Raw genomic sequence first — 56990 nt, 5'->3', positions numbered from 1 at the left:
TCACCAACCTGGCGTGGTCGGAGCAGAAGGACATCGAACTCGACTACCACTTCCGCCGGTCGCACCTGCCCCGTCCGGGCCGGGTCCGCGAGTTGCTCGAGGTGTGTTCACGCTGGCACGGCAGCCTGCTCGACCGGCACCGCCCGCTGTGGGAAGCGCACCTCATCGAGGGCCTCAACGACGGGCGCTACGCCGTCTACACAAAATTCCACCACTCGCTGATGGATGGTGTCTCGGCGATGCGGCTGATGCAGCGCGCGTTCACCAACGACCCGAACGACGACGAGGTCCGGGTGCCGTGGGAGCTGAAACCGCGCCACAAGCCGGACTCGGGCGGCGGCTCGTCGCCGCTGCAGGCGCTGACCGGTGCGATCGGTTCCGCAGCGGGTCTGGCGCCGTCGACCCTGACGCTGGCGCGCGCCGCCCTGATCGAGCAGCAACTCACGTTCCCCTTCCGGGCCCCCAAATCCATGTTCAACGTGCGGATCGGCGGCGCGCGGCGCATTGCCGCGCAGTCGTGGCCGCTGGAACGCATCTTCAGCGTGAAGAAGGCCGCGAACGTCAGCTTCAACGACGTGGTGTTGGCGATGTCGGCGGGCGCACTGCGCACGTATCTGATCGAACAGAATGCCCTGCCCGACGCGCCGCTGATCGCGATGGTGCCGGTGAGCCTGCGCAAGGAGGACAGCGACGGCGGCGGCAACTCGGTGGGAACCGTGCTGTGCAACCTCAACACCCATGTCGAAGACGCGGGCGATCGGCTGCGCGGGATCAACTCGTCGATGACCGAACAGAAAGAGCTGTTCAACCAGCTCCCCCAGGTTCAGCAGCTGGCATTGTCGGCGTTCCTCACCGGCGGCCTGTTCCTCGGTCTGGTACCCGGATTCATCCGCACCGCACCGCCGCCGTTCAACATCGTGATCTCCAACGTGCCGGGCTCCAAGGAGAAGTTGTATTGGCGCGGCGCGGAGCTGGTCGGCAACTATCCGCTGTCGATCACGCTGGATGGGCAGGCGATGAACATCACCGTGACCAATAACGGTGACAATCTGGACTTCGGTTTGGTGGGCGCCCGGGGCAGCGTGCCGCACCTGCAGCGGATGCTCAGTCATCTGGAGACGTCGCTGAAAGACCTCGAGCGCGCAGTCGGCGTGTGACGCCTGTGACGACCGCGCTAGTCTACGGCCAGCACCCGCTGCGCCGAAGGGAGGTGACGACTTGGTCAACGAACCGAGCGCCGCCGACGGCCCGACCCCGGGTGGGTCGACGGCCGATCCCGCGACGGTGTTCGCCGCCCTGGCCGAGATCCTCTACCAGGGCACGGACCCGACCCAGATGTATGCGGCGATCTGCGTGGCCGCCACTCTGGTCGTGCCCGGCTGCGACCACGCCAGCCTGCTGGTCAAGCGCGACGACCGCTACGTGACGGTGGGTGCCAGTAGCCGACTCGCCTACCAGGTCGACGACCTGGAACGACGAGCCGGCGACGGTCCGTGCATCGACGCGATCGAGGAGGAGACCCCGCAGATCGAGCCGGACCTGACCGTCCCGAACCAATGGCCCAGGTTCGCCGAGCGCCTGGTCGCCGAAACGCCGGTGCGCGGCGCGATGGGCTTTCGGCTGCTGATGGACAGGCGCAAGAACGCTGCGTTGAACCTGTTCAGCGAAACGCCCAACCTCTTCGATGCCGAAGCCGCCGGACGGGCCGCGGTGCTGGCGGCGTTCGCCGGTGTGGCCATCAACGCGATCGCGCAGGGCGAGGACGCCGCCAGCCTGCGCCGCGGCTTACTGAGCAACCGGGAAATCGGCAAAGCCGTGGGCATGCTGATGATGCTGCACCAGATCGGCGAAGACGAGGCCTTTGATCTGCTGCGCCGGCACTCGCAGAGCCTGAACATCAAACTTGCCGACGTGGCGCGCCACGTCGTCGACGCCCGCGGTCAGCTGCCGCCCGGCTGACTACTCCGGTAAGCGGAGTTCGGGTTTCTCCACCTCTTCGATGTTGACGTCCTTGAACGTCACCACCCGCACCTGTTTGACGAACCGGGCCGGACGGTACATGTCCCACACCCACGCGTCGGCCAGGCGGAGCTCGAAATACACCTCGCCGTCGGCGTTGCGCGGCACCATCTCGACACTGTTGGCCAGATAGAACCGGCGCTCGGTTTCCACGACGTAGCTGAACTGACCGACGATGTCCTTGTATTCGCGGTACAGCGAGAGCTCCATCTCGGTTTCATACTTTTCGAGATCTTCTGCACTCATCTGCTCAGACGTCCTCTTCCCGGATCTTGGGCTCCATCTTTCCTCACTGACAAACGCCGCTCTCGGGCGGACCACCGGTGGTGAGCACAGTCCCGGTCGCGACCCGGCGCACGTTGATGAACGAACGGCGATGTTCGGGGCACGGACCCAGCCGGGTCAGCGCCCGGCTGTGCGCGGGGGTGCTGTAGCCCTTGTGGTCGGCGAAGCCGTAGCCGGGATGATCGGCTTCCATCGCGACCATCAACCGGTCGCGACTGACCTTGGCCAGCACGCTCGCCGCGGCGATACAGGCCGCCGCGGCATCCCCGCCGATCACCGGCAGCGACGGCACCGCCAACCCGGGGACCCGGAATCCGTCGCTGAGTACATAGCCGGGCCGCACCGACAGGCCGGCCACCGCGCGTCGCATGCCTTCGATGTTGGCCACGTGCACGCCGCGGCGATCGACCTCGGTCGAGGGAATGAACACCACGTGATAGGCCAGCGCGTAGCGGCGGATCAACGGAAACAACCGCTCCCGTACCTTCTCCGTCAGCTTCTTCGAATCATCAAGGGCAGCAAGGCTTTCCAGGCGCCCCGGACCGAGGACGCAGGCCGCGACCACCAACGGGCCGGCGCAGGCGCCGCGACCCACCTCGTCGACCCCCGCAACCGGGCCCAGTCCGTTGCGGTACAGCGCGGACTCCAGGGTGCGCAACCCTGACGACTTGCGGATCACCGTCCGCGGCGGCCACGTCGTGGCCATCGTCACTGAGCCTGCTGAGGGTTCACCGAACCCACGCCACCCCACCGTTTCGGCGGCCACACGATGAAGCGCGCTTTGCCGATGACGTTGCCGACCGGAACCGTACCGGCGGTCGGGTCACCCGTGCACAGCATCGGGCAGTGCGCCCGGGAGTCCGCCGAGTGGGTCCGGTTGTCACCCATCACCCACAACCGTCCCGGCGGCACGGTGACCGGCCCGAACTCACTGCCCAGACAGGGATACACCGACGGGTCGGCCATCATCGTGTTCGGGTCGAGGTACGGCTCCTTCAACGTCTTGCCGTTGACCGTCAAGCCGGTGTCCGCCCGGCACTGGACTGTTTGTCCACCGACCGCGATGACGCGCTTGACCAGGTCATTTTCGTCGGGCGGCACGAATCCGATGAACGACAGCGCGTTCTGGATCCAGCGCATCGCGGGGTTGTGCGAGCGGATCGACTTGTAGCCGAGGTTCCACGACGGCGGGCCCTTGAAGACGATGACGTCACCCGGCTTCGGTTCGCCGAAGCGGTAGGTGAGCTTGTCGACCATGATGCGGTCGCCGACGCAGGTCGGGCAGCCGTGCAGGGTCGGTTCCATCGATTCCGACGGGATCAGATACGGGCGCGCAACGAACGTCAGCATCACGTAGTACAGGACGATCGCGATCACCAGCAGCGACGTCAGTTCCCGCAGGGTGGACCGTTTCGGCTTCGCATCCTCGGCCTCGGGCGCCGTGTCGACCGGCTCGGCCTTCCCTGCAGCGGTCGCGACGGGCTCGTCGGACGCGCTCGGGTCGAGCGACTGCGGCGCCGACCGCACGAGGTCAGGGTCCGAAGACGAGTCCTCCGGAGGGGACTTTTCCGTTTCCGTCACGAGCTCAGCGTAGCCAGGGCTCGAAGCTCTCGCGGTCAGCGCTGCTGGGCGAGGTCAGCGCTTTTCCTTGATCTTGGCCTTCTTGCCACGCAGCTCGCGCAGGTAGTACAGCTTGGCGCGACGGACGTCGCCCCGGGTCACCACCTCGATGTGATCGATGTTCGGCGAATGCACCGGGAAGGTCCGTTCGACGCCCACGCCGTAGCTCTCCTTGCGGACCGTGAACGTCTCGCGGATGCCACCGCCCTGCCGGCGGATCACCACACCCTTGAACACCTGGATACGCTCCTTGGCGCCCTCGATGACCTTCACGTGCACGTTGATGGTGTCGCCCGGGTTGAACGCGGGGATGTCGTCGCGCAGCGACGCCTGGTCGACGAAGTCCAGCCTGTTCATTGGAAAGACACTTCCTCGGGGTCGCGGCCGGATGAACTACCCGCACGCAGGCGCGCGGCGATCACCAAGCCGATGGGTTTCGGGCTTCTCAAGTGCGTCTCGCAGCAGGCGGCAGGCACGGGCCGGCCGACGACCGCCGGAGACAACCGCCCAATTGTGCCAGATGGTGCGCATGCAGTGAAAATCACAGGAAACTGTAGTGGTTCGCGTCCGCCCTGAAGCGCCTGCAAATGGTACATATGACAGGGGTTCAAACCGCGCGGAATCTATACCTGGACCAGCCCCGGAAGTTCGGGCCCGGGACAGCATCCGGCGCGGCTGACCCCCGCCCACTAGAGACGCCCACGGGACGGCTGAAGGAGTGCGATGCGAGCCCGGCCGCTGACCCTGCTGACCGCCGTAGCCGCGGTGGCGCTGGTGGTTGTCGCGGGTTGCGAGGCGACGGTGCACGCCAAAGCATTCGACTCCCCCGCCCAGCCGGTGTCGGAGTCGCCGACCCAATCGCAGCCGCAGCTGGTCGAACTGCTGCTGCGGGTGATCACGCCCAGTGGCAACCCGACGGCGCTGCCCATGCTGCGGCCCGGCGGGCTCGACGGAGTGCAGGCGCGGGTCCAGCAAGCCACCGAGCAGGCCGCGGCCAGCGGGGCGATCCTCTCGGTGGCCATCCTCGACCGGGCCACCCACCAGTTGGTCTCCAACGGCAACGACCAGATCATCGCCACCGCCTCGGTGGCCAAACTCTTCATCGCCGACCAGCTGTTGCTGCAGGAATCCGAGGGCAGGTCGGTGCTGTCCGCCGACGACCACCAGGCACTGGACGTGATGCTGCAGTCGTCCGACGACGACGCGGCCGAGCGGTTCTGGGGACAGGACGGCGGAGATGCCATCGTCACCCAGGTCGCGGCCCGGTACGGGCTGACCGCCACCACACCACCCAGTGACGGGCGGTGGTGGAACACCATCAGTTCGGCCGCCGACCTGATCCGCTACTACCAGGGGTTGCTGGACGGCTCGGGCGGTCTGCCGCAGGACCGGTCCCGGCTGATCTTCAACGATCTGGCCCGGTCCACCCCCACCGGGGTCGACGGGTACCCGCAACGGTTCGGGATACCTGACGGCCTGTACGCCGAACCCGTTGCGGTCAAACAGGGTTGGATGTGCTGCATCGGCGCGGACTGGATGCACCTGTCGACCGGTGTGATCGGCGCCGACCGGCGCTACATCATGGTGATCGAGTCGCTGCAGGCTGCTGACGACGCCACCGCTCGCGAGACGATCACCCAGGCCGTCAAGACGATGTTCCCCAACGGCCGCATCTGAGCGCCCGCGGTCAGTCCAGCAGTTCGGGCCGCCGCTCCCGGGTGCGCTGCATCGACACCTCCCGGCGCCAGGCCGCGATGCGGGCGTGGTCGCCGGAGAGCAGAACCGGCGGGACATCCAGGCCGCGCCAGCTCGGCGGTCGCGTGTAACTCGGGCCTTCCAGCAGTCGGTCCAGCGCCGGTGAATGCGAATCATGTTGGTGCGATGCGGGATTGCCCAGCACCCCGGCGAGCAGCCGCAGCACGGATTCGATCATCACCAGCGCCGCCGACTCGCCGCCGGGCAACACGTAGTCGCCGATCGACACTTCTTCCACACGCATCCGGCGGGCCGCATCGTCGACGACACGTTGATCGATGCCCTCGTACCGGCCACAGGCGAACACCAGGTGAGTTTCGGCGCTCCAGCGTTGCGCGGTGGCCTGGGTGAACAGCGCGCCCGCCGGCGTGGGAACCGCCAAAAGTGTCTGTTCGGTGCAGATTTCGTCCAGGGCGTCGCCCCAGACCGGTGCCCGCATGACCATGCCCGGGCCACCGCCGTAGGGCGCGTCGTCCACCGAGTGGTGCACGTCGTGGGTCCAGCGTCGCAGGTCGTGCACCTGCAGATCCACCAGGCCCGACGCAATCGCCTTGCCCGGCAACGACTGTCGCAGCGGTTCCAGGTAGGCCGGAAAGATCGTGACGACGTCTATTTTCATGGGATGCGCACGGTCAGCCCGGGTCCAGCAGACCGTCGGGCGGTTCGATCTCCACGGTGCCGTCTTCCAGCGAGACCGAGGTGACGATAGCGCTGACGAACGGCACCAGCACCTCGCCGGAATCGCCCGTGACAGCCAGCAGTTCGGCCCCGGCGGTGTGCAGCACCTCGGTGACGACACCGACCTGCCGCCCGCCGGTCGTGGTGACCCGCAGACCTTCCAGCTGGTGGTCGTAGTAGGTGTCCGGTTCCTCGATCGGCGGCAGTTCGTCGGAGTCGATCAGGAACAGGCTGCCCCGCAGCGCATCGGCGCCATCCCGGTCGGTGACCCCCGCCAGCCGGACCAGCAGCCGGGTGCCGTGCGGACGGGCGCCCTCGACGACGTAGCTGCGTTCGGGACCGGGATCGCGCGGTTTACGGGTCCGCAGCCTGCTGCCCGGCGCGAACCGGACGTCGGGATCGTCGGTGCGGACGTCGACGACGAGTTCGCCGGTGATGCCGTGGGCCTTGGCCACCCGCCCGACGATCAGCTCCATTCGAGCGCTACTGGTCGGTGTCCACCACGTCGACGCGGATGCCGCGGCCACCGATCCCGGCGACCAGGGTGCGCAGCGCGGTCGCGGTGCGTCCCCCGCGGCCGATCACCTTGCCCAGGTCGTCGGGGTGCACGTGCACCTCGACGGTGCGGCCGCGGCGGCTGGTCACCAGATCCACCCGGACATCGTCGGGGTTGTCGACGATGCCGCGAACCAGATGCTCAACGGCGTCGACCACGACAGTGCTCACAGCCCCGCTCAGCTTTCGGCTTCGGCAGCCGCCGCCGTTTCGCTCGGCGTCTCGGCGGCCGGCTCGGCAGCGGTCTCAGTGGTCTCGTCACCCTTGGCGGCCTTCTTCGGCGCCGACTTCTTCTTCGGCTTGGTGGCCTCGGTGGTGGGCCCGCCGTCGGCTGCGGCCAGGGCGGCATTGAACAGTTCGAGCTTGCTCGGCTTGGCGGGCTTGACCTTCAACCGGCCCTCGGCGCCGGGCAGGCCCTTGAACTTCTGCCAGTCGCCGGTGATCTTGAGCAGCTTGAGGACGGGCTCGGTGGGCTGTGCGCCGACCGACAACCAGTACTGGGCACGCTCGGAGTTGATCTCGATCAGGCTCGGCTCTTCCTTGGGGTGGTAGCGGCCGATGACCTCGATCGAGCGGCCGTCGCGGCGGGTGCGCGAGTCGGCGATCGCGATGCGGTACTGGGGATTGCGGATTTTGCCAAGCCGGGTGAGCTTGATCTTGACAGCCATAACTGAACTCCTGTGGGTGTCACGCTGCAATTCAGCAACCGGGGCGGAACGCCCGGGTCCGGTTTTGCCTCGCGTGTTGTGACCGGGTGCGATCATGATCGCGCCGCGGACAGCCGCCTATTGTGCCAGAACGTGGCGATCCGGCGGTAATTCGCTACAGCACCTTCTGAAAGGTCTTGGTCTCTACGCGCCGCGTCATCCGCCAGCCCTGCGGCGTGCGCACGAATTCGTCGTCGTACCAGAGACCACAGAACAGGATCTGGTCCTGCTGGCCGCCCAGCACCATCGGGTTGAAACAGATCACCCGCGAGGACGCGGTGTCGCCCTCGATGCGGACCGAGAAATTCCCCAGCATGTGCGCGTAGACCGGGAAATTCGGCAGCACCTCCGACAGCCACTTCTTGACCTCGGGATACGGGCCGTCGATACCGCCGAGTTCGCGGTAGTCGATATAGGCATCCGGCGTGAAGACGCGGTCCAGGTCGTCGAATCGACGCTGGTCGATGGCGGTGGAGTAATCCACGAGTAACTGCTGGATCTCCAGGCGGTCAGAAATCTCGGCCAGGCTCAACATGGGAACGATTCAACACCGCGGCGTAGCCGGGTTAAACTCTGCGCCCATGCGAAAGCTCGTGGCTACCGCCGCCGCGCTGGCGATGATCTGGGCCGCAGGCGTCACGTCCCCAGTGTCGGAAGCCGACACCGATGTGCAGCAGGTGGCCGGTTCGGTGCCGATCCCGGACGGGCCGGCGCAGACCTGGATCGTCGCCGATCTGGACAGTGGGCAGGTCCTGGCCGGCCGCGACCAGAATGTGCCGCACCCACCCGCCAGCACCATCAAGGTGCTGCTGGCGCTGGTGGCGCTCGACGAGCTGGACCTGAACTCCACCGTGGTGGCCGACCTCACCGACACCGCAGCCGAGTGCAACTGCGCCGGGGTGAAGCCGGGCCGCAGTTACACCGCCCGCCAGTTGCTCGACGGCCTGTTGCTGGTGTCGGGAAACGACGCCGCCAACACGTTGGCGCACATGCTCGGCGGCCAGGACGCCGCGGTGGGCAAGATGAACGCCAAAGCCGCGTCGCTGGGCGCCGGGAACACCCACGCGACGACCCCGTCCGGATTGGACGGCGCCGACGGCTCCGGTTGGACGACCGCCCATGATCTCGCGGTCATCTTCCGCGCGGCGATGGCCAACCCGACGTTCGCCCGCATCACTGCCGAACCGTCGGCGATGTTCCCCGGCGACACCGGCGACCAGCCGATCCTCAACCAGGACGAGCTGCTGGTCCGGTATCCCGGCGCCATCGGCGGCAAGACCGGTTTCACCAACGCCGCCCGCAAGACCTTCGTGGGCGCGGCCGCGCGCGGTGGCCGCCGGCTGGTGATCGCCATGATGTACGGGTTGGTCACCGCGGGTGGCCCAACGTACTGGGACCAGGCGGGCAACTTGTTCGACTGGGGATTCGCGGTGGGCCCGCAGTCCGGCATCGGCTCGCTGTAACCCCGGCCACTCGCCCGCGAGCGGACGCAGAATCGCACGAAATCGCTTGTGCTCGTGCGATTCTGTGTCTGCTCGCCCAGAGGTGCGGGCGCTCAGGCGCGCGGGTTCGGCCACGCCGCGGTGAGCAGCTCGGTCAGCACCGGGATCCGGCGCTCGGCGATTTCGGGTTGCGGCAGTACGCCTTCGACGATCGCGGCACCGTCGAAGACATTGGTCAGCAGCGCCACCAGGACCGGCAGCGTGTCCTGCGGGATGTGTTCGGTCCCCGGCATCGTGCGCGCCGCGTCGTACATCTTGGCGCGGTATTGCCAAAGTTCGTGCTGCAGGGTCGCTTTCAGTTTCTCGTCGGTGCGCGCGGCGATCATCAGCTCGTAGAGCACCGCGTTGGTGGAGCCGGCGGTGATGTCGCGCAGGATCGCCAGCGCCGACTCCAGCGCCGGCCGGTCGGCCGGAATCTCGGCGACCTGTTTGGTGAACGTCTCGATCTGCCGGCGCAACACCTCCGAGGCCGTCGCGGCCATGAAGTCGCCCATGTTGTCGAAGTGCCGGAACAGCGCACCCACCGACACCCCGGCGCGTTTGGTGATCACCGCCGCCGAGGCTCGGGCGTACCCGGACTCGACGATGGTGTCGATGCACGCGTCCAGCAGGCGCCCGACGGTCTCCTCGCGACGCTGCTGCTGCGTCCTGGCCATCTCAGGCCGGCACGCTGACCGCGGCCGCCTGCCGCTCACCGGCGCGCAGGTAGCGTCCCGACTTGACGGTCTGGCCGTAGCCCTCGCGGAACTCGCCGTCGCGGAAGACCACAGCGCCGCCCACCCCGGTGGCGACCACGGTCGCGTCGTTGCGGTTCACCATGCGGCTCAGTCCGCCGTAGAACGGGACCTCGGACTCGTGGTAGGTGTCCACCGAGTCGTCGAGGTGGGCGGGGTCGATGACGACGAAGTCGGCCCGGTCGCCTTCGCGCAGGGTGCCGGCGTTGATGCCGAACCACTCGGCGACCTCGGCGGTCAGCCGGTACACGGCTCGTTCCACGGTCAGGAACGGCTTGCCGGCCTGCAGTGCGTCCCGCGTCCGCTTGAGCAGTCGCAGCGGGAAGTTGTAGAACGCCATGTTGCGCAGGTGCGCGCCCGCGTCGGAGAACCCCATGTGCACGCTGGGATCGGCGGCCAGTTTGTCCAGCAGCTTGGGCCGGTGGTTGGCGACGATGGTCGTCCAGCGCACATTGCGCTCCCCGTTCTCGACCAGGATGTCGAGGAACGCGTCCAGCGGGTGCAGTCCGCGCTCGTCGGCGATCGCGCCAAAGCTCTTGCCCACCAACGACTTGTCCGGGCATTCCACGATGACAGCGTCGTGGAAGTCACGGTGCCACAACGACGGTCCGAGCTTCTTGCGGTCGAACTGGCGGCGGAACCGGCGGCGGTAGGCTTCGTCGGCCAATAGCTCGTTGCGCTGCAGTTGGTCCCGCAGGTGCAACGCCGCGGTGCCGGCACCGAACTCCTCGAAAACCGGCAGATCGATTCCGTCGGAATACAATTCGAACGGCACCGGCAGGTGCTGGAACCGCACGCTGGAAGCCAGCAGCTTATTGAGCAGCCGGGTACCGCGGCCGAACACATGCACCCCCATCGGCATCGACTTGGCGTCGGCGGAGACCAGCATGCTCATCCGAACACCCCTGCGGCGGTTGAGGATTCGACTGCTGGTGAGGAAGAACATCAGCGGGGACAGCGGGCTGTTGACGTTGGGCGCGCTCTGCAGGATGCGGCCGCGCTTGCGCAGCACCTTGATCAGCCGGCGCCGTTCCCGCCACGTCGCGAAGGTGGACGGCAGCGCACGGGACCGGAAGCGGTCGCCGTCGAGCTTGTCGATCGGCGCGTCCATCCCCGACATGCCCAGCATTCCGGCGTCCAGCGCCTCGTCGAGCAACTTCGCCATCTTCTCCAGTTCGGCGTCGGTGGGCCGCACTGTCTCGTCGGTGGCCCGCTCCAGGCCGAGCACCGCGGTCCGCAGGTCCGAATGACCGAGCATGGAACTCACATTCGGCCCCAGCGGCAGTGCGTCGAGCGTCTCGATGTACTGCTGAGGCGTCGACCAGTTCTTGTTGCTTTCCAGCGCACCGAGGACGAAGTCGCGCGGCACCGCCTCGACGCGACTGAACAGGTCGGCGGCATCCTCGGAGTTGGCGTAGACCGTCGACAGCGAACAGTTGCCCAGCAACAGGGTGGTCACCCCGTGCCGCACCGACTCGCGCAGTCCCGGGTCGAGCAGGATCTCGGCGTCGTAGTGGGTGTGCACGTCGATGAAGCCGGGCAGCACCCATTTGCCGGCCGCGTCGATCACTTCGGGACAGCCGGTCTCGTCCAGCGGCACCGACGACACGGCGGCCACCACGCCATCGCGGATGCCCAACGTCCTGGTCTGCGGCACCGCACCGGTGCCGTCGAACCACAGGCCGTCACGGATGATCACGTCGTAAGTCACAGTTCCTCCAAGTCGTGGGCTGCCGCGACGCTAACATAGATAGCGATCGCTCGCAATCTTTTCAAGGGCTGGCCGCGGGGTCCGGGACGTCGACGCCCGGCGGCACGTTTCCGCTGCGGTGCGCTGCAGCCGGGACGCGGATGACGCCACCGCGCCGGCCGCACTCGTCGCCGGTCACCGTGGTCACCATCTCGCCGACCAGCTCTGAGTGGGAGCGGGGCCGCAGCGACAGCACCTGCGTGGCTTGCTGATGGTTCGCCGAAGTCTCGGAGGCCGCGCACGGAACGCGCACGGTTCTCGGCCGCGACCGCCACTGCCCGTCGGCGAATTCGAACACCATCACGGTGTGGCCGTGGTCGTCGAGCAGAATCGCCGCGGCCCGGCAGCCGCCGGAGGTGCACGACGAGCGGATGGCCCAGCTGGTGGTCACGTCGGGGGGCTGTGGGTCAGGCCGGTTGTCGAAAGTCTGCTGGGAGCGTTCTTCCTCGATGCGATAGGTGCCGTCCAGTGGAACCGGGGCGGCGTGGTGGCGCCGGTCGTGAACGACCGTCTTGCCTTCGGCGAACAAACCGATCGCCATGATGGTGGCGGCCAGTGCGAGTATGCCGCGGCGCAGCCAGCGTCGCGAAGTGGTCAACGGCGAAAGCCGGCGGACCGGCTGTTCGTCGGGATCGGGGCCGTCGTCGGCGCCGTTGACCGGGGCCATGCGGTGATAGTAGCCAGACCGGCGGATGCCCGCTGCGGCCAGCCTCAGCTGGGCTGAAAGACTTTGCCGCGCAACACAACCAGATCGGGCCGCGACAGCACGTCCGGTCCCTGGCGCGGATCTTCGGCGTAACACAACAGGTCGGCCGAAGCGCCGTGGTCCAGCCCGGGTCGGCCCAACCAGCGCCGGGCGTCCCAGCACGCCGCACCCAGCGCCTCGGTGGGACTCATGCCGATTCCCTTCAGCGCCTCGACCTCGTCGGCGACCCGGCCGTGCCGGATCATGCCGCCGGCGTCGCTGCCCGCGTAGATCGGCACTCCGGCCGCCCGGGCCGCGGACAGGCGTTCGTTGCGGCGGGCATACAGCTCCCGCATGTGAGCGGCATAGACCGGGTAGCGCTGCGCCGAGTCGGCGATACCCGGGAAGTTCTCCAGGTTGATCAGCGTCGGCACCAGGGCCGTGCGGTGTTCGAGCATCATGGCGATGGTGTCGTCGGTCAGTCCGGTGCCGTGCTCGATGCAGTCGATGCCGGCCTGGATCAGCTCAGGCAACCCGTCCTCACCGAAGATGTGGGCGGTGACCCGGGCGCCGTGCTCGTGCGCAGCGTCGATGGCGGCTCTGAGGACGTCGTCGGACCACAGCGGGGCCAGGTCGCCGATGCTGCGATCGATCCAGTCCCCGACCAGCTTGACCCAGCCGTCGCCGAGTCGCGCCTGCTCGGCGACCGCAGCCGGCAGGTCCGCTTCGTCCTCGAGGTCCAGCGGCAGGCCGGGGACGTAGCGCCTGGGTCTGGCGAGGTGGCGCCCGGCCCGGATGATCCGGGGCAGGTCCGGGCGGTCGTCGAGGCTGCGGGTGTCGATCGGCACGCCGCAGTCGCGCACGAGCAGTACACCCACGTCCCGCTCGGTCTCGGCCTGCGCGATCGCCTCGTCGAGTTCGACGCCGCCGTCTTTGCCGAGTCCGATGTGACAGTGCAGGTCGACCAGGCCGGGTATCACCCAGCCGTCGGCGAAGATCGTGTCGGCACCGGCCACCGATTCAGTGCTGATGCGGCCGTCGGCGACCCACAGCTCGATCGGGCTTTCGTCGGGCAGGGTCCGCCCCCGCACGTGCAGGTGCACGGCGCGACTACTTCTGGCCCGGGAACTTCAGCTTGGACAGGTCGAAGTCGGCCAGGCCGGGTGGCAGCTCGTTGAGGCCCTCCGGCATCTGCGACAGATCCGGGAAACCGGCCGGCATCCCCGGCATGCCCGCGCCGAACGGGCTCTTGACCTTGGGCGGCGTGGGACCGCGTGCGCCCTTCTTGCCTTTTTTGCCCTTGGCTGCCTTGGATTTGCGCGTCGCGGACTTGCGCCCCATGCCTGGGATGCCCATGCCGCCGAGCATCGACGACATCATCTTGCGCGCTTCGAAGAAGCGGTCCACCAACTGGTTGACCTCGGCGACGGTGACACCCGAACCGTTGGCGATGCGCAGCCGCCGCGAGGCGTTGATGATCTTCGGGTCGGCCCGCTCCTGGGGGGTCATGCCGCGGATGATCGCCTGGATGCGGTCCAGCGACTTGTCGTCGACCTCAGCCAGCGCGTCCTTCATCTGCGCCCCACCGGGCAGCATGCCCAGCAGATTGCCGATCGGGCCCATCTTGCGCACGGCGAGCATCTGCTCGAGGAAGTCCTCCAGGGTGAGCTCGCCGGCACCGATCTTGGCGGCGGCCGCCTCGGCCTGCTGGGCGTCGAAGACCTGCTCGGCCTGTTCGATCAGGCTCAGCACGTCGCCCATGCCCAGGATGCGGCTGGCCATCCGGTCGGGGTGGAAGACGTCGAAGTCCTCGAACTTCTCTCCGGTGGAGGCGAAAAGGATTGGCACACCGGTGACTTCGCGGACCGAGAGCGCCGCGCCACCGCGAGCGTCACCGTCCAGCTTGGTCAGCACCACGCCGGTGAAGCCGACGCCCTCGCCGAAGGCCTGCGCAGTGGCGACAGCGTCCTGGCCGATCATCGCGTCCAGGACGAACAGGGTTTCGTCGGGGTCGACAGCGTCGCGGATGGCGGCCGCCTGTGCCATCAGCTCCTCGTCGATGCCGAGGCGTCCGGCGGTGTCGACGATCACGAAGTCGTGGTGCTTGGCTCTGGCTTCCGCGATGCCGGCGGCCGCGACGGCGACCGGGTCACCCGGGCCGGACTCGGGTGAGGCGCCGGGGTGCGGCGCGAACACCGGAACGCCGGCGCGCTGCCCGACCACCTGCAGCTGGTTCACCGCGGCGGGCCGCTGCAGGTCACAGGCCACCAGCAGCGGCGTGTGACCCTGATTTTTCAGGCGATAAGCCAGCTTGCCGGCCAGCGTCGTCTTACCCGACCCCTGCAGACCCGCCAGCATGATCACCGTCGGCGGCGTCTTGGCGTAGGCCAGCTCGCGCGTCTGGCCACCGAGGATGCCGATCAATTCCTCGTTGACGATCTTGACGACCTGCTGGGCCGGGTTGAGCGCGGCGGACACCTCGTGGCCCCGGGCACGTTCCTTGATCCGGTGCACGAACGCCCGGACCACCGGCAGCGATACGTCGGCTTCGAGCAGCGCAAGCCGGATTTCGCGGGTGGTGGCGTCGATATCGGCGTCGGTCAGGCGGCCCTTGCCGCGCAGCCCCGCCAGCGCACCGGTCAACCGGTCGGAGAGCGATTCAAACACGTAGGCAAGCCTAGTGGTGTGGCCTGAAGTCGCGCGGCCGGGCGGCGACACTGAAACCCGGGCGGCGACACTGAAACCTGGGCGGCGACACGCCGCGGGACCTCGCCACCCGTACAGTCTCGACGAAGCGCGAGCGAACTGCGCCGGGCTGGCCCGACGTCGCCGAGGCTCGAAACCCGCGACGCGCCGCGGTAGGCTCACGTCGCTACCGCACCGAAAACCGTTGCCATGCTATGTTTTACAGCCCAGCACAGACCGTCACGGGGGGATTGTTGTCGTTGCAGCCGGTCGGACACTTTCCAGCCGACACAACGCGGTCGCTACGTGGCTGGCAGCGCCGCGCCCTGGTCAAGTACCTGGGCACCGAGCCGCGCGACTTCCTGGCCGTCGCCACCCCGGGGTCCGGCAAGACCGCCTTCGCGTTGCGGATCGCCGGCGAGCTGATCGCCCACCGCGCGGTCGAGCAAGTCACCGTCGTCGTGCCCACCGAGCACCTCAAGATCCAGTGGGCGCAGGCCGCCGCCCGCCAGGGGCTGTCGCTGGACCCGAAGTTCTCCAACTCCAACCCGCAGACCTCCCCGGAATATCACGGCGTCGTCGTCACCTACGCCCAAGTGGCCGCGCACCCGACGCTGCACCGGGTACGCACCGAGCAGCGCAAGACCCTGGTGGTGTTCGACGAGATCCACCACGGCGGTGACGCCAAGACGTGGGGCGAGGCCATGCGGGAGGCCTTCAGCGACGCCACCCGCCGCCTGGCCCTGACCGGCACGCCGTTCCGCAGCGACGACAGCCCCATCCCGTTCGTCACCTACGAACCCGACGCCGACGGGCTCAGCCGGTCTCGCGCCGATCACACCTACGGATACGCCGAAGCCCTGGCCGACGGCGTGGTCCGCCCGGTGGTGTTCATGGCCTATTCGGGGCAGGCCCGCTGGCGGGACAGCGCCGGGGAAGAACACGAGGCGCGCCTCGGTGAGCCGCTGTCGGCCGAGCAGACGGCGCGGGCGTGGCGCACCGCGCTGGATCCGGCCGGAGAGTGGATGCCGGCGGTCATCACCGCGGCCGATCGCCGGCTGCGTCAGCTGCGCGAGCACGTGCCGGACGCGGGCGGCATGATCATCGCCTCCGACCAGACCGCGGCCCGTGCCTACGCCAAGCTGCTGATGAAGCTCACCGGTGAGGACCCCACGGTCGTGCTCTCCGACGACCCGAAATCGTCGGCCCGGATCAGCGAGTTCTCGGCCGGCACCAGTCGGTGGCTGGTCGCGGTGCGGATGGTGTCCGAGGGTGTGGACGTGCCCCGGCTCGCGGTTGGCATCTACGCCACCAGCGCCTCGACCCCCCTGTTCTTCGCCCAGGCCATCGGCCGGTTCGTGCGATCCCGCCGGCCCGGTGAAACGGCCAGCATCTTCCTGCCGTCGGTGCCCAATCTGCTGCAGCTGGCCAGCGAGCTGGAAGCCCAGCGCAATCACGTGCTGGGCAAACCGCACCGCGAGTCGCTCGACGACCCGCTGCTGGACGACCCCGCCGTCAAGGAGCAGAACGAGTCCGGCGAAGAAAAGGGCTTCGTCTCGCTGGGGGCCGACGCCGAGCTGGATCAGGTCATCTTCGACGGGTCGTCGTTCGGTACCGCCACCCCCGCGGGCAGCGACGAGGAGGCCGACTATCTCGGCATTCCCGGCCTGCTCGACGCCGAGCAGATGCGTGCGCTGCTGCACCGCCGCCAGGACGAGCAGCTGCAGAAGCGTGCGGCCGTCGCTGGACCGGCGGTGCCGGTCACCACCCACGGACAGCTGCGCGAACTGCGTCGCGAGCTCAACGCGCTGGTCTCGGTGGCACATCACCGCACCGGCAAGCCGCACGGCTGGATCCACAACGAGCTGCGGCGGCGCTGCGGCGGCCCACCGATCGCCGCAGCGACGCGGGATCAGCTCCAGGAGCGGATCGTCGCGGTGCGGCAATTGAACTCGGAGTAGCGCCGCAACCGTCTCGGCGAGTGTGAAAATGGCGACGCTTCGGCGGCGTGTCCTGTCGGAAACCGCACACCCGGCGGCCGGTGGGCAGCGGGGCGAACCGGGCTAGTCCCCTACCGGCTCGTCGACCATCACCACCGCCGGGGCGCCCAGCACGTCCAGCAAGTTCTTTTCCACCGCGGTGCGGGCGTTCGAGTCCGGCGGGACCGTCACACAGAACACGTCGGCGGCCGTCGAACCGAACGTGTTCACCTTCGCCCAGACGACGTCGGTGTCGGCGCGTTCCAGCGCCCAGGCCAGCAGGGCGAGCAGGCCCACCCGGTCCATCGCGCGGACTTCCAGGATCAGCTGCCCGGGTGTGTCGGTGTCCAGCCACAGGATGCGCGGCGGCGCGGTCGAGCGGGTGACTGGCACGCCCACCTGCACCTCCCCCGCCCGCGCGGTCGCCGAGCTGGTGGCCTCCAGATCCCGCTTCTCCAGCGTCCCCAGCACGTCGACGTCACCGCGCAGCGCACCCACGAACGCCTGACGCAGCATGTCGGCCGCCGGCGGCGAACCGAACAGTGGCGAGACCACGAACTCGGTGATCGCAACGCCCTCGTGCACGTTCACCGACGCTGAATGCACCCGCAGCGAGTTCAGCGCCAGTACCGCAGCCGCTTTGGACACCAGGCCGCGCTCGTCCGGGGCCACCATCACCGCAGTCAGCCGCTCGCCATCGCCGGCATTGATCTCGACGTGCACCCCTTTTTGGGCGGCCAGTGAAAGATAGTGCGGCGCAGTGGGTTCGGCTTGCGGCAACGTCTCACCGGCCATCGCCATCCGGCACCGGCGCACCAGGTCCTCGACCAGCGAGGCCTTCCAGTCGCTCCACACCCCGGGTCCGGTGGCCTTGGAGTCGGCCTCGGACAGCGCGTGCATCAGTTCGAGCAGTTGCGGATCGCCACCCAGCGCCTCGGACACCGACTCGATGATCGCCGGGTCGTTCAGGTCGCTGCGGGTGGCCGTGATCGGCAACAGCAGATGATGGCGGACCATCTGCGTCAGCGTGTTGATGTCAGCGGCCGACAACCCCAGGCGCTCAGCGATCGGAACCACCAGGTCCGCGCCGAACACACAGTGGTCCACGCCGCGACCCTTGCCGATGTCGTGCAGCAGCGCGCCGAGTGCCAGCAGGTCGGGCCGGGCGACGTTGGTGGTCAGCGGCGCGGCGTGCACCGCGCACTCGACGACGTGGCGGTCCACCGTCCACTTGTGCGAGACGTCGCGGGGCGGCAGGTCGCGGATCGCGTCCCACTCCGGCAGCAGCTGTCCCCACAGCCCGGTGCGGTCGAGCGCCTCGATGGTGGGCACCGCGGTGGGTCCGGCCAGCAACACCACCAGCAGATCGTCCAGGGCTTCCCGCGGCCAGGGCGTGGGCAGCGGCGGTGCGCTGTCGGCCAGCCGGCTCAGCGTCGCCGCGCCGATCGGCACGCCGCTGTCGGCCGACGCCGCCGCCACCCGCAGCACCAGGCCGGGATCACGGTCGGGTTGGGCTTCGCGGGCCAGCACGATCTCCCCCGCGTACTCGACCACGCCCTCGTCCAGCGGGCGGCGTTTGGGCCGGCCGATGAACGCCGAGATGCCGCGCCGGGGCAGCGCGTTGGCGGCGGTGCGCAGGCCGGTGACGGCGTGGTAGCCGATGGTGCGTCCGGCGCTGGAGAGCATGCGCGCCAGGTCGAACCGGTCGCCGACGCCCAATGCGGCGCTGATCTCGTCGGCGAATTGGGCGAGCACCTGATCGCGTCCGCGGCGCGACACCATGTGCAGTTCGGTGCGCACATCGAGCAACGTGAGGTAGGCCTCGTCGAGTGACCCGGCCGGGTTGTCCGTCCGGGACATGCCGCTGCGGTCGATGAGCTGGGCCAGCGCCAGTGCGTTGAGCAACTGCGCATCGCGCAGCCCGCCGCGGCCGGATTTCAGGTCGGGCTCAGCCCGGTGGGCGATGCGCCCCAGCCGCAACCAGCGGGCGTGCGTCATGTCGACGAGTTCGTCCATGCGGGAACGGATTCCGGTGCGCCATTGCCGTCGCACCCCGCTGACCAGATCTGCCGAGAGCTGCTCCTCGCCGGCGATGTGCCGCGCTTCCAGCATGCCCAGGGCGGCGGTCAGGTCCGCGTTGGCCGTGCTGAGCGCCTCACTGACGGTGCGCACGCTGTGGTCGAGCCGAATGTTGGCGTCCCACAACGGATACCACAGTTTGTCCGCCACCGGGCCCAGCACGTCGGCGGGTTTGCCGTCGTGCAGCAGCACCAGGTCGAGGTCGGAGTACGGCAGCAACTCGCGCCGGCCCAGCCCGCCCACCGCCACGATCGCGTATCCGCTGCCGTCGCCGATGCCGATCTCGGCAGCCTTGGCCTTCAGCCAGGATTCGTGCAGTTCGAGGACCCTCTGGCGCATCTGCGCGGGGGTGAGCCCCTGGAGCCCCTCAGACAACAGTTCGCGCCGGGCGGCAGCCAGATCGACTGCCGCCGCGGCGCTTTCTGGTGTCTGTGAAGAATCCGGCCGGTCCGTCGTGGTCACACCCGGCCGGTTCTACTCACAAAGCGTCCGATCCGCGCTCACCGGTGCGGACGCGCACGATGGTGTCGACCGGGCTGACCCACACCTTGCCGTCGCCGATCTTGCCGGTCCGGGCGGCCCGGACGATGCTGTCCACGACCTTGTCGACGATGGCGTCGTCGACGACGACCTCGATCCGCACTTTGGGCACGAAGTCGACGGAGTACTCCGCACCCCGGTAGACCTCGGTGTGACCCTTCTGCCGCCCGTAGCCCTGGATCTCGCTGACGGTCATGCCCAGGACGCCGGCGTCCTCGAGGCTGGTCTTGACGTCGTCGAGGGTAAACGGCTTTACGATCGCGGTGATCAGCTTCATGTCTACTCCGCCTCCACTTTCTCGCCCACGCGCTCTTCCCGGCCGTTGACGCTACTCTGCGGCGGGATGCTGGCCCTCGGAAGCACCGAACCACTGGCGACCGCGAAGTCGTAGCCGCTCTCAGCGTGCTCCGACTCGTCGATCCCGGCGGCCTCCTGCTCAGCCCCCAGACGCAGCCCGATGGTGTACTTCAGGATAAGCGCCAGGACCAGCGTGACCACGCCGGAGTAGGCCAGCACGGCGAACGCCCCGACAGCCTGCCGTTCCAGCTGGTCCGGGCCCCCGCCGTAGAACCATCCGGCGGACACGCCGCTCACGCCGTTGATCGCCACACTTTCCGGAGCGGCGACCAGGCCCACCAGCAAGGTGCCGGCCAGCCCGCCGACCAGGTGCACCCCAACCACGTCGAGCGAGTCGTCGAACCCGAGCTTGAACTTCAACCCGACGGCCAGCGCACACAGCACACCGGCGACCACGCCGATCACCAGGGCACCGACGACGTTCACCGACGAACAGGACGGCGTGATGGCGACCAGGCCGGCGACGATCCCCGAGGCCGCGCCCAACGTCGTCGCGTGTCCGTCGCGGATGCGCTCGGTGAGCAGCCAGGCCAGCATCGCCGCGGCCGTCGCCACCGTGGTGGTGAGGAACGTCGAACCGGCAGCACCGTTGGAGCTGGTCGCCGAACCGGCGTTGAACCCGTACCAGCCGAACCACAGCAGGCCGGCGCCGAGCATCACGAACGGCAGGTTGTGCGGCCGGAACAGCGTGGTGGGCCAACCCTTGCGCTTGCCCAGCACGATCGCCAGGACCAGGCCGGCCACACCGGCGTTGATATGTACCGCGGTACCGCCGGCGAAGTCGATCGCGTGCAGCTTGTTGGCGATCCAGCCGCCTTTCTCGGCGGCGAACCCGTCGAACGCGAACACCCAGTGCGCGACCGGGAAGTAGACCAGCGTCGCCCACAGGCCGGAGAACACCAGCCAGGCGCTGAACTTGAGCCGGTCGGCGACCGCGCCGGAGATCAGAGCGACGGTGATGATCGCGAACATCAGCTGGAAGGCCACGAACACGGTGGCGGGCAAGGTGCCGGCCAGCGGAATGTCCGTCGCCGCCAACGGCGGAGTCTTGGTGGGGTCGGCCGCGACGGCGTTGCCGCCGATGAGCCCCTTGAGCCCGAAGTATTGGGTCGGGCTGCCCACCACGTTGCCGGTGTCGGTGCCGAATGCCATCGAGTAGCCGTAGAGCACCCAGAGCACCGTGACGACGCCCATCGCGCTGATGCTCATCATGATCATGTTGAGCACGCTCTTGGCGCGCACCATGCCGCCGTAGAAGAACGCCAGGCCCGGCGTCATTAACAGAACGAGCGCGGAACTCGCCAGCATCCAGGCGGTATCGCCCGTGTTGGGCTGGCCCATAATCGGGAAACTCACTCGCTATCACCTCCAGTCAGCATCGGGAGGGCCCCAGATGGATGACTGGCGACCTGCCCAGAACCATGCGCATAAGTTGTTGCGCGAATGGGGCGGCGATGTTTCGTCAGGATTAACGTAAAGACTGCTGTGTAATACCTACTTGCCGAGCAGGGCGTCGACGAACGCCGCGGGCTCGAACGGCGCCAGATCGTCGGGGCCTTCGCCCAGCCCGACCAACTTCACCGGCACGCCGAGTTCCTGCTGGACGCGGAAAACGATGCCGCCCTTGGCGGTTCCGTCCAGCTTGGTCAGCACCGCGCCGGTGATCTCGACGACGTCGGCGAACACCTTGGCCTGGGCCAGTCCGTTCTGCCCGATCGTGGCGTCGAGCACCAGCAGCACCTCGTCGACCGACGCCCGACGGGTCACGATGCGCTTGACCTTGCCCAACTCGTCCATCAGGCCGACCTTGGTGTGCAACCGGCCGGCGGTGTCGATCAGGACGACGTCGGCGCCGGCCGCGATGCCCTTGTCGACGGCGTCGAACGCCACCGACGCCGGGTCAGCGCCCTCGGCGCCGCGCACCACTTCCGCGCCGACCCGCGACGCCCAGGTCTGCAGCTGATCGGCCGCCGCGGCCCGGAAGGTGTCCGCCGCACCCAGCACCACGCGGCGACCGTCGGCCACCAACACCCGGGCCAGTTTGCCGACCGTGGTCGTCTTGCCGGTGCCGTTGACGCCGACCACCAGCAACACCGACGGATGGTCGGCGTGCGGCAGCGCCCGGATGGATCGGTCCATCTCGGGATGCAGCTCTTTGATCAGGACGTCCCGCAGCACCGCGCGGGCGTCGGCCTCAGTGCGCACGTTGGTGCTGGCCAGCCGGGCGCGCAGCTGGCTCACCACCGACTCGGTGACCACCGGGCCCAGGTCGGCGACCAGCAGGGTGTCCTCGACGTCCTGCCAGGAGTCCTCGTCCAGGTCGCCGCCGCCGATCAGGCCCAGCATGCTGCGCCCGAGCGCGTTCTGCGACCGGGCCAGCCGGCCGCGCAGGCGTTCCAGTCGCCCTTCGGTCGGTTCGATCTCCTCCACCGCGGGCGCTTCGGGCGCTTCCGGTTCCAGGACGTCGAGAACCTCGAGACCTTCGGGGATCTCGGGTTCGGCCGGCGGCGCCTCGACCTCAGGGAGGTGGACCTCGGAGATCGGGCGCTTGGGCGCGTCGCGCGGGATGGTCGCGTCGTCCCCGACGGCGGGCAGACCGCTGGTGTCGATCCGCTCTACCGGTTCGGGCCGGTCCAGGGTCGGCGTCGGGGTCTGGCTGAACGTGATGCCGGACGACGCGGTGTAGCCGCCGGATTTATCGATCGCGTCGGTTTGCGGGCGCGGCGCCAGGCTGATCCTGCGCGTGCGGTACCGCACCAGTCCGACGACCAGCGCCGCGATGACGAGCAGGACGGCGACGACCGCGACGGCGATCCATAGACCTTCGGACACGCGGACAATCCTTCCAGCCGGGGGGTGTCAGGCACTCGGCGGGTTGGGGGCGGGTCGGGCGGCTCTTGGGCTGGGCTGTTCGCGTGCGCTGCCCACGCGCTCCGACGTCGGGTGTGCGGGCCGGGCGTTGAGTGTGAAGTCAGGGTTTCAGCGGTGTAACCAGGGCGGCAATCCGGCGAGAATCCCGCCGCCAGTGCACATTCCAGGCCCTGCGTGCACACCCGACGCCCTGAGTGCACACCCCGTAACCAATGGCACGCTCGAACGCCGGGCAGTTCTGCAGCCCGTCGGAGCAACCGGCTTATACCGGCGTGGTAGCTAGCCGATCGACCTGCTGCCCCCGGATCCGCTGCGAGATCACGGCGGTGATGCCGTCACCTTGCATCGTCACGCCGTAGAGCGCGTCCGCCACTTCCATGGTGGGCTTCTGGTGGGTGATGATGATCAGCTGCGAGCGGTCCCGCAGCATCTCGAACAGCCCGATCAGGCGGCGCAGGTTCACGTCGTCCAGCGCGGCCTCCACCTCGTCCATGATGTAGAACGGCGACGGGCGGGCCCGGAAGATCGCGACCAGCATCGCCACCGCCGTCAGCGCCTTCTCGCCGCCGGACAGCAACGACAGCCGGGTCACCTTCTTGCCCGGCGGACGGGCCTCCACCTCGATGCCGGTGGTGAGCATGTCGTCGGGTTGAGTCAGCCGGAGCCGGCCCTCGCCGCCGGGGAACAGCGCGGTGAATACGGTCTGGAACTCGCGTTCGACGTCGAAGAATGCCTCGCTGAACACCTGCAGGATGCGGGCGTCGACGTCAGCGACGACGTCGAGCAGATCCTTGCGGGCGGCCTTGACGTCTTCGAGCTGGGTGGACAGGAAGTTGTACCGCTCCTCCAGCGCAGCGAACTCTTCCAGGGCCAGCGGATTGACCCGTCCCAGTTCGGCCAGCTCCCGCTCGGCGCGTTTGGCCCGACGCTCCTGGGTGGTGCGGTCGTAGGGCATCGGGGCGGGCGCGACGACCTGCTCCCCGCGCTCCCGGGCCTGCTCGAACTCGGCCATCTCCAGCTCGGTCGGCGGCAGCGGGACGTCGGGTCCGTACTCGGCGACCAGGTCGGCCGGCGCCATGCCGAACTGGTCGAGGACCATCTGCTCGAGCTGCTCGATGCGCAGCGCCGCCTGGGCGTTGGCCACCTCGTCGCGGTGCAGCGAATCGGTGAGCGCCGCCACCCGCGCGCTCAACGTGTTGGTCTCCTCGCGAACTGCGGTCATTGCCGCTGCCCGCTGCTGGCGTTCGGCGACCAGCTCGTCCCGCATCTTCGACGCCGCGGCCACGACGAGATCGAGCCGACCGGCCAGCGACCGACCGGACTCGGCGACCGCGGCGGCCACCGCGGCGGCCCGCACCCGGGCTGCGCGCGCCTGTTCGGCCAGCGATCGCGCCTTGCGTTCGGCCGCGGCGGCCCGGCGCAGCGAGTCGGCACGCCCGCGCACCGCATTGGCCCGCTCCTCGGCGGTGCGCACTGCCAGCCGGGCCTCGACCTCGACGCTGCGTGCCCGGTCGGCGGCGGCCGCGATCTCCTGACGCGCCTGCGCCGGGCTTGCCTCCTCCTCGGTGACGTACTCGGTTTGCTGCGCATTGCGCAGCCGCGTCTCCAGCTCGGCCACTTCCTCGACGGTCCCGGCGCGCCCGGCTTCCAATTGTTCGCGTTGCTGCAGCAATCGGGTCCACTCGTCCTGGGCCGTCCGCGCATCCTGACCCAGCCGGCCGAGCTGGTCATACATCGCCGAAATGGCGGTGTCGGACTCGTTGAGCGCCGCCAGCGCATGCTCGGCGGCATCCTGGCGAGCGCTCTGTTCGGTCAGCGCCCCGGACAGCGCGGCGCTGAGCGCAGCGACCTGTTCTTCGGCGGCGGCCAGTTCGCTGCGCGCCTTATCGATCTCTGAGGCGACCTCCAGCGTGGACAACTTGCGGTCCGACCCGCCGCTCACCCGGCCCGCGCCCACCAGGTCGCCGTCGCGGGTGACCGCGCGCAGCTGAGGACGGCTGGCCACCAGGTCCAGCGCGTGACCGAGATCCTCGACGACCGCGACGTCGGAGAGCATCGCCGCCAACGCCCCACGCAGCCGGGCCGGCGCGTCGATGAGGTCCAGCGCCCAGCGGGACCCGTCGGGCAACTCCGGCGACTCAGGCGTCGGTGCGGGCCAATCGCTGAGCACCAGCGCCGCACGACCACCGTCGGCCTGTTTGAGCGCGGTGACCGCGCTGCGCGCGGTGCCCAGGCTGTCGGCGGCCAGCGCGTCGGCCGCCGACCCCAGCACCGCTGCCACCGCCGCCTCGTAGCCCGGGGACACTTTGACCAACTCCGCGATCGAACCGAAAAGCCCTGCGCCACCGTGATTTCGGGTCAGCCAGGCGGTCCCGTCCTTGCGTTCCAGGCTCACCGACAACGCGTCGATGCGAGCCCGCAACGAGGCGACCTGGCGTTCGGCGCTACGTTCGGCGGTCTGCAGCTCGGCGACCCGCGCGTCGGCCAGCCGCACCGCGGACATCGTCCGCTCATACTGCTGGTCCAGGCCCAACTCACCCTGGTCCAGCTGCCCGACGCGACCCTGCACGCTCTCGAACTCGGCGCGGGTCTGTTGGGCACGGGCGTCGGCCTGCTCGATCCGCTCGGAGAGCCGCGCGAGGCTCTCGTCGGTCGACTCGACCCGCGCCCGCATGGTCTCCACCTGGCCGGCCAGCCGCGCCAGACCTTCGCGCCGGTCCGCCTCGGCGCGTACCGCCGCCAGGTGCGCCTTGTCCGCCTCGACCGCGCGGCGCTCCCACTCGGCCAGTTCGGCGCGGGCGCCGTCCAGGCGGGCGCGGGCCTCGTCCAGTTCTGCCAGCAGTTGCTGCTCGGCAGACGCCACCTCGTCGGCCTCGGCGTCCAACGCGTCGGGGTCGGTGTCGCTGGCCCGGACCGGTTCCACGTCAAGATGCTGCGCCCGCTCGCTGGCGATCCGCACCGTCGCACCGACCCGTTCGGCCAACGCGGACAGCCGGAACCAGGTCTGCTGGACGGATTCGGCGCGTCCGGAGAGCTCCGACAGTGCCGCTTCGTGCGCGGCCAGTTCCTCCGCGGCGACCGACAGGCGGGCCGCGGCTTCGTCATGCTCGCGGCGCATGGACGCTTCGGCGTCGAAGATGGCCTGCCGTTCGGTGCGCCGGCTGACCAGGTCGTCGGCGGCCAGGCGCAACCGGGAATCGCGTAGGTCGGCCTGGATGGTCTGGGCACGCCGGGCCACTTCGGCCTGCCGGCCCAGCGGCTTGAGCTGGCGCCGCAGTTCGGTGGTCAGGTCCGACAGACGGGCCAGGTTGGCTGCCATCGCGTCGAGTTTGCGCAGCGCCTTTTCCTTGCGCTTGCGGTGCTTGAGCACGCCCGCGGCTTCTTCGATGAACGCCCGCCGGTCTTCGGGGCGGGACTGCAGGATCTCGTCGAGCTTGCCCTGCCCGACGATCACATGCATCTCGCGGCCGATGCCGGAGTCGCTCAGGAGTTCCTGGACATCCATCAAACGGCAACTGCTGCCGTTGATTTCGTACTCGCTGGCGCCGTCGCGGAACATCCGGCGGGTGATGGACACCTCGGAGTACTCGATCGGCAGTGCATTGTCGGAGTTGTCGATGGTGACGGTGACCTCGGCGCGTCCCAGCGGGGCACGGGAGGAGGTGCCGGCGAAGATGACGTCTTCCATCTTGCCGCCGCGCAGCGTCTTGGCGCCCTGTTCGCCCATCACCCAGGCCAGCGCGTCGACCACATTGGACTTGCCGGAGCCGTTGGGCCCGACGACGGCGGTGATGCCCGGCTCGAAACGCAGAGTCGTAGGCGCGGCGAAGGACTTGAAGCCCTTCAGCGTCAGACTCTTGAGGTACATGGCGAGCCAGACTACTCGGGCCGTCTGCCATCGCGCCGAGCGTCACGCCAGCAGCCGAGCGCGTGGCCATCGCCCGTCACCCGTCGCGCCGAACGTCACGCCAGCGTGGCGGCCAACGCCCGACGCCACGCTGGCGTGACAGTCGACGAGCAGCTAAGCGCTTGGCCCTCACCCGTCGCGCCGAACGTCACGCCAGCGTGGCAGCCAACGCCCGACGCCACGCTGGCGTGACGCTCGGCGAGGGCCGTGCCCGCTAACGCTCGACGAATCCGGTGAACTGCTCGGTCGGCTCCGACCAGTCGGCGACGACCTTGTCCACCCGTCCCGGCGTGCTGTCCCCGCGCAGCAGGTCCAGCAGCTTCTCGCCGGACTCACGCGGCCCGTTGGCCACGACGAGCACGCGCCCGTCGGCGTGGTTGGCGGCGTACCCCGTCAACCCCTGCTCCAGCGCGCGGCAGCGCGTCCACCAGCGGAAACCGACGCCCTGGACGTGGCCGTGCACCCAGGCGGTCAGTCGCACGTCAGGCCCCGACATCGCGGACTCCGAACGTCACCGTGCTGCCCGATCTCAGCGTTCGACCCACTGTGCACACCGCGTCCACGGCCCGGTCGACGACAGTGCGCACCCGTTGCCGGTCTTCGTCGCTCAGTCCCGACAGGTCCAGTTCGAGGGTCTCTTCGAGCAGCGGGTAGACCTCTTTTTCCCGGTCAGCGGCGCCGGACACGCGGATCACCGCCCGGTAGTCGTCACCGAGCCGGCGGGCCAACGGCTGGTCACTGGCCATGCCGCTACAAGCGGCGAGCGCGATCTTCAGCAATTCGCCCGGAGTGAACACCCCCTCGACGTCCTCGCTCCCGACGAGCACCTGTGCTCCCCGGGAGCTGTGCCCGGTATAGCGGCGGGTGCCGGTGCGTTCCACCCACAGTTGCGTCATAGTTCCTCTCTTCTGTGTGTTGAGTCTGCGGTGAGGGCGCTGTTTCGGCCGTTTCTGCGCCCTGAGCGCAGAGTCAATGGCTCAACGGCGCGGCCGCGGTTGACATTTCGGGCAATAGAACGACGAGCGGTTCATGAACTTCTCCCGGCGCATCACCGCCCCGCAGCGCCGGCACGGCTGCCCGTCGCGGCCGTAGGCGTCCAGCGACCGGTCGAAGTAACCCGACTCCCCGTTGACGTTGACGTACAGCGAATCGAACGAGGTGCCACCCTTGGCCAGCGCTTCGCGCATCACCTCAGCCGCCGATTCCAGCACCGCGGCCAGCCGCCGACGCGGCAGCGTGGCCGCAATCCGCGCGCCGTTGACCTGGGCTCGCCACAGGGCTTCGTCGGCGTAGATGTTGCCGATGCCCGAGACCACCTGCTGGTCCAGCAGTTGGCGCTTGATCTCAGAATGCTTGCGCCGCAATACATCCACCACCGCCGCGGCGTTGAACTGCGGATCCAGCGGATCGCGCGCCAGGTGCGCGACCGGCTGCGGCACGACGCTGCCGTCGACGGTCACCAGATCGGCAAGCAGCCAGCCGCCGAAGGTGCGCTGGTCGGCGAAACTCAACACCGTCCCGTCGTCGAGCAGCGCCGAAATCCGCACGTGGTCAGCGCGCGGCACCACCCCCAGCAACATCTGGCCACTCATGCCGAGGTGGACCACCAGGGCCTCGCCGGTGCCCAACGTCAGCCACAGGTACTTGCCGCGCCGATCGGTGCCGGTGATCCGGGCGTCGAGCAGCCGGGCGGTCAGGTCGGCCGGGCCGGCCTCGTGGCGCCGCACCGCGCGGGGGTGGTGGACGCGGACGGCGGTGATCGTCTTGTCGACTACATGGGACTGCAGACCGCGCCGCACCACCTCGACTTCAGGTAGCTCAGGCATGTCCGCCCTCCTGGGCCCACTGTGCAATCCGCGACCGGACACGCCGCGCGACCGTCGGGAAATTCACTGTCGGCGCAGCAGGCACCGGCTTGTCACCGTCATCGGAGCTTCAGGATTTCCCCGCGGTGTCGAGCACGTGCGCTGCCTCGAGTGTTTTGTACGCAGCCGACGCCGCCTTCTGCTCGGCTTCCTTCTTGGAGCGGCCCACGCCCGACCCGTATTCGGTCTCCATCACCACCACCACCGCGGTGAATTCTTTGTCGTGGTCGGGCCCGGTCGAGGTCACCTGGTAGGTCGGCGTGCCGAGCGTCAGCGAGGCGGTGAGTTCTTGCAGGCTGGTCTTCCAGTCCAGACCGGCACCCAGGGTCGGCGCGGCGTCCAGCAGTGGGCCGAACAGGCGCAGGATGACCTCCCGTGCGACGTCGATCCCGTGCTGCAGATAGATTGCGCCGAGCAACGACTCCATCCCGTCGGCCAGGATGCTGGACTTGTCCGCGCCACCGGTGTTCGCTTCCCCGCGACCGAGCAGTACGTGCACGCCCAGCCCGTCGCCGGGCAGGCGGCGCGCCACGTCCGCCAGCGCCAGGGTGTTGACGACGCTGGCACGCAACTTGGCCAGGTCGCCCTCCGACCGGTCCGGATGCCGGTGGTAGAGCTCGTCGGTGATGGTGAGGCCTAATACGGCATCGCCGAGAAACTCCAGCCGCTCATTGGTGGGCAGACCGCCGTTCTCGTAGGCGTAACTGCGGTGCGTCAACGCCAGCGTGAGCAGGTCTTCGGGCAGGTCGACGCCCAGCGCGTCCAGCAGGACCTGCCGGGAGGGGGTCACTGCTCGCCCCCGTCCGGCGGGGGCAGTATTCCGGCGAGCTTGGCCCACCTGGGGTCGATCTGATCGTGCCGGTGGTCGGGCTCGGCGGCCAGCGAAATGCCGCACTGCGTGCACAAACCCGGGCAATCCGATGAGCACACCGGCGCGAACGGCAATTCCAGCCCCACGGCGTCGATGATCGGTTGCTCGAGGTCGATGGTCTCGGCGACGACGTGGCCGACCTCGTCCTGCTCGGTGGTCGCCTCGGTCGCACTGTTCGGATAGGCGAAGAGCTCGGTCAGCGCAACCTGCACCCGGCCCTGGATTGGCGACAGGCACCGGGAACACTCGCCGCTGGTGGGTGCGGTTACCGTGCCGGTCACCAGCACCCCTTCGGACACCGATTCCAGCCGCAGGTCCAGCTCCAGGGGTGCTCCCGGCTGGATCGCGATCAGATCCAGGCCGATGCGCAGCGGGCTGTCCACGCTTTGGCGCAGCGGAATCATCGCTCCTGGCCGTCGACCCAGCCGAGCGATATCGATCGTCAACGGCGTGGTGATGTGTCGCTGCGCCGTCTGGCTGTGCTGCTTGGCCATAGGTGGAATCCTACGGCGCGCAGCTGACAGGTCCACGTTCAGTTCAGCTGCCCGTCACCGGGCCGTCGGGCCTACCGCGTGACGTAGTCGTGGGTGCCGGCTGCGGTCCGGAGCTGGTGACGGCCTCGACCGACCGACCGCAGGGTTCCGTTGAGGAACTCTTCGAACTCGGCAAGCTTGTTGTCGACGTAGATGTCGCATTCGCCGCGCAGCCGGTCCGCTTCGGCGTGCGCAGTGTCGATCAGACGGGTGGATTCGGCGTGCGCGGCCTGCACCACCTCGTTCTGGGACACCAGCCGCTGCTGCTCCTTGATGCCCTCTTGCACGGCCTTTTCATAGGAGAGGTTGCCGTTTTCGATCAGGCGGTCGCATTCGGACTTGGCCCGGCTGATGCTGGCCTCGTACTCGCGTTTCGCCGACGCGGCGATGCGCATCGCCTCCTCGCGGGCCTCCCCGACCATCCGCTCGCTGTGCTGACGGGCCTCGCTGACCATCCGATCAGCCTGAGCCTTGGCGTCCGAGAGCAGCCGGTCGGCTTCGGCGCGAGCGTGGTTGACCATCGACTCGGATTCGGTGGTCGCCGAGGACACCATCGAGTCGGCGTGCGATTTGGCGTCGTGCAGCATCGCGTCGCGGGCGTCCAGCACGTCCTGGGCATCGTCGAGCTCACCAGGGATCGCGTCCTTGATGTCGTCGATCAGTTCAAGCACGTCACCGCGGGGAACGACGCACCCGGCGGTCATCGGCACGCCGCGGGCTTCCTCGACGATCGCGCTCAATTCATCCAGCGCTTCAAAGACTCGGTACACGGCCATACCCTCCTGGCGGCTTGCATAAATCTGTAGTTACCAGTGTGCCTGGTGTTACGTCTGTGACTGCGGTGATGACTCCGGTGTGTCGGCTTGAATTTTTGCTGCGCATCACCCGCGAACCGCCTCTAGCCACGTGATTTGGTTCCAGACTATCGCCGGCGTAGCCACCGGGACAGCGGGCGAGGCCTCTATTGACAGCATATATACCCTTGGGGGGTATATATGACGGCGTCACAGCGGAAGGGAACTTTGATGGACAGAGTCGTGAACGCAGTGCTGCACGCGTTGACGCTGACAGGTTCCATGACGTGGGAAATCCTTTGGGCGCTGATCCTGGGCTTCGCGTTGTCGGCGGTCGTCCAGGCTGTTGTGCGCCGCTCGACAATCGTGGCCTTGATGGGCGACGACAGGCCCCGCACCCTGGCCGTGGCGGCCACGCTCGGCGCCGCGTCGTCGTCGTGCTCCTATGCCGCCGTGGCGCTGGCCCGCTCGCTGTTCCGCAAGGGGGCCGACTTCACCGCGGCCATGGCCTTCGAAATCGGCTCCACCAATCTGGTGGTGGAACTGGGCATCATCCTGGCGCTGCTGATGGGCTGGCAATTCACCGCAGCGGAGTTCGTCGGCGGACCGCTGATGATCATCGTGCTGGCCCTACTGTTCCGGCTGTTCGTGCGCGGCCGGCTCATCGATGCCGCGCGTGAACAGGCAGACAAGGGAATCGCCGGATCGATGGAAGGCCATGCGGCGATGGACATGTCGATCCAGGGCGACGTGTCGTTCTGGCGACGGCTGTTCTCCGGACCGGGTCTGACCTCCGTGTCGCATGTCTTCGTGATGGAGTGGCTGGCGATCCTGCGCGACCTGGTCATCGGATTGCTCATCGCCGGCGCAATCGCGGCGTGGGTCCCGGAGAGCTTCTGGCAGAGCTTCTTTTTAGCGAACCACCCGGCACTGTCGTCGGTGTGGGGACCGATCGTGGGCCCAGTCGTCGCGATCGTGTCGTTCGTCTGCTCGATCGGCAATGTGCCGTTGGCCGCGGTGCTGTGGAACGGCGGCATCAGTTTCGGCGGGGTCATCGCGTTCATCTTCGCCGACCTGCTGATCCTGCCGATCCTCAACATCTATCGCAAGTATTACGGCGCCAGAATGATGCTGACGTTGTTGACGACGTTCTACGCCGCGATGGTCGTCGCGGGCTATCTCGTCGAATTGATCTTCGGGGCAGCCGATCTCATTCCGGGCGCCCGCAACGCGATGGTGATGTCCGGCAGCATCTCCTGGAATTACACCACCTGGCTGAACATCGCTTTCCTGATCGTCGCAGCGGTGCTGGTGGTTCGATTCTTCGCGTCCGGTGGAATGCCGATGCTACGGATGATGAACGGGTCGCCCGACGCTGAACACGATCATGGCGGGCATAGTCACCAGTGCCACTGAGGCTCGCTACCAACATTTTTCATTGATCGATCGCCGGTGGATGTCTTCCGTCGCCCGCTGGGCTTTCCGGACGCCGGCCGCGCTGGGCTCGGCTCAGCACTGCTCCGCCATGCGGCCGGGCGCTGCGACCGCGGCGGATTGCCTGCGTACCTCGAAGCAACCAACCCCCACAACAGGCAGCTCTACGCCGCCCACGGGTTCGAGGAGATCGGCGTCATCCAAGCCGGCAAATCGGCGCCTCTCTGGCCAAAGCTGCGTAAGCCCCGTTGAACTGCTGCGCCCGGCCGCGGTAAGCGAACGGATACCTAAATGAATGTTGGCGTGAATGTCCCGCGCGGGAGACCACACTGAAGACGACGACGTGCCGTAGCTGCCGCGATGCCTACCACGGCGGTATCGTTGCTCGCACGATTGCGAGGCGAAAGGGGTCCACTGGTGCCGACGCCGAATGATCCCGGCAACTTCGCGCAGCGGCCGGCCGGCCCCCCGTCTCCCGCAGACATCGGACGACTACTGCTGCGCTGCCACGACCGCCCCGGAATCATCGCTGCGGTAAGCACATTCCTCGCTCGAGCCGGTGCCAACATCATCTCTCTGGACCAGCATTCCACCGCACCCGAGAACGGAACCTTTCTGCAGCGCGCGATCTTTCACCTGCCCGGGCTCACCGCCGCAATCGATGGTCTGGAAGAGCAATTCGCCGCCACCGTGGCAGCGGAATTCGGCATCGACTACCGCTTCACCGAGGCGGCCAAACCCAAACGGGTCGCCATCTTCGCATCCAGGGAAGACCATTGCCTATTGGATCTGTTGTGGCGCAACCGTCGTGGCGAGCTCAAGATTTCCGTCGCGATGGTGATCGCCAACCATCCCGACCTTGCCGAGCGGGTTCGTCCGTTCGGTGTGCCGTTCATCCACATACCCGCCACCCGGGAAAGCCGCGCCGCAGCCGAACAGCGTCAGCTTCAATTACTCACCGGCAATGTCGATTTGGTGGTGTTGGCGCGCTATATGCAGATACTGACGCCTGAGTTCCTCGCCGCCGTCGGATGCCCGCTGATCAACATTCACCATTCATTCCTGCCGGCATTCATCGGCGCAGCACCCTATAAGCGCGCCCGCGAGCGCGGCGTCAAACTGGTGGGCGCCACAGCCCACTACGTCACTGAGATGCTCGACGAGGGGCCGATCATCGAGCAGGATGTGGTGCGGGTCAGCCACACCGACACCGTCGACGACCTGGTGCGTGTCGGTGCCGACGTGGAGCGGGCGGTACTGTCGCGCGCGGTGCTCTGGCACTGTCAGGACCGAGTGATCGTGCACGACAACCAGACGATTGTCTTCTGACCGCGACGGGAATCTATTCTGCGCTTCCGACTTCCGACAACGAGTCGCCGTACCTGGCTCGCAGCGCTCCCCACACATCGGCATACTGACCGGGCGACTTGCGATACGCCCCATGGCGTTTCAGGATCTGCCGGGCAACCGGCGCCACGAGGCGCCGCGGGTAGCGTCGCCAGCCGGTCTGCGCACGGATCTCGGCCAGCATGTCCGGCCACGAATGCTGCTGAAAATTCAGCAGTTCCTGCGCACGGGAGACATCCATCCAATCGTTGAGATACCAGGAATCGTCACTGTCCGGGTCTCCGGGACGTCCCATCGGTATCAGGCCGGCCATGCCCTGCGCCGCCGCCATGGCCGCGCCAATCTCGGCCTGCCGCAACATGTGCGAGTCATCGCCGGCGATCATCAACACCTCACCGGCCACCTCCGAATGCGCGGCCGCAACGAATGCGGTTGCCACATCGCGGGTATCGACGCAGTGCACCCGACCGTCGGCCGGCATCGCGCTGCTGAAATACAACACGTCGGTGGTGAAGGGCATGGCCGCCGGGTCGACGCTGATCACCCCACCGAGCCGCAAGATCAACCAGTTCAACCTCGACGCACGGACGATCTCCTCGGCTTCGAGCTTCTGACTCCCGTACAGGTCGCACGGGTTGACCGGGGTTTCCACGCCCAACCGGTCCTGGTGCCGATGTGGATTGCGCGCGCCGTATACGGAGATGCTGGACGCATGCAGAAAGCGCGGCGGATCAGGTTGCTGCTCTGCCGCACGCACCAAGATTGCGGTGGCATCGACGTTGACTCTGCGCGCCCACGCCGGCTCGCGGTAGATCAACGGGGGGATGACGGCCGCCAGGTGGACGATCACGTCCGGCGAAATTTCGCTGACCAACTGTTCAACCTGGTCGGGAACGGTCAAGTCGACGCGGCGGCTTTCCACCCCCGGCGGCAGGACCGCCAACTTGCGGTGCGCGGTGGCGACCACCCGCCATCCGTCGGCAGCGAACCTTCGGACCGCCTCCGCACCGACCAGACCGAAGGCTCCGGTAATCAGCACGGTCTGCATGGGCGTCCTCGATCCCCGTCAACATCGATGTTTCGAGCAGACGGTAACCCACTCGACGAAGAGAACGCCATGCCTCCGGCACCAGCTTGCTCAAGCTCGACGACGTGTCGCACCCAGGTGCGAAGATCAGGTCATGCAGTACTACGACATCATCGGCGACATCCACGGTTGTGCTTCCGCGCTTGAAACGTTGCTCGCCGATCTTGGCTACACACTTCAGGATTCGACGGGCGCGTATCAACACCCCACCCGTCAAGCCGTCTTCGTCGGCGACCTGGTGGACCGCGGCCCGGAACAGCTTCGCGTCCTCGAAATCGTCAAGCCGATGGTGGATACGGGCAGCGCCCGCATCGTCATGGGCAACCATGAGTTCAATGCGATCTGCTACTCCATCGAGCACCCGAGCGGCAGCGGCCAATATCTGCGCAAACACACCGACAGCAACTACCGACAGCACCGCGAGTTCGTCGACCAACTCACCGACGAGCAGCGCTTCTACTACCTGGACTGGTTCAAGACGCTGCCGCTGTGGCTGGACCTCGGCGATATCCGCGTCGTTCATGCCTGCTGGCATGAGGAGTCCATGCGATACGTCGAGAGCCAACTGGGATCCAACCAGTTCACTGCGGTGGACCAGTTCGCCCGGGCCTCCGACAGCACCGACCGCCTCTACACCACGGTCGAGGTGCTGCTCAAGGGCCCTGAGATCAGCCTAGCAGCCCATCACCAGCCGGATTATCTGGATAAGGACGGCCACGCCCGCAGCAGGGCCAGAATCCGGTGGTGGAACGAGGATGCGGCGACCCTGCGCGAGATCGCGGAAATGGCAAGCAATTTCACCACTGCGGCGGGTGCACCGTATCCCCCGCTACCCGACAGCGCCGTCACATCTGCGGACCGCTGCTACGTCTACTCGGGAACAGTTCCGGTGTTCTTCGGTCATTACTGGCGCAAGGATTCCCCGCAGCGCCACCGTGATTGGGCAGACCATTGCGCGTGCGTGGATTTCAGCGCGGTGAAGGGCGGCAAGTTGACGGCCTATCGCTGGTCGGGCGAGACCACGATCTGCGCCGACAACTACTGGCAGAGCGCCGGTTGAGCTACCCGCTCTGCCGGGCGATCCGTTCGCGCAGTCGCCGGTTGACCGGTTCGGGCAGCAACTCGGTCACGTCGCCGCCCAGCATCGCCACCTCTTTCGCCAGCGACGACGACACGAACGAATACCGCGGCGATGTCGCTACGAAGAACGTGTCAACGCCGGCGACGTGCTTGTTCATCTGCGCCATCTGCAGTTCGTACTCGAAGTCGGTGCCGGTGCGCAGACCCTTGACGATGGCGTTCATCCCGCAGGACCTGACGAAGTCGACGACCAGGCCTTTCCCGGCCTGCGCCCGCACATTGGGCAGGTGGCTCGTCGACTCCTCGATCATCGCGATCCGCTCGTCGAGGTCGAACATGCCCTTCTTGGCGGGGTTGATCAGGATCGCCACCACGACCTCGTCGAATTGGGCTGCGGCACGTTCGAAGACGTCGACGTGCCCCAACGTGACCGGGTCGAAGGACCCGGGACAGACCGCGCCGCTCATTGCGCCGCTCCTCCTCTTCGCTCCGCTCAGCATCCTCGCCGGCGGCACTCAATGGCGCCGCTCCTCCTCTTCGCTCCGCTCAGCATCCTCGCCGGCGGCACTCAATGGCGCCGCTCCTCCTCTTCGCTCCGCTCAGCATCCTCGCCGGCGCCGCTCATTGCGCCGCTCCTCCTCTTCGCTCCGCTCAGCATCGTCGCCGGCGCGGCTCATAGTCAACGACGCTAGCAGGCGCCCTACACCCGTTCGGCCAGCTCCAGACGGGTGTCGCCGTAGACGCGCTCGGGCCACAACGTCCAGCCGTCCGGCCACGTGAGCGCGGCACTGCCGATTCCGCGCTCCACCACGGCAACCGTTCCCACCCGGGTCCAACCCCCCGACGTCAGCGCGGCCAGCACAGCCGAGAGCTCAGCGGCTCCAAGCTCGTACGGCGGGTCGGCCAATACCAGGTCGAACGGGGAGGGCGACCCGGCGGTCAGCACGGCAGCGACCGCACCGCGGCGCACGATCGCCCCGGGCAGCCCCACCGTCTCGATGTTGCGGGCGATCACCGCCGCCGCGCGCGGGTCGGATTCCACAAACAGCGCCGACGCAGCTCCCCGTGACAGGGCTTCCAGACCCAAGGCACCCGACCCGGCAAAGAGATCCAGCACCGCCACGTCCGCGAAACCGACCCGCGTCGCCAGGATGTTGAACAGCGACTCGCGCACCCGGTCAGTGGTCGGCCGGGTCCCCCGCGGCGGAACGGTGAGGCGCCGGCCCCGGGCCACGCCACCGATCACGCGGGTCAGTTCAGCACCACCAGCAGGTCGCCACCCTCCACCTGAGCGGTGTCGGAGACCGCCACCCGCTCCACCGTGCCGTCGCTGGGCGCGGTGATCGGCGCTTCCATCTTCATGGCCTCGATGGTGGCGACGGTTTGGCCGGCGCTCACCTCATCACCTTCGGACACGCTGACGGTGACTACCCCGGCGAAGGGCGCCGCGACATGGCCGGCGTTGCCGCGGTCAGCTTTCTCCGCAGCGCGAACGGCGCTGGCGATGCTGCGGTCGCGCACCAGCACCGGACGCAGCTGGCCGTTGATGATGCACATCACGGTCCGCATGCCGCGCTCGTCGGGTTCGGAGATGGCCTCCAGCCCGATCAACAACTCCACGCCCGGCTCGAGCTTCACCCGATGCTCCTCGCCTTGGCGCAGGCCGTAGAAGAACTGGTTGGCCGACAGCTGCGAGGTATCGCCGTACGCCTCTCGATGGTCCTCGAATTCCTTTGTGGGACCGGGGAACAACAGCCGGTTGAGGGCGGCCTGACGCTCCGGCCCGGCGGTGGCGAGCGCCTTCTCGTCGTCGACGGTCAGTTGCGGGTCCGGCTTAGCCGGCGCGCGGCCGGCCAGCGCGTCGGAACGCAACGGCTCGGGCCATCCGCCGGGCGGATCGCCCAACTCACCGCGCAGGAATCCCAGCACCGAGTCCGGGATATCGAATCGCTTTGGGTCAGCGGCGAATTCGTCGGCGCTCAGACCGGAGCCCACCAGGGCCAGCGCCAGGTCGCCGACCACCTTCGACGACGGGGTGACCTTGATCAGCCGGCCCAGCACCCGGTCAGCTCCCGCATAGGCCTCCTCGACCTCCTCGAACCGGTCCCCCAGCCCCAGCGCGATCGCCTGTTGGCGCAGGTTCGACAGCTGACCGCCCGGGATCTCGTGGTGATACACCCGGCCGGTCGGACCGGGTAGACCGGATTCGAAGGGCGCGTAGACCTTCCGCAGGCCTTCCCAGAACGGCTCGAGCGCGCACACCGCCGACAACGACAACCCGGTGTCGTACTCGGTGTGCGCGGCCGTGGCCACGATCGAACTCAACGCCGGCTGACTGGTGGTGCCGGCCATCGGCGCCGAGGCCCCGTCGACGGCGTCGGCGCCCGCCTGCCAGGCGGCCACGTAACTGGCCAGCTGGCCGCCCGGCGTGTCGTGAGTGTGCACGTGAATGGGGAGGTCGAACCGGCTGCGCAAAGCGGAAACGAGGGTGTGGGCCGCCGGCGGCCGCAGCAACCCCGCCATGTCCTTGATGGCCAGCACATGTGCACCGGCCTCGACGATCCCGTCGGCCAATCGCAGGTAATAGTCCAGGGTGTAGAGCCGTTCGTCCGGATCGGACAGGTCACCCGTGTAGCACATCGCGACTTCGGCTATGGCAGTGCCGGTTTCGCGGACCGCGTCGATAGCCGGTCGCATCGAGTCCAGGTTGTTCAGCGCGTCGAAGATCCGGAAGATGTCGATACCGGTGGCCGTCGCCTCCTCGATGAACGCCGACGTGACGGTCTCCGGATAGGGCGTGTAGCCCACGGTGTTCCGGCCCCGCAACAACATTTGCAGGCAGATGTTGGGGATGGCTTGCCGCAGCGCGGCCAGCCGCTCCCACGGGTCCTCCTTGAGGAAGCGCAGCGCCACGTCGTAGGTCGCCCCGCCCCAGCACTCGACCGACAACAGCTGCGGCATCGTGCGCGCGAGATACGGTGCCACCATGAGCAATCCGCTGGTGCGCACCCGGGTGGCCAGCAGCGACTGATGCGCGTCGCGGAACGTCGTGTCGGTCACGCCGACCGCGGGCGACTCCCGCAACCAGCGCGCGAAACCGTCCGGGCCGAGTTTGAGCAACCGCTGCCGGGAACCGTGCTCCGGCGCCACCTCGCGGTCGATCGCGGGCAGCTTGTCCTGCGGGTACACCGTCGACGGACGCGCGCCGTGCGGCTGGTTGACGGTGACGTCGGCCAGGTAGTTCAGGATCTTGGTGCCGCGGTCGGCCGAGGTGTGCGAGGTCAGCAGTTGCGGCCGGTCGTCGATGAACGACGTCGTGACGCGGCCGGCCTGGAAGTCCGGGTCGTCCAGAACCGCTTGCAGGAAAGGAATATTGGTCGACACACCGCGGATCCGGAACTCGGCCATCGCCCGGCGCGCCCGGTTGACCGCGGTTTGGAAATCGCGGCCCCGGCAGGTCAGCTTCACCAGCATGGAGTCGAAGTGGGCGCTGATCTCAGCCCCCAGATTGGTGCTGCCGTCCAGCCGGATCCCGGCGCCGCCCGGGGTGCGCAGCGCACTGATCCGACCGGTGTCGGGGCGGAACCCGTTGGCCGGATCCTCGGTGGTGATCCGGCATTGCAGCGCGGCACCGTGCGGGCGCACGGTGTCCTGGGTGAGGCCCAGATCGTCGAGGGTCTCGCCGGCGGCGATGCGCAGCTGGCTGGACACCAGGTCGACGTCGGTGATCTCCTCGGTGACGGTGTGCTCCACCTGAATTCGCGGGTTCATCTCGATGAAGACGTATTCGCCGTTCTCGTCCAGCAGGAATTCGACGGTGCCGGCGCAGCTGTAGCCGATGTGGTGGGCGAAGGCCACCGCATCCGCACACATCTTTTCCCGCAACTCGGCCGAAAGGTTCGGCGCCGGAGCCAGTTCGATCACCTTCTGGTGGCGGCGCTGCACACTGCAGTCCCGCTCGTAGAGGTGGATCACGTTGCCACCGGTGTCGGCCAGGATCTGAACCTCGATGTGCCGCGGGCGCAGCACAGCCTGCTCGAGATACACCGTCGGGTCCCCGAACGCCGACTCCGCCTCCCGGCTGGCGGCCTCGATGGCCTCACCCAGAGCTGCGCTGTCAGTGACCCGCCGCATCCCGCGCCCACCGCCACCGGCAATGGCCTTGACGAACAGCGGAAATCGCATGTCCTGTGCGGCCGCGACCAACTGGTCCACCGACGCCGAGGGAGCCGAGGACTGCAGCACCGGCAGGCCCGCCTCGCGCGCGGCGGCGATCGCCCGCGACTTGTTTCCGGTCAACTTGAGCACTTCGGCGTCGGGCCCCACGAACGTGATGCCCGCCTCGGCGCACGCTGCGGCCAATTCCGGGTTCTCCGAGAGGAATCCGTAACCGGGATAGACGGCGTCCGCATGGCAGCGCAGGGCCGTCTCGACGATCTCGGCGACGGACAGGTACGCCCGCACCGGGTGCCCCACTTCGCCGATCTGGTACGACTCATCGGCTTTGGTCCGGTGCAGCGAATTGCGGTCCTCGTACGAATAGACGGCGACGGTGCCGACACCCAACTCGTATGCGGCGCGGAAGGCGCGGATCGCGATCTCGCCGCGATTGGCCACCAACACTTTGGAGATCACGTGCGACCCCTAATCAAATGAGTGTCGACCAATAATTCCAGAACCGCGCCATGATCAGCAGGAATACCCCGGTGAACCAGAACGTGACCAGCGACCAGCGCCAGCCGAACAGTAACCGCAGCGCGGTATTTCCCGTCGCGGCCGGACGCACCAGGATCGAGGCCGCGACCACCAGCAGCGTCACGGTGGCCGCCCACACCACCATGCAGTACGGGCACAGCGCCCCGATGCGGTACAGGCTCTGAAAGATCAGCCAGTGCACGAACACCGTGCCGGCTGTCAACCCGATCACCAACCCCACCCAATACCATTGCGGCAGCTGAACTTTCGCCACCGCCAACACCCCGGTGACCACCACCACCGTGAAACCGGCGATACCGAGCAGCGAGTTGGGGAAGCCGAGCACCGAAGCCTGCGGGGTCATCATCACCGAACCGCACGACACGATCGGGTTGATGTTGCAGGACGGCACGTAGGACGAGTTGAGCAGCAACGCGATCTTCTCCACCGTCAGCGTGACGGAGGCGAGCAGACCGATCACCCCGGCGATCAGCACCCACCATGCACTGGGCGCGGGTACCCACGGTCCGGACGGTTCGAGTTCGACGGGCGGGTCAGCCGCGTCGGAGTCCACCTCGGGGACGAGATCAGCCGCCACGTGGTCAGGTGTTCGCCACTGCCGCGGCCTCGTCCATCCCGGGGATGTTGCCGACGATGTCTCTGACCTTGGCGACGAGCGCTGCCGGTGACGTCCGCTCGAATTCGGTGCCGTTGATCCGCACGGTCGGGGTCGCGCGGATCTTGTTGGCTGCCGCCAACCCGGTGACCTTGCCGATGTACTTGCCGCTGTTGATGCAGTCCGGCACCTTGCCGGCGGCGCCCGCCTGGCGCGCGAGCTCGATCAGTCGCGCATTGTCGGGGAACCGGTCACCCGTTTCGGACGGCTGAATGCCCTTGCTGTACAGCGCTTCGTGGAAGCGGCGAAAGGCGTCCATGGACTCGTCGGCCACGCAGTAGGCCGCGGCGGCCGCCCGCGAGGAGTAGTTCTGGGTGGCCGGACTGTCCAGGATGGTGACCATCGTGTAGTCACCGGCGATCGCGCCGATGTCGATGAGCTTGGCGACCGTGCGGCCGAAGGTGCGCTCGAAATCGCCGCACGCCGGGCACAGGAAGTCCTCGTAGAAGGCCACGGTCGCCTTGGGTTTGCCGTTGTCGGCGACCAGTTTGCTCGAGGTCACGCGGACGGCGCCCTCGGCTCCCGCACCGGCGGCCTGCTTCTTGTTGTGACTCGTCACGATGTAGAACACCAGACCGACGGCGAACAGCACGACGATCAACGTGCCGCCGATTTGGATGAGTCGGCCGGACCTGCCGTCGCCGGACTTCAGGTCGAGCCGCGCGGGGCGCTTGGGTTTTTCGGCCACAGAATCCTCACGTTTCGTTTGCTTCACCTGCGGTCGGGCGACTCTAGAGTACCGACGGCGCCGCAGCCGCAGGTCAGCACCGGCTCAGGTGTGCCCGCAGCGCTGAGATCAGCTCGCCCGTTCCGGCGGCGCTGCCACCCCCGAGCGGGAAGAGATTGGCGAAGCCGTGCGTCAGCGATCCCAGGTAGCGCAGGTCCACAGCGGTGCCCGCGGCCCGCAGCGCCTCGGCGTACTCCTGACCCTCGTCGCGCAGCGGATCGAACCCGGCGACCGCGATCAGCGCGGGTGCCAGGTCGGACAGCGAATCCGCCAGCGCCGGTGACACCCGTGGGTCGGACGCGTCGATCCCGGACTTGCGCAGGTACTGCGAGGTGAACCAGTCGATGTCGCGTCTGGTCAGCAGGAAGCCACGCGCGAACAGGCTCAGCGAGCGGGTCTGCGCGGTGAAGTCGGTTCGCGGGTAGATGAGCCACTGCAACACCGGGGCCGGTCCGCCGTTGTCCCGCGCGAGCTGGCTGACGACGGCCGCCAGGTTGCCGCCGGCGCTGTCGCCGCCGACCGCCACCCGCCCGGGCGCCGCACCCAGTTCCTCAGCGTGCTCCCAGGCCCACCCGAACGCGGCGTACGCATCCTCGATCGCCGCGGGTGCCGGATGCTCAGGTGCCAGCCGGTAATCGATCGACAGCACATGCATCTCCCCGTCCCGGCAGGTCAATCGGCACAGCGCGTCGTGGGTGTCCAGGTCGCCGATCGACCAGCCGCCACCGTGATAGAAGACCAGCAGCGGCGCATTCGCGGTTGCTGGGCGGTAGTGCCGCGCCGGGATCGGACCTGCCGGCCCGGGAATCGAGATCTCGGCAACGTCGACGTGAATCTGCGGACCGGGCATGGCCTGCAGGCCGTCCCGCATCGTCGCCCGGGAGGTGCGCGCGTCGTCGTCGACCACCAGGCCGCCGATCCCCACGGCGCGCTGTCCCGTCAACAGCAGCTGCAAGGTGGGGTCCAGGGTGTTGCCGTCGATGGTCACCGAACGCCCGCGGGTCAGCAGGCGCTTGGCGCCGTCCGGGATCCGCGGAATGACTTTCGCGCCGACGCTGGTGACCGTGTTCTGGACGCGCGTCACCCAACCGGTCGGTGCGCGCTTTGCTCCCAGATGGAGGTCCGGCGCGCCTGACAGACTCTTGGTCATCGGCCGCTCCCTTGATAATGCCTCGTGCCGGCCCACCTTACGTCGTGCCGAACGGGCGAAATCCGGCCGCCGCCTGCCCGACGGTGCGACGAATGTCCGACATTGGGAGCGGACACCAGCCCGGGCGTTGGTTAGATCGCATAGTCAACTCGGTAATATGTGATCCCCGAGCCGTGCGGACTGCGGCACCAGGCTGGGCCCTAATCGGAGAACGCTCAAATTTCATAGGTAGGTGATGACGTTGACTGGCGAGTCGGGCGCCGCTTCTGTCCCCGGTTCTATCCCCTCGATAGCCCTCAACGACGAGCAGACGATGCCGGTGCTGGGTCTCGGCACCGCGGAATTGTCGGACGACGAGACAGAACGCGCCGTCTCGGCCGCACTCGAAGTCGGTTGCCGGCTCATCGACACCGCGGCCGCCTACGGCAACGAAGCGGCGGTGGGCCGGGCGATCGCCGCGTCGGGCATTCCGCGCGCCGAGTTGTTCGTCACTACCAAGCTGGCCACCGCCGACCAGGGTTTCAAGTCCTCGCAGGAAGCCTGCCGGCGCAGCCTGGAGACCCTCGGCCTCGATTACGTCGACCTGTACCTGATTCACTGGCCGGCCGCGTCGCTGGGCAAGTACGTGGACTCGTGGGGTGGCCTGATCCAGTGCCGCGGCGAGCAGCACGCCCGCTCGATCGGGGTGTCCAACTTCACCGCGGAGCACCTGACGATGGCCATCGACCTGACTTTCGTCACCCCCTCGGTCAATCAGATCGAGTTGCACCCGCTGCTCAACCAGGAGGAGCTGCGCAAGGCGAACGCCGAGCACGACATCGTCACGCAGTCCTACACCCCGCTGGCGCTGGGCAAGTTGAATGACAACCCGACGGTGACGTCGATCGCCGGCGAGTACGGCAAGACGCCCGCCCAGGTCCTGCTGCGGTGGAACGTGCAGTTGGGCAACTCGGTGGTGTTCCGCTCGGCAAAACCCGAACACATCGCCGGCAACTTGGATGTGTTCGATTTCGAGCTGGCCGCCGAGCACGTCGACGCGCTGAACGGGCTCAACGACGGCACCCGGCTGCGCCCGGATCCGGACAACTACGCCGGCACCTGAGCGCCGATCAGCGGGCGGGGCAGGTGGCCGCCGCGTCTCGCAGCACGCCGCTGGACGCTTGATCCAACGGCAGCGCGTAGCCACGCAGCACCGCGATGAACTGCACGGCGTATTGACACGCGAAAGCACCGTTGGGCGGCATCCATTGCGACGGCGGCGAATCGCCCTTGTCCTGGTTGGCCCTGCCCTGCACGGCCAGCAGGTTCGCCGGGTCGTTGGCAAAGCGCACCCGTTGGGCCTCCGGCCAACCGTAGGCGCCCATGTCCCAGGCATACGCCAGCGGGACCAGATGATCGATCTGCACCGATTCGCCGACCTTGGCGCCGCGCTGAAACGCGACGACGGTGTTGGTGTACGGGTCGTGCAGGGTGCCGGTGGCCACGGCGTCGGGACACCGCTTGGTGAACACGTGCGTGACGTCCACCAGATCGCGGTTGAGGATGTCGTTACGGGTGTCACAACCGTTGTGGCCCAGCGGCGCATCGTTGTCGTCGTCCCAGGCGTCGCCGAACGCGGACCGGCGGTAGTCGAACCGGTGTGCCCGAAACGGCAACAGCAGCACCCCGGCGAGCACATCGTCGCCGGGCGCCACGGTCGGTACGTCGGCGCGCGCAGCGAACTCCTGGGCTTGTCGGGCGGCGGAGGACCCCAGCGTCTGGTATGCGACCAGCACCGCCACGGCAGCGACCGCGGCCAGCCACAGCAGGGTTCGACGGTTCGTCATGACTTGTCCAGGTACTCGATCTGATCGGTATCGGTGAATCGGGCTGCCAGCGAGGACAATCCGGGATCGTCGGGGTTGGTGGCGTAGGCGGCCTCGCAGAAGTCCCGAGCGTTCTCGATGAACTCGAGGTGGTCGGCCAGCGACAACAACCGCAGCACGATAGCCCGACCGGATTGATTGCGGCCCAGCACATCTCCTTCTCTGCGCTCTTTGAGATCCAGGTCGGCGAGCACAAATCCGTCGATCGTCCCGGCGACCGCCTCCAGCCTTTTGCCTGCCGGAGAACCCGCTGACGTCCAGCTCGCCAGCAGGCACAGGCTCGGGTGCCGGCCGCGGCCGATGCGGCCGCGCAGTTGATGCAACTGGCTGATGCCGAACCGGTCGGCATCCATCACCAGCATCACGGTGGCGTTGGGGACGTCGACACCCACTTCGATCACGGTGGTACAGACCAGCACATCGGTCTGGCCGCTACGGAAGGATGCCATCACGGCGTCCTTCTCGTCAGCGGAGAGCCGTCCGTGCATCAGACCCAGCCGCAGCCCGGCCAGCTCGGCCGAGCGCAGCCTGGTGAACAGTCCGACCGCGGTCGCCGACGGCCGCTTGCCGTCGTCTCCGGCCTCGTCGGCTTCCTCCTCGTCGATCCGCGGCGCCACCACATAGGCCTGGCGGCCGGCGGCGACCTCCTCCCGGATGCGCTGAAAACCACGCTCCAGCCAGGCCCGCTTGTCCCGGACGAAGATCACCTTGGTGGTGATGGGCTGACGCCCCCGGGGCAGCTCGCGCAGGGTCGACGTTTCCAGGTCGCCGTACACGGTCAGGGCCAGACTGCGCGGGATCGGCGTCGCGGTCATCACCAGCAGATGCGGCGTGACGCCGGCCGGGGCCTTGGCGCGCAACCGATCCCGTTGCTCGACACCGAACCGGTGTTGCTCGTCGACCACCACCATGCCCAACGTGTGGAACTCCACCGCGTCGTGCAGCAATGCGTGGGTGCCGATGACGATCCCGGCCGCACCGCCGGCGATCTCGGACCGCGCCCGCTTCTTTTGCGCCGCGGTCATGGACCCGGAGAGCAGCACCACCCGGGTGGCTTCCCAGCCGTCCCCGGCGGCCGCTCCCAGCTGACCGCCCGTCGCCAGCGGACCCAGCACCTCGGTGATGGACCGAAAATGTTGTGCCGCAAGCACTTCAGTAGGCGCCAACAGCGCGCACTGGTAACCCGCGTCGACCATCTGCAGCATCGCCAGCACCGACACGATGGTCTTTCCGGACCCGACCTCACCCTGCAGCAACCGGTTCAGCGGCCGAGCCGAGGCCAGCCCGTCGGACACCACGGACAGCACCTCACGCTGTCCGGCGGTCAGTTCAAAGGGCAAACGCTGCAATAGTTCTGCTGCCAGACCGTCGTCGCGCCGGGGGGCGACGGGACCGGATGCGGACAACTCACCATGGCGGCGACCGACCAGCGCCCACTGCAGAGCGACGGCCTCGTCGAAGGTGAGGCGATCACGCGCCCGCGCCCGCTCGGCCGGTCGTTCAGCCAAATGGATGCCGCGTAAGGCTGCGTCTTCGTCGATCAAACCCAACCTGGCACGCAAATCGGCGGGCAATGGATCGGGCACCGGGTCGAGTTGGTCCAGCACCTGCTTTACGGCGCCATAGATGTGCCAGGTCTGCACTTTGGCGCTGGCCGGATAGATCGGGTAGACCCGACGCTCGAACTCCGACATCGCCAACTCACCGGTGACCAACGTCGACGCGTCGGCGATCTCACGCAGCGAGACGCTGCCGTGGTTCCTCCCGTCCGTCGAGTCCATGATCAAGAACGCGGGATGGGTGAATTGCATTGTCTTGCCGTAGTATCCGACCTCCCCGGAGAGCATCACCTTCGTGTTCTCGGTGAGGTCCTTCATCAGGCCTTCGGCGTTGAAGAACGTCGCGGTCACCTCACCGCGGCCGGATCCGACCGTGATGCGCAACCACATTCGCGCTTTCTTCTGAGTCGGACTTTTCTTTTTCATCACACCGGAAGCCCTTTTGGTGATGACATCGACGATGGTGATGTGCTCACCGGCTTGTGGACGCTGGTCTTCGGCCGTGAGCCGGGAGGCGCCCTCCAGGTAACTGCGTGGGTAGTGCCGCAACAGGTCGTCGACGGTCCGCAGACCGAAGTACTCGTACAGCTGTCCGGCTGACTTGCCCCCGATGACGTCGACCAGCCGATCGCTCAGCGAGGCCACTACTCCACCCCGATCAGCAACGCATCGCCGCGGTGACCGGTGCGGTAGCTCACCAGTTCGCTACCCGGGTGGTGGTCGTGCATGTGTCTGTCCAGCACCTGCTCGATGCCAGCGGCCGCCGCGTCGTCCAGGTCGGCGCCTATCAGCACGGTGATCAGGTCACCGCCCGAGGCCATCAGCAGGTCCAGCAGGCCGATCGCGGCAGCGGCCACGTCCTCGGCGACGATCAGCACCTCATCGCCCGCGATGCCCAGGCCGTCGCCCGGCTTACAGGTTCCGGCCCAGGTCAGCGCGTTCTCGGTAGCCACCCGCACCGATCCGTGCCGGGCGGCGCCGGCGGCGCGGGCCATGGTGTAGCCGTCGTCGACGGCTTGACGGCCGGCGTCGTGCACAGCCAATGCCGCCAGCCCCTGCACCATCGACCCGGTCGGCACCGGCACCACGTCGACACCCCAGCCGATGGCCGCGGTGCACCCCGCCACCAACTCCTCAGCGGCCACGTACCCGTTCGGCAGCACCATCACCTGGGCGGCACCGCTGTCCACCACGGCGCGCACCAACTGATGGGCGGTGATCCCGGGCGCATCGGCGCTGCCGTCCGCCCCCGGTCGCAGCACGCAGGCACCCTCACCGGCGAACAACTCCTCGGCCCCGTCGCCGTCGACGACGGCAAGCACCGCACGTTCCCGCGTCCAGCTGCCCGCGGGCAGCCCGGTCGCGCCCGAACTGAGTCCCGAGATCACGATCCGGCTCAGCTGACCGGCGGCCAGGCCGGCTTCCACCGCGGCGCCGGCGTCGTCGGTGTGGACGTGCACGGAGTAGCTGTCCGACGGCGCGGCCGCGATGGCCACCGAGTCGCCCAATTCCTCCAGCCGTTGCCGCAACGCATCCGCGGCCGCCGCATCGCAGCCGGCCACCAGGTACATGACCTCGAACTGAGGCGCCGGACCCCGCTCGATCGCCGGCGGCTTCTGCTGCGGCTGCGACGGCTCGTAGACCGCCCGGGTGGGCGTCTCTCCGGTGATCGTCGAACGCAGCGAGTCCAGCATGACCAGCAGCCCCCGGCCCCCGGCGTCCACCACACCGGCATCGGCGAGCACCTCCAGCTGTTCGGGGGTCTTCTCCAGCGCGATCACCGCCGCATCCCCGGCCGCGACGAGGGCAAGGTGCAGCGACTGGCCGGCGGCAGCACACTCGTCGACGGCACCGGCGGCGGCCCGCAACACCGACACGATGGTCCCTGGCACCTCGTTTCCCCCCATCGAGGTGACGACCAGTTCCACCCCCCGCCACAGCGCGGCGGCCAGGAGCGCGGCATCGATCGCCCGTAGCGCCGCACCGGATTCGGCGGCCGCAGCAGCGGTCGCGTCGGCGAATCCCCGCAGAATCTGCGACAGGATCACCCCGGAGTTGCCGCGGGCGCCGTGCAGCGCTCCCGCTGACAACGCCGCCGCGACCCTGACCACGTCCAGGCTGCCGCGACTGGCTTCGGCATCCGCCTCGGCCAGCGCCGAACGCATGGTGAACAGCATGTTGGCACCGGTGTCGGAATCGGCGACCGGGAACACGTTGAGGCGGTTGATCTCGTCGATGTGGGTGATCAGGTCGCTCACGGCGGTGTGCGCCCAGTCCCGCAGGGCCGAGCCGTCCAGCTGACGATCCTCCGTGGCCAAACCCGCCCCCACCTCCTTACCGCCGCAGCACGCCCCCGATGCGCGCTAGCGTAACCTCGGTCCCGCCGGCCGGTGAGCCAGTCAGCAGCCTAGCTATCGGCCACGACAGCACTGGTCACGACGCGTCGCGGTTCGTTGAGCCGTTTTGGCGGTTGCCTACCGGAGTCGGTATTGTGGGACGGCCGGGCCAACCCGGCCTACTTCCGGCCGGCGGATCCGAACCGGGTCGCCAGACCGCAGCAACAAAGACTTGAGGAGTTTGAACCATGGCCGCTGTGTGCGATATCTGCGGGAAAGGCCCCGGCTTCGGTAAGTCGGTGTCGCACTCCCACCGCCGCACCAGCCGCCGGTGGAACCCCAACGTTCAGACCGTGCACGCCGTGACCCGTCCCGGCGGCAACAAGACGCGGCTCAACGTGTGCACGTCGTGCATCAAGGCCGGCAAGGTCACCCGCGGCTGAAGCCGTTACCCGCCGCCTCACTTTTCACAGAGCGGCTTTGATGCGTTCGAGGGTTGTTGTCATGTCGCGGGTGTTGCGCCGACGACGTGGCTCGCCGAGCGGCGCAATCAGCGCGATCGCGCCGCCGCCGCGATCGTGTACGCCTACGACCACGGGCCGGTTGGCGCCGCGTTGATTTCCGCAGCCCTGCGGTTTCGCGATCGACACCCTCATGGCGCACGCCGCTAGCGGCTCCCGCACACAGCGCCGTCCGCTCACTTACGGCCGGGAATCTGCAACGTGGTACCGGTCTCCTCTTCCGCGAACGCCACGAGCCGGCCGGCCGTGTCGTAATCGCACGCGACCACCGTGCGGCCGATCAGCACCGGGCCGCCGCGCAGCCCGCCCCGACCGCTGACGCCGACATAGCTGCCCGGCGGGATCGGTTCGCTGATGCAGTACAGCGTGGGCGCCGCGCCCTCGTCGATGTCGTTGGCCAGCCGGTCGGCCACCGTCTTGACCGTCTTGTGCGCCAACGACATCAGCGGCGAGTCGCCGACCTGCGACAGGTTCGACGCCACCCAGCCCGGGTGGGTGAGCTGACTGACGATCGGCGAGCCTGCGGCACGGAGCCGGCGGTCGAGCTCGAGCCCCCACAACATCACCGTGAGCTTGGACTGCGCGTAGGCCCCCAGCCTCGTCCACTTGGTGCGGCGCAGATGCAGATCGTCGAGGTGCAGCGTCGCCGAGCGGTGCGCGTCGGATCCGACATTGATGATCTGGGCCCGCACCCGCGGCAGCAGCAGGTTGGTCAGCGCGAACGGGCCGAGCAAGTTGGTGCCCAGCGTCATCTCGAAGCCGTCCACGGTGTCGCGGCGCCGCTCGGTCAGAGCGCCGGCGTTGTTGATCAGGATGTCGACGTCGCCGTCGATCAGATCGGGGAAGGCACGCACCGAGGACAGGTCGGCCAGATCGAGCTTGACCACCGACGTCGAGCCACCAAGCTGCGCGGCGCGTTGCTCACCGAGCTCGGTGTTGCGTACCGCCAGAATGACGTGCGCGCCGGCTTTGACCAGCGCTCGCGCGGTGCCCAGCCCCACCCCGTTGGTCGCTCCGGTCACGATGACCCGTTTGCCGGTCAGGTCGCCGAGCCGATCGGGCGTCCAAGGTAACGTCACGAGGTCAGATTAGTCAGACTGATGGCGTCGAGGGCGGTTCGAAGGTGAGTGACAGCGCGACAGAGATCACCAACCTGATCTACACCTACGCCGAGCGGCTCGACGGCGGCGACTTGGACGGCGTGGCCCAGCTCTTCGAGCACGGCCGCATCTGCGGGATGGAAGACGGGCCGCCCGAGACCGTGTTCGCCGGATCGGCCCGGGTGCGCGAGATGTATGACATGGCCACTCGCATCTATGAGGACGGCACCCCCAAGACCAAACACAACACCAGCAACGTGCAGTTGTACATCGACGAGGCCGCCGGGACCGCCCGCAGTACCTCGTATTACTGCGTCACCCAAGCCACCCCCGAGCTGCCCCTACAGGTGATCGTGACCGGACATTACAAAGACACGTTCCACCGGCTCGACGGCGTGTGGCACTTCGACTGCCGCGTCATGTTCGTCGACCAGGTCGGCGACGTCAGCCAGCACCTGAAGTTCTGACCCTGGTGGGCAACGCCTCCGCACCCTTCGACGCCGCGGCCATCCTGGCCGACGCGCAACGCAAGGAGTCGCTGACCGATTGGGGGCCAGGCGAATTCGAGCGGCCGCTGCGCGTGCTGCTGGACGACTACCCGAACGCCGGGCTCAACGATATCGGCACCTACATCCTGCGCTCCGGCATCGTGCACAGCCTGCGGATGCGGTTGCGTACCCAGGAATGGGTCCGGCGGCACCCCGACATCCTGGCCGAACGACTGGCGCCGCCGATCGTCGTGGTCGGCATGATGCGCAGCGGAACCACACTGCTGCAACGCCTGCTGGCGGCCGACCCGCGCTTCAGCTGCGCGTACGGCTGGGAGGTCGTCGAGGTCGCACCGAAGCTAGGCTACCGATTCGACGGGCTCGACCCCCGCATCGCGATCAGCGAAGGGCGCGAAGCGAAATCGCGGGAATTGGCGCCGGACCTGTTCCGGATCCATCCGATGTATGCGCGGGAAGCCGAGGAGGAGATCGTCTTCCTGGCCGATGCGTTCCTGTCCCACGTTCCCGAATCCGGCGCGCACCTGCCGCACTACCGATCCTGGCTCGACGACCAAGACTTCACCCCGGCCTACCGGCACCTACACCGGATGCTGCAATTCCTGCAGTGGCAGAAGCGGCAGCGCGGGGAACAAGCGCAGCGCTGGGTGCTGAAATCGCCGGCCCACCTGGGCTATCTGGATCTGCTGCGCACGCAGTTCCCCGAACTGCACCTGGTGCACATGCACCGGGACCCGCGCACCACCATCGCCTCGGGGGCCGGCCTGAACGCCACCCTGCACGCGATGCACGCCGACACCGTCGACCTCCCCCGGGTGGGCGCGCAGTGGCTGGAGCGGATGGGATGGACCAACGACAGGGCGATGACGGCGCGGGACGGCTGGGGACCGGAGCGGGTCACCGACATCGGGTTCGACGATGCGGTCGCCGATCCGATCGGGCAGGTGTCCCGCGTTTACGAGGCGATCGGGCTTACGCTGACGTCCCACGCCGAGGACGCGATGCGACGCTGGCTGCGCGAACGTCCCCGCGAGCCGGCGCGCCCGCCCTACGGTCTCAAGACCTACGGTTTGCAGCCCGAACTGGTAGACGAGCGATTCAGTCTGTACAACAAGCGATTTCACGAATACACAAGGAGGAGCCAGTGAGTGATGACCCGGTCGCCACGGCATCGCAGCACGAACAGGAACTGGCCGCCCTCGAGCTGATCGAGCACCCCACCGTCAAAGCCGCCTATGCCGACGTCGCGCAGACCTGGCTGGGCCGCGCCAAGGCTTCGGACGCGATGCGCGAGCGGTTCGACGATGCGTTCGCCGAGGTGATGTTCTCGGCGGCGGTGTGGTCGTCCAACCAGGACAAGCTGCGACCCAAGGTCAGCTGCATCACCCGACTGGCGCACCCGGTGGACGGCCGCGCGATTCCCGGATCACGGTGGGGCATCGACAATCCCGACAGCGTGTACCGGGTGATCCCGATCTCCGGCGACGAGCGCTACGAGATCCACGGTCGCGTCGGCGAACACCGCATGACCGAGAATTACTTCACCCTCTGGGACGCGAACATGGGCACCGTCGATGTGCTCAACGGCCGCACCATGGCGGTCGATTCCGACGGCAGCTTCACCATCACCGTCGACGCCGAACCCGCCGGGGGGCGACCCAATCACGTGCGGACCACTGCGGCCGCGCACGAGTTCTACATCCGCGACGTTTTGCTGGACTGGGGCCGTGACGACCCCAATCACCTTGCGGTGCAACGTCTTGGCGCTGCACCGTCGTCCCCGGCCCGCACCCGTGACGAGCAGGCCGAGGCGACCGCGGCGATGATGGCGTACTTCGCGAATTTCACCGGCAAGCTCAGCCACGGCGCCTACAAGATGCCCGCCAACCGGTTCGAACTGGCGTGGTCGGCAGACACCGACGGCGCCATGCGCAACCAGTTCTATGTGATGGGCCGCATCGACCTCGCCCCGGACGAGGCCTTCGTGGTGGACGTCAACGATGGTGGCGCCGAATACTTCACGGTGCCGCTGAGCAACATCTGGGGTACCACGCTGGACATCGTCGCCCGCACCGGAAGCCTCAACAAGGCGCAGTCGGTGGCCAACGAGGACGGCACCTACACCTATGTGATCTCCCCCGAGGATCCCGGTGTGGCGAACTGGATCGACACCGACGGTCTGCGCGAGGCCATCCTGACGTTGCGGATGGCCGAGTTCGGCGAGACCGGACCCCGTGCGGGTCTGGGTGCGCACGGGCGGGTGATCAAGCGCGACCTGCTCGACGCCGAGGTACCGAACCTGCCGCGGGTGACCGAGCAACAGCGTAAAACCGAACTCGCCGAACGCCGCAGGGCGTATCTGCGGCGACTCCCGGAAGGGACACTCTGAGATGGCACGCTGGTTGGTCACCGGTTGCTCCACCGGGTTCGGCCGCGAGATCGCCCGCGGTGCCCTGGAAGCCGGACACAGCGTCGTCGTCACCGCACGTAACGCCGATGCGGTGCGCGACTTCGTCGACGAGTTCGGCGACCGGGCCCTGCCCGTGGCTCTCGACGTGACCGACGCCGGCCAGATCGCCGCCGCGGTCGCCGCGGCGGAGGAGACCTTCGGCGGCATCGACGTGCTGGTCAACAATGCCGGCCATGGCTATCTGTCGGCGGTGGAGGAGGGTGAGGACGCCGAGGTGCGAAAGCTGTTCGACGTCAACTACTTCGGTGCCGTCGACATGATCAAGGCGGTGCTCCCGGCGATGCGGGCCCGCGGATCGGGCCATGTCGTCAACATCTCGTCCATGACGGGGCTGGTGGCCAACCCGCCCAACGCCTACTACTCGTCGACCAAATTTGCGCTGGAGGCGGTGACCGAAGCGCTTGCGCAGGAGGTCAAGCCGCTGGGTATCAAGGTGACCGCCATCGAACCGGGCGCCTTCCGCACCGACTGGGCGTCGCGATCGATGAAGGAATCCAGCACTCCCATCGCCGATTACGCCGACGTCGCCGCCCGCAAGGACCTCATCAAGCAGTTCGCCGATCACCTGCCGGGTGACCCACGCAAGGTGGCCGAGGCGGTGCTGATGGTCACCGAACTCGACGAACCGCCACTGCGGCTGCTGCTGGGCCGCGACGTGCTCAAAGCGATGCGCGACAAGATCGCCGCGACGTCGGCCTCGATCGAGGAGTGGAAGGCCGTCACCAAGGACGTCAACTTCCCCGGCGGGTAGGCGCGCGCTAGGGCAGCCGCCAGTCGATCGGGTCGGCGCCCATTCGCGCCAACAGTTCGTTGGCGCGACTGAACGGTCGCGACCCGAAGAAGCCGCGCGAGGCCGACAACGGCGACGGATGCGGTGATTCGATGAAGGCGCAGTCGCCGTCGGCCAGCATAGGCTTGAGGGTTGAGGCGTCGCGTCCCCACAGAATCGCCACCATCGGCTTCTGACGACCGACCAGGGCGCGAATCGCGCACTCCGTCACCGCTTCCCATCCCTTTCCGCGGTGCGACGCCGGGGTGCTGGGCCGCACGGTGAGCACCCTGTTCAGCAGCAAGACGCCCCGTTGCGCCCACGGGGTGAGATCTCCGCACGACGGCGGCGGGTAACCGAGGTCTTTGGTGTACTCGTCGAAGATGTTGGCCAGGCTGCGCGGCAGCGGCCGCACGTCTGGCGCGACCGAGAAGCTCAGGCCCACCGCATGCCCGGGCGTCGGGTAGGGATCCTGGCCGACGATCAGTACCCGAACGTCATCGAACGGAAAGGTGAAGGCACGCAGCACGTTTGGTCCGGCGGGAAGATATCGCCGGCCGGCGGTGATCTCGTCGCGCAGGAACTGGCCCAGCTGGGCCACCTGGTCGGCGACCGGCTCGAGTGCGCTCGCCCAGCCCGCTTCGACCAGTTCGGGCAACGGACGGGCGGTCACGGCGACCCGGGCTGGTTGAAGGCGTAGACGGTCACCGCGCCACCCTAACGCGCGTCGTGCCGCGCACGGTGAGACCGAGACTGCACTGGTGGCACCGAGCCTGCACTCAGAGTGCCGACACGCCGAGGAGCGCCAGCCCTGAATACCGGCTCGGCGCCGGCAACGGCCTCACCCCGCGAAAGACTCCCACCCCGCATGACCCGTCCAGTCGACACCGTCGACCATCACCCGCGCCGGCCCGTCGAGCACCCGTCCGATCACCCGCCACGAGTCGGGCACCGCATCGCTGAAACACGCCACCAGGGCGTGGTCTTCCCCGCCGCCCAGCACCCATGACCAGCCGTCGACACCCACCGCCGCGGCAGCGCCGGTCACCGCATCGTGATCGGCGGCCAATGACGCAGCCGACAGATCGATGGCAACGCCGGAGGCCTTCGCGACGTGCCGCAGATCCGAGATCAGTCCATCGGAGACGTCGATCATCGCTGTGGCGCCACCGGCCGCGGCGATCGCCCCCTGACCGTAGGGCGGTTGCGGCACCAGATGCCGACAGCGTAGCTCGCGGAATTCCTCAATGCCGTTGCGCCACAATTCATATCCTGCTGCGGAACGGCCCAGTTCACCGGTGACCGCGACCACCGACCCGGGCCGAGCCCCCGACCGCATGACCGGCGCACGACCGTTCAGGTCACCCAGCACCGTCACCGACACCACCCACTGCGGGCAGCTCACCAAATCCCCGCCCGCGATGCCGGCGCCGATCCGGTGCGCCTCGTCCCACATGCCGTCGACCAGGGCGATCACTTCGGCCGTCGGTGTGCTGCCGGGCGCCCCGAAACCCACCACGAACGCGGTGGGTCGCGCACCCATCGCCTCGATGTCGGCGGCGTTCTGCGCGATGGCCTTGCGGCCGACGTCGTGCGGCGACGACCAGTCCAGCCGAAAATGCCGGTCCTGCACCAGCATGTCGGTCGAGACCACGGTTCCCGACACCACGGCCCCGTCGTCCCCGGGGCCCAGGGTGACCGCGGCGGGCTGCCGGCGGTCGCGCACCAGACGCTCGATCACGGCGAACTCACCGGACTGCTGCAGCGTCGGGGACTGCCCGGCCGCGTCGTCGCTCACCCCGCCTCCTCCCGCATGCGGCCCGACGAACCGGTACGTTGGTTCCCTGCCGGTTCGGGCGGACCGCGTCAGTGTAATTGCGGAGGTAACCAGCAGTGGCAGGCAACTCCGAGCCCGGCGGCCCACCGCGCGCCGCGCTGATCGCCGCGCTGGTGCTGGCCGTGGCGACGATCGGGGCGCTCCTGGTCGTCGCGGTCAACCGCCGCGCACCGCGGCCACCGGTCGTCATCGCGGCGGCTGCGGCCCCGCAGGCGGCGAGCCCCGAGTGTCAGGCGCTGCTCGCCGCCCTGCCGCAGCGACTCGGCGACTACCAGCGCGCGGATCTGGCGCATCCCGCTCCCGATGGCGCCCGCGCCTGGCGGTCCGACGGCGGTGCCGTGGTGCTGCGCTGCGGCATGCCGCGTCCGGCCGGCTTCGTGGTGGGCGTACCGATCCAGGGCGTCGACCGGGTGCAGTGGTTCCAGGTGTCCGAGCCGGCCGGCACCCACGGGACCGAATCGACCTGGTACACCGTGGACCGTCCGGTCTACGTGGCACTGACCCTGCCCGGCGGATCGGGGCCTACGCCGATTCAGGAACTCTCCGCCGTCATCGACCGCACCCTGGCCGCGGTCCCGATCGACCCCGCCCGGCCCGGCTAACGGCTATCGGCTAACGCAGACCCACACCCCGCGCCAGCGCCGTGTCCACCATGGTGGCCAACAGGGTCGGATAATCGACGCCGCTGGCCGCCCACATCCGCGGGTACATCGAGATGGTGGTGAACCCCGGCATCGTGTTGATCTCGTTGATCACCGGGCCTGCGTCGGTCAGGAAGAAGTCCACCCGTGCCAGGCCCTGGCAGTCGATGGCGGCGAACGAACGAATCGCCAACTGCCGCACCGTGTCCGCGATGTCGTCGTCGACCTTGGCCGGCACGTCCAGTTCGGCGGCGTCGTCGAGGTACTTGGTGGCGAAGTCGTAGAAGGAGTCCTCGCGACCCCGCACCCCGGCCACCCGGATCTCACCCAGTGTGCTGGCTTCGATTGTGCCGTCCGGCATTTCGAGCACCCCGCACTCCAGCTCGCGACCACTGATGGCGGCCTCCACGATCACCTTC

General features: G+C 68.0%; 55 protein-coding genes (2 of these 55 running past the window's edge). 15 read left to right on the top strand and 40 right to left on the bottom strand.

Annotated elements, in window-relative coordinates:
- Together AC5Y6Y_RS13565 and AC5Y6Y_RS13560 are read left to right on the top strand one after the other, a co-directional pair.
- On the top strand, window positions 1-1157 hold the 3' portion of the coding sequence (locus AC5Y6Y_RS13565) for a WS/DGAT/MGAT family O-acyltransferase (RefSeq protein ID WP_473139961.1). Its footprint begins 199 nt before the window's first position; 1157 of the gene's 1356 nt are visible here — the last part of the coding sequence; its start codon lies off the left edge, out of view; it ends in the stop codon at window positions 1155-1157.
- Between the two features lie 61 nt (window positions 1158-1218).
- Window positions 1219-1959, top strand: a complete 741-nt coding sequence (locus AC5Y6Y_RS13560; RefSeq protein ID WP_463827019.1) for an ANTAR domain-containing protein — start codon at window positions 1219-1221, stop codon at window positions 1957-1959.
- Here the strand turns inward: AC5Y6Y_RS13560 and AC5Y6Y_RS13555 are convergent, their stop codons facing one another.
- The 4 genes from AC5Y6Y_RS13555 to rplS are packed head-to-tail and all read right to left on the bottom strand — an operon-like array spanning window position 1960 to window position 4281.
- Window positions 1960-2265 (bottom strand): DUF2469 domain-containing protein, encoded by a 306-nt coding sequence (locus tag AC5Y6Y_RS13555; RefSeq protein WP_012393608.1) that lies wholly within the window; start codon window positions 2263-2265, stop codon window positions 1960-1962.
- A gap of 43 nt (window positions 2266-2308) precedes the next feature.
- Window positions 2309-3010 carry a ribonuclease HII gene (locus AC5Y6Y_RS13550; RefSeq protein WP_463827020.1) on the bottom strand — a complete coding sequence of 234 codons (702 nt, stop codon included), beginning with the start codon at window positions 3008-3010 and terminating at the stop codon, window positions 2309-2311.
- 2 nt (window positions 3011-3012) lie between these two features.
- On the bottom strand, window positions 3013-3885 hold the full coding sequence (gene lepB, locus AC5Y6Y_RS13545; protein WP_473139962.1) for a signal peptidase I: 873 nt from the start codon (window positions 3883-3885) through the stop codon (window positions 3013-3015).
- 54 nt (window positions 3886-3939) lie between these two features.
- Window positions 3940-4281 (bottom strand): 50S ribosomal protein L19, encoded by a 342-nt coding sequence (rplS, locus tag AC5Y6Y_RS13540; protein ID WP_044510756.1) that lies wholly within the window; start codon window positions 4279-4281, stop codon window positions 3940-3942.
- Between the two features lie 366 nt (window positions 4282-4647).
- Here rplS and AC5Y6Y_RS13535 point away from each other — a divergent pair, with 366 nt between their 5' ends.
- Window positions 4648-5601, top strand: coding sequence for a serine hydrolase (locus AC5Y6Y_RS13535; RefSeq protein WP_463827022.1), 954 nt, complete (start codon window positions 4648-4650; stop codon window positions 5599-5601).
- Window positions 5602-5611: 10 nt separating this feature from the next.
- On the opposite strand, the gene trmD is transcribed toward AC5Y6Y_RS13535, so the two are convergent.
- From trmD to AC5Y6Y_RS13510, 5 genes are all read right to left on the bottom strand, one after another.
- Window positions 5612-6298: a tRNA (guanosine(37)-N1)-methyltransferase TrmD gene (gene trmD / locus AC5Y6Y_RS13530; RefSeq protein ID WP_463827023.1), complete on the bottom strand. Its 687-nt coding sequence runs from the start codon at window positions 6296-6298 to the stop codon at window positions 5612-5614.
- A gap of 13 nt (window positions 6299-6311) precedes the next feature.
- The gene (rimM, locus tag AC5Y6Y_RS13525) at window positions 6312-6833 is read right to left on the bottom strand and encodes a ribosome maturation factor RimM (RefSeq protein ID WP_473139963.1); all 522 of its coding nucleotides are present in this window, start codon (window positions 6831-6833) and stop codon (window positions 6312-6314) included.
- Window positions 6834-6840: 7 nt separating this feature from the next.
- Window positions 6841-7083: an RNA-binding protein gene (locus AC5Y6Y_RS13520; protein ID WP_036354608.1), complete on the bottom strand. Its 243-nt coding sequence runs from the start codon at window positions 7081-7083 to the stop codon at window positions 6841-6843.
- An 8-nt stretch (window positions 7084-7091) separates the two neighbouring features.
- Window positions 7092-7580, bottom strand: coding sequence for a 30S ribosomal protein S16 (rpsP, locus tag AC5Y6Y_RS13515; protein ID WP_463827025.1), 489 nt, complete (start codon window positions 7578-7580; stop codon window positions 7092-7094).
- 154 nt (window positions 7581-7734) lie between these two features.
- Complete coding sequence (locus tag AC5Y6Y_RS13510; protein ID WP_463827026.1) at window positions 7735-8154, bottom strand: nuclear transport factor 2 family protein; 420 nt, start codon at window positions 8152-8154, stop codon at window positions 7735-7737.
- Between the two features lie 46 nt (window positions 8155-8200).
- Here AC5Y6Y_RS13510 and AC5Y6Y_RS13505 point away from each other — a divergent pair, with 46 nt between their 5' ends.
- Entirely contained in the window at window positions 8201-9082 is an 882-nt protein-coding gene (locus AC5Y6Y_RS13505; protein WP_463827027.1) for a D-alanyl-D-alanine carboxypeptidase family protein, read from the top strand.
- A gap of 92 nt (window positions 9083-9174) precedes the next feature.
- On the opposite strand, the gene AC5Y6Y_RS13500 is transcribed toward AC5Y6Y_RS13505, so the two are convergent.
- The 5 genes from AC5Y6Y_RS13500 to ffh form a co-directional block, all read right to left on the bottom strand.
- Entirely contained in the window at window positions 9175-9777 is a 603-nt protein-coding gene (locus AC5Y6Y_RS13500; protein ID WP_473139964.1) for a TetR/AcrR family transcriptional regulator, read from the bottom strand.
- Between the two features lies 1 nt (window position 9778).
- The gene (locus AC5Y6Y_RS13495) at window positions 9779-11566 is read right to left on the bottom strand and encodes an N-acyl-D-amino-acid deacylase family protein (RefSeq protein WP_473139965.1); all 1788 of its coding nucleotides are present in this window, start codon (window positions 11564-11566) and stop codon (window positions 9779-9781) included.
- Window positions 11567-11627: 61 nt separating this feature from the next.
- Window positions 11628-12272: an Rv2253/PknI dimerization domain-containing protein gene (locus AC5Y6Y_RS13490; protein WP_473139966.1), complete on the bottom strand. Its 645-nt coding sequence runs from the start codon at window positions 12270-12272 to the stop codon at window positions 11628-11630.
- A 44-nt stretch (window positions 12273-12316) separates the two neighbouring features.
- The gene (locus tag AC5Y6Y_RS13485; RefSeq protein ID WP_463827031.1) at window positions 12317-13393 is read right to left on the bottom strand and encodes a metal-dependent hydrolase family protein; all 1077 of its coding nucleotides are present in this window, start codon (window positions 13391-13393) and stop codon (window positions 12317-12319) included.
- A gap of 7 nt (window positions 13394-13400) precedes the next feature.
- Window positions 13401-14957 (bottom strand): signal recognition particle protein, encoded by a 1557-nt coding sequence (gene ffh, locus AC5Y6Y_RS13480; RefSeq protein WP_473139967.1) that lies wholly within the window; start codon window positions 14955-14957, stop codon window positions 13401-13403.
- A gap of 233 nt (window positions 14958-15190) precedes the next feature.
- On the opposite strand from ffh, the gene AC5Y6Y_RS13475 reads away from it, so the two are divergent.
- The gene (locus AC5Y6Y_RS13475; protein WP_473139968.1) at window positions 15191-16936 is read left to right on the top strand and encodes a DEAD/DEAH box helicase; all 1746 of its coding nucleotides are present in this window, start codon (window positions 15191-15193) and stop codon (window positions 16934-16936) included.
- A 102-nt stretch (window positions 16937-17038) separates the two neighbouring features.
- Here AC5Y6Y_RS13475 and AC5Y6Y_RS13470 read toward each other — a convergent pair whose 3' ends face one another.
- The 11 genes from AC5Y6Y_RS13470 to sepIVA form a co-directional block, all read right to left on the bottom strand.
- Complete coding sequence (locus AC5Y6Y_RS13470) at window positions 17039-19495, bottom strand: [protein-PII] uridylyltransferase (RefSeq protein ID WP_473139969.1); 2457 nt, start codon at window positions 19493-19495, stop codon at window positions 17039-17041.
- 16 nt (window positions 19496-19511) lie between these two features.
- Window positions 19512-19850: a nitrogen regulatory protein P-II gene (gene glnB / locus AC5Y6Y_RS13465; RefSeq protein ID WP_463827035.1), complete on the bottom strand. Its 339-nt coding sequence runs from the start codon at window positions 19848-19850 to the stop codon at window positions 19512-19514.
- 2 nt (window positions 19851-19852) lie between these two features.
- Complete coding sequence (locus AC5Y6Y_RS13460) at window positions 19853-21271, bottom strand: ammonium transporter (RefSeq protein ID WP_463827181.1); 1419 nt, start codon at window positions 21269-21271, stop codon at window positions 19853-19855.
- 153 nt (window positions 21272-21424) lie between these two features.
- Window positions 21425-22762 carry a signal recognition particle-docking protein FtsY gene (gene ftsY / locus AC5Y6Y_RS13455; RefSeq protein WP_473139970.1) on the bottom strand — a complete coding sequence of 446 codons (1338 nt, stop codon included), beginning with the start codon at window positions 22760-22762 and terminating at the stop codon, window positions 21425-21427.
- Window positions 22763-23063: 301 nt separating this feature from the next.
- Complete coding sequence (gene smc / locus AC5Y6Y_RS13450) at window positions 23064-26669, bottom strand: chromosome segregation protein SMC (RefSeq protein ID WP_473139971.1); 3606 nt, start codon at window positions 26667-26669, stop codon at window positions 23064-23066.
- A 253-nt stretch (window positions 26670-26922) separates the two neighbouring features.
- Window positions 26923-27204, bottom strand: coding sequence for an acylphosphatase (locus AC5Y6Y_RS13445; RefSeq protein ID WP_473139972.1), 282 nt, complete (start codon window positions 27202-27204; stop codon window positions 26923-26925).
- Complete coding sequence (locus AC5Y6Y_RS13440) at window positions 27191-27604, bottom strand: OsmC family protein (protein WP_499917962.1); 414 nt, start codon at window positions 27602-27604, stop codon at window positions 27191-27193. Before AC5Y6Y_RS13440 ends, AC5Y6Y_RS13445 begins: the two co-directional genes overlap by 14 nt.
- An 81-nt stretch (window positions 27605-27685) precedes the next feature.
- On the bottom strand, window positions 27686-28534 hold the full coding sequence (gene mutM / locus AC5Y6Y_RS13435; protein ID WP_463827040.1) for a DNA-formamidopyrimidine glycosylase: 849 nt from the start codon (window positions 28532-28534) through the stop codon (window positions 27686-27688).
- Window positions 28535-28643: 109 nt separating this feature from the next.
- Complete coding sequence (rnc, locus tag AC5Y6Y_RS13430; protein WP_463827041.1) at window positions 28644-29363, bottom strand: ribonuclease III; 720 nt, start codon at window positions 29361-29363, stop codon at window positions 28644-28646.
- On the bottom strand, window positions 29360-29938 hold the full coding sequence (locus AC5Y6Y_RS13425; protein ID WP_473139974.1) for a YceD family protein: 579 nt from the start codon (window positions 29936-29938) through the stop codon (window positions 29360-29362). The genes rnc and AC5Y6Y_RS13425 overlap by 4 nt, the downstream gene beginning before the upstream one ends.
- Window positions 29939-30009: 71 nt before the next feature.
- Window positions 30010-30747: a cell division protein SepIVA gene (gene sepIVA, locus AC5Y6Y_RS13420; RefSeq protein ID WP_463827182.1), complete on the bottom strand. Its 738-nt coding sequence runs from the start codon at window positions 30745-30747 to the stop codon at window positions 30010-30012.
- 255 nt (window positions 30748-31002) lie between these two features.
- On the opposite strand from sepIVA, the gene AC5Y6Y_RS13415 reads away from it, so the two are divergent.
- Both AC5Y6Y_RS13415 and purU read left to right on the top strand, forming a co-directional pair.
- On the top strand, window positions 31003-32187 hold the full coding sequence (locus AC5Y6Y_RS13415) for a permease (protein ID WP_473139975.1): 1185 nt from the start codon (window positions 31003-31005) through the stop codon (window positions 32185-32187).
- Between the two features lie 435 nt (window positions 32188-32622).
- A complete protein-coding gene (gene purU, locus AC5Y6Y_RS13410) occupies window positions 32623-33534 on the top strand; it encodes a formyltetrahydrofolate deformylase (protein ID WP_473139976.1) in 912 nt (303 codons plus the stop codon).
- A gap of 13 nt (window positions 33535-33547) precedes the next feature.
- Here purU and AC5Y6Y_RS13405 read toward each other — a convergent pair whose 3' ends face one another.
- The gene (locus AC5Y6Y_RS13405; protein WP_463827046.1) at window positions 33548-34600 is read right to left on the bottom strand and encodes an NAD-dependent epimerase/dehydratase family protein; all 1053 of its coding nucleotides are present in this window, start codon (window positions 34598-34600) and stop codon (window positions 33548-33550) included.
- Window positions 34601-34733: 133 nt separating this feature from the next.
- Here AC5Y6Y_RS13405 and AC5Y6Y_RS13400 point away from each other — a divergent pair, with 133 nt between their 5' ends.
- Window positions 34734-35699 (top strand): metallophosphoesterase, encoded by a 966-nt coding sequence (locus tag AC5Y6Y_RS13400; RefSeq protein ID WP_473139977.1) that lies wholly within the window; start codon window positions 34734-34736, stop codon window positions 35697-35699.
- 1 nt (window position 35700) lies between these two features.
- Here the strand turns inward: AC5Y6Y_RS13400 and coaD are convergent, their stop codons facing one another.
- The 6 genes from coaD to AC5Y6Y_RS13370 form a co-directional block, all read right to left on the bottom strand.
- Entirely contained in the window at window positions 35701-36186 is a 486-nt protein-coding gene (gene coaD, locus AC5Y6Y_RS13395; protein WP_473139978.1) for a pantetheine-phosphate adenylyltransferase, read from the bottom strand.
- A gap of 233 nt (window positions 36187-36419) precedes the next feature.
- Window positions 36420-36974 carry a 16S rRNA (guanine(966)-N(2))-methyltransferase RsmD gene (gene rsmD / locus AC5Y6Y_RS13390; protein WP_473140001.1) on the bottom strand — a complete coding sequence of 185 codons (555 nt, stop codon included), beginning with the start codon at window positions 36972-36974 and terminating at the stop codon, window positions 36420-36422.
- Entirely contained in the window at window positions 36971-40354 is a 3384-nt protein-coding gene (locus tag AC5Y6Y_RS13385) for a pyruvate carboxylase (protein ID WP_473139979.1), read from the bottom strand. The genes rsmD and AC5Y6Y_RS13385 overlap by 4 nt, the downstream gene beginning before the upstream one ends.
- Window positions 40355-40367: 13 nt before the next feature.
- Window positions 40368-40988 (bottom strand): vitamin K epoxide reductase family protein, encoded by a 621-nt coding sequence (locus AC5Y6Y_RS13380; RefSeq protein WP_473140002.1) that lies wholly within the window; start codon window positions 40986-40988, stop codon window positions 40368-40370.
- Window positions 40989-41016: 28 nt separating this feature from the next.
- Complete coding sequence (locus tag AC5Y6Y_RS13375; protein WP_463827049.1) at window positions 41017-41778, bottom strand: DsbA family protein; 762 nt, start codon at window positions 41776-41778, stop codon at window positions 41017-41019.
- A gap of 73 nt (window positions 41779-41851) precedes the next feature.
- On the bottom strand, window positions 41852-42967 hold the full coding sequence (locus AC5Y6Y_RS13370; RefSeq protein ID WP_473139980.1) for an alpha/beta hydrolase: 1116 nt from the start codon (window positions 42965-42967) through the stop codon (window positions 41852-41854).
- A 241-nt stretch (window positions 42968-43208) separates the two neighbouring features.
- Between AC5Y6Y_RS13370 and AC5Y6Y_RS13365 the strand changes: the two genes are divergently transcribed.
- Window positions 43209-44069, top strand: a complete 861-nt coding sequence (locus tag AC5Y6Y_RS13365) for an aldo/keto reductase (protein ID WP_463827051.1) — start codon at window positions 43209-43211, stop codon at window positions 44067-44069.
- Window positions 44070-44076: 7 nt separating this feature from the next.
- On the opposite strand, the gene AC5Y6Y_RS13360 is transcribed toward AC5Y6Y_RS13365, so the two are convergent.
- From AC5Y6Y_RS13360 to AC5Y6Y_RS13350, 3 genes are read right to left on the bottom strand one after another with little or no spacing between them, the layout of a single operon-like run.
- On the bottom strand, window positions 44077-44793 hold the full coding sequence (locus tag AC5Y6Y_RS13360; protein WP_473139981.1) for an HNH endonuclease family protein: 717 nt from the start codon (window positions 44791-44793) through the stop codon (window positions 44077-44079).
- Window positions 44790-47036: an ATP-dependent DNA helicase RecG gene (gene recG / locus AC5Y6Y_RS13355; RefSeq protein WP_473139982.1), complete on the bottom strand. Its 2247-nt coding sequence runs from the start codon at window positions 47034-47036 to the stop codon at window positions 44790-44792. The genes AC5Y6Y_RS13360 and recG overlap by 4 nt, the downstream gene beginning before the upstream one ends.
- Entirely contained in the window at window positions 47036-48709 is a 1674-nt protein-coding gene (locus AC5Y6Y_RS13350; RefSeq protein WP_473139983.1) for a DAK2 domain-containing protein, read from the bottom strand. The genes recG and AC5Y6Y_RS13350 overlap by 1 nt, the downstream gene beginning before the upstream one ends.
- Window positions 48710-48975: 266 nt before the next feature.
- Between AC5Y6Y_RS13350 and rpmB the strand changes: the two genes are divergently transcribed.
- Window positions 48976-49170, top strand: coding sequence for a 50S ribosomal protein L28 (rpmB, locus tag AC5Y6Y_RS13345; RefSeq protein ID WP_463827055.1), 195 nt, complete (start codon window positions 48976-48978; stop codon window positions 49168-49170).
- A 24-nt stretch (window positions 49171-49194) separates the two neighbouring features.
- Here the strand turns inward: rpmB and AC5Y6Y_RS13340 are convergent, their stop codons facing one another.
- Complete coding sequence (locus AC5Y6Y_RS13340; protein WP_473139984.1) at window positions 49195-49383, bottom strand: hypothetical protein; 189 nt, start codon at window positions 49381-49383, stop codon at window positions 49195-49197.
- A gap of 41 nt (window positions 49384-49424) precedes the next feature.
- Window positions 49425-50327: an SDR family NAD(P)-dependent oxidoreductase gene (locus AC5Y6Y_RS13335; RefSeq protein WP_473139985.1), complete on the bottom strand. Its 903-nt coding sequence runs from the start codon at window positions 50325-50327 to the stop codon at window positions 49425-49427.
- Between the two features lie 44 nt (window positions 50328-50371).
- Between AC5Y6Y_RS13335 and AC5Y6Y_RS13330 the strand changes: the two genes are divergently transcribed.
- From AC5Y6Y_RS13330 to AC5Y6Y_RS13315, 4 genes are read left to right on the top strand one after another with little or no spacing between them, the layout of a single operon-like run.
- Entirely contained in the window at window positions 50372-50815 is a 444-nt protein-coding gene (locus AC5Y6Y_RS13330; protein ID WP_473139986.1) for a nuclear transport factor 2 family protein, read from the top strand.
- A gap of 5 nt (window positions 50816-50820) precedes the next feature.
- Window positions 50821-52002 (top strand): sulfotransferase family protein, encoded by a 1182-nt coding sequence (locus AC5Y6Y_RS13325; RefSeq protein WP_473139987.1) that lies wholly within the window; start codon window positions 50821-50823, stop codon window positions 52000-52002.
- The gene (locus AC5Y6Y_RS13320) at window positions 51999-53243 is read left to right on the top strand and encodes a DUF1214 domain-containing protein (protein WP_473139988.1); all 1245 of its coding nucleotides are present in this window, start codon (window positions 51999-52001) and stop codon (window positions 53241-53243) included. The genes AC5Y6Y_RS13325 and AC5Y6Y_RS13320 overlap by 4 nt, the downstream gene beginning before the upstream one ends.
- Before the next feature lies 1 nt (window position 53244).
- The gene (locus AC5Y6Y_RS13315; protein WP_473139989.1) at window positions 53245-54075 is read left to right on the top strand and encodes an oxidoreductase; all 831 of its coding nucleotides are present in this window, start codon (window positions 53245-53247) and stop codon (window positions 54073-54075) included.
- A gap of 7 nt (window positions 54076-54082) precedes the next feature.
- Here the strand turns inward: AC5Y6Y_RS13315 and AC5Y6Y_RS13310 are convergent, their stop codons facing one another.
- Both AC5Y6Y_RS13310 and AC5Y6Y_RS13305 read right to left on the bottom strand, forming a co-directional pair.
- Window positions 54083-54766, bottom strand: coding sequence for a uracil-DNA glycosylase (locus AC5Y6Y_RS13310; protein WP_473139990.1), 684 nt, complete (start codon window positions 54764-54766; stop codon window positions 54083-54085).
- Window positions 54767-54934: 168 nt separating this feature from the next.
- Window positions 54935-55891 carry a thiamine-phosphate kinase gene (locus tag AC5Y6Y_RS13305; protein WP_473139991.1) on the bottom strand — a complete coding sequence of 319 codons (957 nt, stop codon included), beginning with the start codon at window positions 55889-55891 and terminating at the stop codon, window positions 54935-54937.
- A 95-nt stretch (window positions 55892-55986) separates the two neighbouring features.
- Between AC5Y6Y_RS13305 and AC5Y6Y_RS13300 the strand changes: the two genes are divergently transcribed.
- A complete protein-coding gene (locus AC5Y6Y_RS13300) occupies window positions 55987-56532 on the top strand; it encodes a DUF3515 domain-containing protein (protein WP_473139992.1) in 546 nt (181 codons plus the stop codon).
- 10 nt (window positions 56533-56542) lie between these two features.
- Here AC5Y6Y_RS13300 and AC5Y6Y_RS13295 read toward each other — a convergent pair whose 3' ends face one another.
- Window positions 56543-56990: the end of a D-alanine--D-alanine ligase family protein gene (locus AC5Y6Y_RS13295; RefSeq protein WP_463827065.1), read on the bottom strand. 662 nt of this gene lie beyond the right edge of the window; the window shows 448 of its 1110 coding nt (coding positions 663-1110); the start codon falls outside the window, past its right edge; the stop codon is at window positions 56543-56545.

Source organism: Mycobacterium sp. NGS24, from assembly GCF_059813065.1.
Note: the sequence above shows the minus strand (reverse complement) of the source record. Positions and strands in the feature narration are given on the sequence as shown.

Bases quoted from the DNA above. Each gene is read 5' to 3' on its own strand.
- AC5Y6Y_RS13415 (WP_473139975.1), top strand. From the start codon at position 31,003: ATGGACAGAGTCGTGAACGCAGTGCTGCACGCGTTGACGCTGACAGGT.
- AC5Y6Y_RS13425 (WP_473139974.1), bottom strand. From the start codon at position 29,938: ATGGCCAAGCAGCACAGCCAGACGGCGCAGCGACACATCACCACGCCG.
- smc (WP_473139971.1), bottom strand. From the start codon at position 26,669: ATGTACCTCAAGAGTCTGACGCTGAAGGGCTTCAAGTCCTTCGCCGCG.
- AC5Y6Y_RS13510 (WP_463827026.1), bottom strand. From the start codon at position 8,154: ATGTTGAGCCTGGCCGAGATTTCTGACCGCCTGGAGATCCAGCAGTTA.
- AC5Y6Y_RS13400 (WP_473139977.1), top strand. From the start codon at position 34,734: ATGCAGTACTACGACATCATCGGCGACATCCACGGTTGTGCTTCCGCG.
- rpmB (WP_463827055.1), top strand. From the start codon at position 48,976: ATGGCCGCTGTGTGCGATATCTGCGGGAAAGGCCCCGGCTTCGGTAAG.
- AC5Y6Y_RS13475 (WP_473139968.1), top strand. From the start codon at position 15,191: ATGTTTTACAGCCCAGCACAGACCGTCACGGGGGGATTGTTGTCGTTG.
- mutM (WP_463827040.1), bottom strand. From the start codon at position 28,534: ATGCCTGAGCTACCTGAAGTCGAGGTGGTGCGGCGCGGTCTGCAGTCC.
- rimM (WP_473139963.1), bottom strand. From the start codon at position 6,833: ATGGAGCTGATCGTCGGGCGGGTGGCCAAGGCCCACGGCATCACCGGC.
- rplS (WP_044510756.1), bottom strand. From the start codon at position 4,281: ATGAACAGGCTGGACTTCGTCGACCAGGCGTCGCTGCGCGACGACATC.
- AC5Y6Y_RS13440 (WP_499917962.1), bottom strand. From the start codon at position 27,604: ATGACGCAACTGTGGGTGGAACGCACCGGCACCCGCCGCTATACCGGG.
- AC5Y6Y_RS13460 (WP_463827181.1), bottom strand. From the start codon at position 21,271: ATGGGCCAGCCCAACACGGGCGATACCGCCTGGATGCTGGCGAGTTCC.
- AC5Y6Y_RS13445 (WP_473139972.1), bottom strand. From the start codon at position 27,204: ATGTCGGGGCCTGACGTGCGACTGACCGCCTGGGTGCACGGCCACGTC.
- AC5Y6Y_RS13535 (WP_463827022.1), top strand. From the start codon at position 4,648: ATGCGAGCCCGGCCGCTGACCCTGCTGACCGCCGTAGCCGCGGTGGCG.
- AC5Y6Y_RS13360 (WP_473139981.1), bottom strand. From the start codon at position 44,793: ATGACGAACCGTCGAACCCTGCTGTGGCTGGCCGCGGTCGCTGCCGTG.
- AC5Y6Y_RS13555 (WP_012393608.1), bottom strand. From the start codon at position 2,265: ATGAGTGCAGAAGATCTCGAAAAGTATGAAACCGAGATGGAGCTCTCG.
- trmD (WP_463827023.1), bottom strand. From the start codon at position 6,298: ATGAAAATAGACGTCGTCACGATCTTTCCGGCCTACCTGGAACCGCTG.
- AC5Y6Y_RS13315 (WP_473139989.1), top strand. From the start codon at position 53,245: ATGGCACGCTGGTTGGTCACCGGTTGCTCCACCGGGTTCGGCCGCGAG.
- AC5Y6Y_RS13500 (WP_473139964.1), bottom strand. From the start codon at position 9,777: ATGGCCAGGACGCAGCAGCAGCGTCGCGAGGAGACCGTCGGGCGCCTG.
- coaD (WP_473139978.1), bottom strand. From the start codon at position 36,186: ATGAGCGGCGCGGTCTGTCCCGGGTCCTTCGACCCGGTCACGTTGGGG.
- AC5Y6Y_RS13550 (WP_463827020.1), bottom strand. From the start codon at position 3,010: ATGGCCACGACGTGGCCGCCGCGGACGGTGATCCGCAAGTCGTCAGGG.
- glnB (WP_463827035.1), bottom strand. From the start codon at position 19,850: ATGAAGCTGATCACCGCGATCGTAAAGCCGTTTACCCTCGACGACGTC.
- AC5Y6Y_RS13405 (WP_463827046.1), bottom strand. From the start codon at position 34,600: ATGCAGACCGTGCTGATTACCGGAGCCTTCGGTCTGGTCGGTGCGGAG.
- AC5Y6Y_RS13505 (WP_463827027.1), top strand. From the start codon at position 8,201: ATGCGAAAGCTCGTGGCTACCGCCGCCGCGCTGGCGATGATCTGGGCC.
- AC5Y6Y_RS13340 (WP_473139984.1), bottom strand. From the start codon at position 49,383: ATGAGGGTGTCGATCGCGAAACCGCAGGGCTGCGGAAATCAACGCGGC.
- AC5Y6Y_RS13490 (WP_473139966.1), bottom strand. From the start codon at position 12,272: ATGGCCCCGGTCAACGGCGCCGACGACGGCCCCGATCCCGACGAACAG.
- AC5Y6Y_RS13370 (WP_473139980.1), bottom strand. From the start codon at position 42,967: ATGACCAAGAGTCTGTCAGGCGCGCCGGACCTCCATCTGGGAGCAAAG.
- rpsP (WP_463827025.1), bottom strand. From the start codon at position 7,580: ATGGCTGTCAAGATCAAGCTCACCCGGCTTGGCAAAATCCGCAATCCC.